Source organism: Streptomyces sp. NPDC049954 (assembly GCF_040656295.1).
Classification (GTDB): Bacteria; Actinomycetota; Actinomycetes; order Streptomycetales; family Streptomycetaceae; genus Streptomyces.
In genome coordinates this window covers 57,672-111,573 of sequence record NZ_JBFALS010000013.1, presented here as the reverse complement: position 1 = coordinate 111,573, position 53,902 = coordinate 57,672, and the positions used below count along the sequence as shown (strand labels likewise).

Genomic DNA, 53,902 nt, shown 5'->3' with positions numbered 1-53,902 from the left:
GCCGAAGGGCACGTACGTCGGGAAGGGCAGCCACTGGAGGGTCGAGCAGAACAGGATGATCAGGACCAGGCCGATCACGAACACGGGGGTCGCGACGCCGGCCAGGGTCAGCCCGGTCAGGAGTCGTTCGGTGGGCCGGCCGCGCCGCCAGGCGGACAGGATGCCGGTGCCGACGCCGATGAGCAGCCACAGGACGAAGGCGCCGGCCAGGAGCGAGGCGGAGACCGGGAGCTTCCCGGTGATCAGCGTGGTGACCTGCTGGCCGCTCTGGTAGGAGACGCCGAGGCAGGGCGCCGCGCAGTGTTCGCTCCCGGTGCCGGTCGAGAAGTCCCGGCCGGCCACGAGGCCCTGGAGGAAGTGCCCGTACTGGACGTACACCGGGTCGTCGAGGCGCAGCTGGTCGCGGACCTGGGCGACCTGGGCGGGTGAGCAGCGCGGTCCGCACACGGTCTGGGCGACGTCGGCGGGGATGACGTAGAAGAGCCCGTAGACGAGGACGGTCAGCGCGAACAGCACGAGGAGGGCGCCGCCGAGGCGGCGCAGCAGGAAGGCGCTCATGCGGCGGCTCCCGGCCGGCGCAGCCGCTTGCGGGCGCTGCGGACTCCGGTGCTCAGGCGGGACTCGGCGCGCGGGTCGAGCGCGGTGCGCACGCCCTCGCCGAGGACGGTCAGGGACAGCACGGTGACGAACAGCAGCCCGGCGGGCAGCAGCAGGTACGTGGGCGCCGCCTGGTACCAGGTGTTGGCGTCGGTGATCATCTGTCCCCAGGACGGGGTGGGCGGTTTGATGCCGACGCCGAGGAAGGACAGGGCCGCCTCGGTGCCGATGTTCGAGGGGAAGAGCAGCGCCGCGTAGGTCAGGACGGGCGCGGCGAGCGAGGGCAGCAGTTCGCGGCGGGCGATGTTCCAGGTGCTCCAGCCGCTGAGCCGGGCGGCGGCGACGTGGTCGAGGGCCTTGAGGCTCAGCGCCTGGGCCCGGACGAGCTTGGAGGTGCCGGCCCAGCCGATGACGCCCATGATGACGGCGAGCAGCACGGGGCGCGGGACCGAGTCGGGCGCGACCGCGAGCAGCGCGAGGGCGAGGATGTTGACGGGCAGCGCCACGCTGATGTCGGTGATCCGTCCGACGACCTGGTCGAGCAGGCGGCGGCCGAGGGCGGCGGCGAGGCCGATGACGATGCCGAGGGCGACCTGGACGAGCGTCGCGCACAGGGCGATGCCGAGGGAGACGCGGGCGCCGTAGACGAGCCGGGCGAACAGGTCGCGGCCGGTCTGGGGTTCGACGCCGAGCCAGTGGCTGCCGCTGATCCCGCCGAAGGAGCCGAGCGGGACACCGCCGGAGGCGGAGTCGACGAGGTGCGGGTGGTAGGTGGTGGGGTCCTGGCCTTCGAGGGCGGCGAGCAGCGGCGCGGTGAGCGCGACGAGCACGAGCAGCGCGACCACGCCGGCCGCGACGAGCGCGGCCCGGCGGGCGCGCAGCCGCCGCCAGAAGGTCCGGGCCCCCGGGGCCGGGGCGGGCGCGAGCGCGTCCGCCCCGGTCTCGGTGGCGAGCAGTGCTTCGGACATGGTTACTTGACCGCGGTCTGGGAGATGTCGAGAACGCCGGTCCAGTCACTGATGACGACGTTCTTGACGGCGGTGCCGGCCAGCCGCTTGTAGACGGGGTGGAACAGCGGGACGACCAGGGCCTTCTCGCCGATCTTCGCGTCGAGCGCGCCCCAGCGCCTGGCGGCCTCGCCGAGATCGGTGACCTTGTTGATCGCGTCGATCTCCTTGTTGACGGCCGGGTCGTTCAGCCGCCCGCTGTTGAAGTTGTAGCCGTCCTCGACGATCTGGCGCCCGTCGAAGACGGGGCCGATGAAGGGCCCGCCCGAGGGCCAGTCGGCGCCCCAGCCGGCCAGGAAGGCGCCCGGCTGCGTCTTGACGCTGTACACGGTGTCGCTGTAGCTGCTCTGGTCGACGCCCTTGAGCTTGACCGTGATCCCGGCCTTCTTCAGGGCGTCCTGGAGCGCGGTGGCGATCTCCGGGCTGGTCGCGAAGTTCTTCGCGTTGTTGTGCGTCAGGGTGATGGTGAGGCCGTTCTTGTACCCGGCCTCGGCGAGCAGCTTCTTCGCCTTGGCGGGGTCGCCGCTCTCCCCGGCCGGGAACGGGTCGGCGCCGGTGGAGCCGAAGGACTTCTGGTCCGGCAGGAAGGTGGTCGCGGGCTCGGCGAGCGAGGAGCCGCCGGCCGCGTTGATCACCGAGGAGCGGTCCACGGCGTAGGCGATGGCCTCGCGCACCTTCGGGTTGTCGAAGGGCTTCACCTTCGGGTTGAACGCGAGGTAGTTGGTGTAGCCGAAGTGCCCGGTGCCGACGCGTGCGGCGAGCTTCTTGTCGCCGGTGACCTTGGCGAGTTCGGAGGGGCCGAGGTTGGTGTCGGTGGTGACGGCGGCGGCGTCGGCGCCCGCGCTCGCGGACAGCCGCTGGTTGATGACCGCCGAGTCGAGACCCGAGCGCACGTCGATGCGGTCCGGGTACGCCTTGCGCTGGTCGTCGGTCTTCGCGGACCAGTGCGGGTTGCGCTCCAGGAGGAGCCGCTCGCCGTCGTTCTCGTTCTTGACGACCTTGTACGGGCCGGAGGAGACCGGGTGGTTCTCGTACTTGGTGCCGGTGTCCTTGGCCTTGGGCACGGGCGCGAACTGGGTCTGGGTGGCGAGGAAGGGGAACTCGCCCTCGGGCTTGTTGAGATGGAAGACGATGGTGGACTCGTCGGGGGTCTCGATGGAGTCGAGCCCGCCCTTGCCCTTGTCCTTGTACGGCCCCTGGTAGTCGGCGCCGCCGATCAGCCAGTCCCGCAGGTAGGGCGCGCCGCCCGAGAGTTCACCGGCGAAGGAGCGCTCGACGCCGTACTTGATGTCGGCGCTGGTGATCGGGGTGCCGTCCTCGTAGGTGAGGCCCTTCTTGAGGTGGTACGTCCACACCGTGGCGTTCTTGCTGGGCGTCCCGGTGTCGGTCGCGAGGTCGGGGACGACCTTCGAGCCGGCCGCGCCGCTCTTACGGGCCCGGGTGGTGAGCGTGCGGAAGACGAGCGAGGGAACGTTGCCGCCGCCGGAGGTGTAGAGCCGCGCGGGGTCGAAGTCCTCCTGGGCCTCGGCGTTGAGCACGCTGAGGGTGCCGCCCTTGTGCGGGGCGCCGGAGGCGGCGGCCTTGCCCTGGTCGCCGGAGGAGGCCGTCGCACCGGAGTCCTCGGGGCCGCAGGCGGCGAGCCCACCGGCCAGGACGAGGCTCACGGTGAGCGCGGCGAGACCGCGCGTGGGGAAGGACGATGGACGGCGCATGTGCGGTGTTCCCTTGGACGTGCCGCCGGGAGGGGCGGCGGAGAGCTGCGTGGGGAGGCCGGACCGGGGCGGCGCACGGGTGCGCGGGCCGGGGCGGCGGGGTGCGTCCGGAGCCGGGCGTACGTGCCGGGGCGGCGGACGGGAAGGGGCCACGCGGGGCCTGGAGCGGCCGGGCGGGCGAGGTGGTTCAGCTACAGATGATGTCTGCGACGCACAGCGCGGTCACGCCGATGAGCGCGAGCTCAATGGCGTGCGGCGGTACGCGGCGGGTCGACATGCGGAAAATATGATCGATATCCGGAACGTTGTCAACGCGTCCGGAGTCAATTACCGGCCAAGAACGGTCACAAGGGGCTGAGCGGTCGCGAGGTGCCGTACGGGTGCAAAGTGCCGGGCGATCACCCCACGCCGAGCTGCCGCGCCGAGCCGCGCGGGCCCCGTGCGAGCGCCGGGCCCGAGGTGACCGGTGCGACGGTCCGGCCCCGCGCGAGGTTCACTCCTTCGGGAAGGGCCAGGCGTTCGGCAGGCAGTGGATGCCGTCGTGGTCGAGGAACTTGGTCTGCTGCTGCATGACGGGGGCCAGCGAGCCGTCCACCGTGCAGCTCACGTGGTTGTGGCCGAGCCGGTGCCCCACCTCGTGGTTGATCAGCATCTGCCGGTACGGGTGGATCGCGTCCCCGTAGGTCACCGAACCCTGCGCCCAGCGGTAGGCGTTGATCATGACGCGCTCGGTGGCGGCGGAGTCGCAGGACACGTTGTCCACGGTCGTGTCGAGGCCCGATTTGGCGCACCAGTCGGCCGTGGTCCCCGGGCTCGCGAGCGTGACCACGAAGTCCGCCCGGTCGGTCGAGACGCGCTCGAAGGCACGCTGCTGTCCGTGTGCCCAACTGCGGTCGTCGTTCAGGGTTTTCTGCACCGCGTCGGCGAACAGGGCGCCGTCCAGGCCGAGTCCGCGCTCGATGTCGACGCGGTAGCGCAGCAACTGCTTGCCACGGCGCGGCGCGGCGGCGGAGCCGGGCACCGTGGTGAACGTGCCCGAGGCGTGCAGATCGGCGGCGAGCGGATAGGTACGCCCCATCAACTCGTCGTAGGTGGCCCGCCTGGGCTTCTCGCTCGGGGTGGGTCGCTTCGCGTCGAGTTTCGCCCTCGGGGAGGCGTCCTGCCCGGCCAGCACCTTGGCCCCGGTGGCTCCCGGGCCGTGCCCGGAGACCACGACGGCCAGGCCCAGGGTGACGGCGGCGGCACAGGCCCCCGTGACGAGTCCCGCGCGGCTGACACGACCGCGCCGGGGGCCACCGGAGACACCCGCGCCGTACGGTTCGCCGGGGCCTTCGGGCGCGCCCGGACCGGCCGGTGCGGTGCCGCCGGCCCCGGTTGCGGCCCCGGCCTCGCCGGAGGCGGGCCGCTGCTCCGGTTCACGCGTGAGGGGGACCCGGGGGCGGAACAGATCCTCCCCGTCCTTCTCCTCGTCCTCCCGCTCGCCGCCGTGCACGGCGGGGGACGACGGCCGCGCACCCCGCGTACCCGCCGGCTCCCCGTCGAAGGCCGCCAGGTACTCGCGCCGGGGCCCCGGCATCCCGGCCTCGGCGTCCCGCGCGGGCGGCTGTGCGGGCGGCTGTGCGGTGGCCTGTGCGGTCGCGGCGGAAGGTACGGCGGGTACGGCCTCGGCGGCGTGCGGCGCGGCGGGGATCGTCGCGTCCCGCACGAAACGCCCCGGCTCCCGGTTCTTCTGCCCGGGCGCCTGCTCCCGCTGTCCGGTCCGTTCCCGCCGTTCCGGCTGCTCCGCCGCGTGCGGTACGCGCAGTCCGCGGGCCTCGGGTGAGGCGGCGCGGGAGTCGCGCGCGTCGAGCGGGCCGAAGGGCAGGAAGGCGTCCTCCTGGCCGGGCCCCTCGCTCGACACGGCCGCGGGTTCCGGGTGTTCGGGATGGCCGCCGCGGACATCCGGCCGGCCGGCGGCGTTACCGGCGGCCCCGGTCACCCGGGCCGTTCCGTGGCCGTGCGCGGTGGCTCCGGCGGGGGCGCGGCGCCGGCCCGTGCCCGGTGGAGGCGTCGGCTGCGCGCCGCCCCGGGCGGGGTCCGCGCCGGGCGCGGGTCGCCCCGCCGCCTCCGGTGCGGCGGCGCGCCGCGCCTGCTCCTGTCCCCCCGGACTCGACGGACGGCTGTGACGTCCCACGCGCCCCCTCAGCTTCCTGTGTGCGTCTCCCGGGCGGGCGGCCCGGTCACGGTCCTGCCCTCCCCTTCGGGGAGTTCTGCGGTCTCCGCGAGCAGTTCCCTGACAGCGTCGGCGACGATGTGCGGATATTCCATCATCGCGACGTGTCCGGCGTCCGGGAGGGTCAGCAACCGGGACTCCCGGAAAGCGGTGGCCGCCTTGCGCGCCATGCGAAAGGAGACAAGCCGGTCCCGGCCGCCGTACACCAACAGGGTAGGGGCCAGAACGCGTTCCGCCTGCCGCCACAGCCCCTGCTGGCCGCCGAGTGTGTAGGCGTTGACGATCCCCCGGGCCGAACGGGTCATCGCGTCCCAGAAGTAGGGGAGGGCGAGCCGGCGTTCCATTTCGTGCACGGCGTGGCGGTAACCCTCCTCGTCGACCCGGGCCGCGTCGCCGTAGGTGAGGGAGAGGACACCCCGGGTGCGGTCCTCGGGCGTCCACCCCTTCGTCATGCGGAAGAACAGCGAGGCCACTCCGGGCACCGCGAGCAGCCCGGTGGGCACGGCGGTGCGCTGGACGCGTATCTCGGGCAGCGCGGGCGAGACCAGGGTCAGGGTGCGTACCAGGTCGGGGCGGGCCGCCGCGACCCGCGTGGCGACCGCGCCGCCCATCGAGTTGCCCGCGAGGTGCACCGGGCCCCGGCCGCGGGCCTCGATGAGCCGTACGACGGTGCGGGCCTGACCGGTGATCGAGTAGTCCCCGTCGTCGGGCGGCGGGGACTCGCCGAAGCCGGGCAGGTCGAGGGCCTCCGCGTCGAGATCGCCCGCGAGGGACTGCATGAGCGCCGACCAGTTCTGCGAGGAGCCGCCGAGGCCGTGCACGAACAGCGCGGGCGGCAGCCCCGCGCGGGCGGGTGGCCGGGAGCGCACGACGAGGGTGCGGCCGGGCAGTTCGACCGTGGTCAGCTCCTCGCCCGGGGCGACCCGGACGGCGCTCACCTTGGGTTCGGCGGCAGCGGGCACGGGAGGCAGTTCGCAGGACACGTCGCAATGTTACGAGACGATCACACCCCTGACCGGTGTTACGGCCGTCACAGCGCCGCGCGGCGGCCCCCGCTGGTCCGGCCACCGCGTAGCGGTCCGGCCCGCTTGCTCCTACGCTCGGGAGCACAGGGAGCACGCGGACGGAGAGTGTCGGCGCGCTGACGCCCGCCGCGCGCCCGCGCGCCGCCCACCGCTCCCGCACCACCCGTCCGCGCCCTTGTGCTCGACCACCACACACCCACCCGTGTCGGACGCGGCAGCCGGGGAAAGGCGAGTTCCATGACGAACGACCCCCGTGACATCCAGCCCCGTACCACCACCGAGCCCGCAGAGAGCGGCATCGGGACCGGCGTCGACCCGGAGGAGCCCGAGACCTTCGAGGACCCGGGCGCTCCCTACGATCCGGAGGCGCCGGAGGCCGACGACCTTCGGGACATCGACGAGGAGGCCGCCGAGAGCGCCGATCCGCTGGCCCGCAAGGAGGGCGAGCCGGCGAACGAGGCGGACCGGGCCGAGCAGTCCCGCGTCGTGGAGGAAGCGGAAGACGAATACCGCTGAACTCCCGCGGCCCTCGTCGCACCTCTCACCTGCGGTTCTCCCGTGTCCGACCAGTGAAATCCCCGCGCACGCCGCGCACGGGACGGTTACCGAAAAGTACGATGGCGGGCGCGGGCACCGTCCCGCGTTCGCAACGATCCTGGGAGGCGGCGTGAGCGCCATCGAGCAGACAGAGGCAGCACGCCCGCGGGGCACCAGACTGCCGCGCCGCGCACGACGTAACCAACTGCTGGGCGCGGCGCAGGAGGTCTTCGTCGCGCAGGGGTACCACGCGGCCGCGATGGACGACATCGCGGAGCGGGCCGGTGTCAGCAAGCCGGTGCTCTACCAGCACTTCCCGGGCAAGCTCGACCTGTACCTGGCCCTGCTCGACCAGCACTGCGAGGCGCTGCTCCAGGCCGTGCGCGCGGCGCTCGCCTCGACCACGGACAACAAGCTGCGTGTCGAGGCGACGATGGACGCGTACTTCCGGTACGTCGAGGACGACGGCGGCGCGTTCCGGCTGGTCTTCGAGTCGGACCTGACCAACGAGCCGGCCGTGCGCGAGCGCGTGGACAAGGTCACCTTCCAGTGCGCGGAGGCCATCTGCGAGGTGATCGCGGAGGACACCGGCCTCTCGCGCGACGAGTCGATGCTGCTCGCCTCGGGTCTGGGCGGTCTCGCGCAGGTCGTGGCCCGCTCCTGGCTGCACAGCGACCGCAGCGTGCCCAGGGACACCGCGGTGCAGTTGCTGACCTCGCTGGCCTGGCGCGGCATCGCCGGTTTCCCGCTGCACGGCGCCGAGAGCGGCTGAGGCCCGGGGGCCTCGCGGGCCGGTGTTCGCTGACGGCGTGCGGAGGGCACGGCCGGGGCGCCCTCCCTCCGGGCTAATGTGTGGCGTGTACGGCGCGCACAGCCGCGCACATCGGTGACCGTCGGAGGGACAAAAGCCGTGGAGGTCAAGATCGGCGTGCAGCACGCGCCTCGCGAGATCGTTCTGGAGAGCGGGCAGTCCGCCGCGGAGGTCGAGCAGGCCGTGTCGGAGGCCCTTGCGGGCAAGGCCCCGCTGCTCAGCCTTGAGGACGACCATGGCCGCAAGGTCCTGGTCCCCTCCGACCGGCTGGCCTACGTGGAGATCGGCGAGCCGACCGTCCGCAAGGTCGGTTTCGGCGTCCTCTGAGAGGACGGGCGGCCGGGTGAGCCCGGCAGCGGAACAACACGGCAGAAGGGGTGGTCCCGTCCGGGACCACCCCTTCTGCCGTGTGCGCGTGCGGGGCCCGTCGGCCCGGCTTACGGTCGGTCTGCGACCCCTTCCGATCATGAATCGGCCTCGAAGGGGCAGCCGGTAGTCAGCGGTCCGTATCCACCACCCGGGGAGGGTTGTTCCCCGTTGGCCTCGGGTAGGACGGCTACGACCGAATTGCCCCTCTACAGGCGTCCGGGAGGAAACCGCATGATCGTGGAAACGCTGGGCTCCGTCGCAGTCGGTCTCGCACTGGCCTGGCTCGCCCTGCACCGGCTCGCACACCGGCTGCCGTACCGCTCGCTCGTGCTGTCCACCGGCGGGATCGGCGGCGCGCTCGGCGCCTTCGTGACCCACACCTCGCTGGGCCCAGGCCACGCGGCGCTCACACTGCTGGGCGCGGTCGCCTTCACGGCGGCGCTGCTGTCCCTGCTGCTGCGTCCGGCCGGGCGGCGCCGCCCGCACTCGCGCTCGGCCTCGGCGGCCTGAGCCCGGGCGGCGCGCGCCCGCGGCCTCAGTGCCCCGTCAGGAGGCCAGGCCGAGCGCCGCCATCCGCTTGGTGTGGGCCTCGGTGATGCGGGAGAACATGCGCCCCACCTCGGCGAGGTCGAATCCGTCGGCCACCCCGCCCACCAGCATCGTCGAGAGCGCGTCGCGCTCGGCGACCACGCGCTGGGCCTGGGACAGCGCCTCGCCCATGAGCCGGCGGGCCCACAGCGCGAGCCGGCCGCCCACCCGGGGGTCGGCCTCGATCGCCGCCCGCACGTTCTCCACCGCGAAGTGGGCGTGCCCGGTGTCGGCGAGGACGGTCAGCACCAGATCGCGGGTGTCGCTGTCGAGCCGGACGGCGACCTCGCGGTAGAAGTCGCTCGCGATGGAGTCCCCGACGTACGCCTTGACCAGGCCCTCCAGCCAGTCCGAGGGCGCGGTCTGCTGGTGGAAGGCGTCGAGCGCGGTCGCGAAGGGCTGCATGGCGTCCTCGGGGACCGCGTCGATCGCGAAGAGCCGGTCGCGCAACTGCTCGAAGTGGTGGAACTCGGCGGCGGCCATGTTCGCCAGCTCCGCCTTGCCCTTGAGGGTGGGGGCGAGCTTGGCGTCCTCCGCGAGCCGCTCGAAGGCGACCAGTTCCCCGTACGCGAGAGCGCCCAGGAGGTCCACGACGGCGTCCCGGTAGCGCGGGTCGGCCGAGCTGTCCGCCCAGTTCCGGGCGGCGATCGTGGTGGGTGCGGCGGCGGTGTCAGGCGTCTCCATGAAGCGCACAATAGCCCGCCCCGGACCGGCCCGGTCGGGCGCGCCGGAGAGTGTGACGACCACTACGTACGGCGTTCACCCGGCACAGCTGGGTGTTTTGGGGGTACAGTGGTAAAGCGCCCGCCGAATATTCGGCGAGCCTGTACTGATGAGTACGCTTGTGAGTACGCATGAGGATGCCCGGTCGGTGGCCCGATCGGCTCCGACCCCGACAGCCCTCCCGGCGGTGCGCTCAGCGCGTGCGGCGGCGGAGGGGCCCTCAGCGGTAACGAGCGCTCTGAGCGTCGGCAGTGGTCCCGCGCGACCCGGCCCGTCCCCGTAAAACGGCCGGCGGTTCGTGGCACGGTACAAGACCCCCGCGTTCGCCTCGTTCCGCCTCACAGAAGAGGCAACACCCTGACTACGCAGACTTTCCGGGATCTGGGGATTCTCCCCGAGACGGCCGAGGCTCTCGAAGCCGTCGGTATCGTCCACCCCTTTCCCATCCAGGAACTGACCCTCCCCGTCGCCCTGGCCGGCTCCGACGTCATCGGCCAGGCCAAGACCGGCACCGGCAAGACCCTCGGTTTCGGTCTTCCGCTGCTGGAACGCGTCATCACCGCCGCCGACGTCGAGGCGGGGCGCGCCCGGCCCGAGCAGCTGACCGAGGCCCCGCAGGCCCTGATCGTCGTCCCGACCCGCGAGCTGTGCACGCAGGTCACCAACGATCTCCAGACCGCCGGGAAGGCCCGCGACGTGCGGGTCCTCGCCATATACGGCGGCCGCGCCTACGAGCCGCAGGTCGAGGCCCTCAAGAAGGGCGTCGACGTCGTCGTCGGCACCCCGGGCCGCCTGCTCGACCTCGCCGGCCAGAAGAAACTGAACCTCTCGCACGTACGGGCCCTCGTGCTCGACGAGGCGGACGAGATGCTCGACCTCGGCTTCCTGCCGGACGTCGAGAAGATCATCGGGATGCTCCCGGTCAAGCGGCAGACGATGCTGTTCTCGGCGACCATGCCGGGCGCGGTCGTGGGCCTGGCCCGCCGCTACATGTCGCAGCCCACGCACATCAACGCGACCTCCCCCGACGACGCCGGGCAGACCGTCGCCAACACCAAGCAGCACGTGTACCGCGCGCACTCGATGGACAAGCCCGAGATGGTCTCGCGCATCCTCCAGGCGGAGGGCCGCGGCCTCGCGATGATCTTCTGCCGGACCAAGCGGACCGCCGCGGACATCGCGGAGCAGCTGGAGCGGCGCGGTTTCGCCTCCGGCGCGGTCCACGGCGACCTCGGCCAGGGCGCCCGCGAGCAGGCGCTGCGCGCCTTCCGCAACGGCAAGGTCGACGTCCTGGTGTGCACGGACGTCGCGGCGCGCGGCATCGACGTCGACGGCGTCACGCACGTCATCAACTACCAGACGCCCGAGGACGAGAAGACCTACCTGCACCGCATCGGGCGCACCGGGCGGGCCGGGAAGTCGGGTACGGCGATCACGCTGGTGGACTGGGACGACATCCCGCGCTGGCAGCTCATCAACAAGGCGCTCGAACTGGGTCACCCGGCCCCGCCCGAGACCTACTCGACCTCCCCGCACCTGTACGAGGAGCTGAGCATCCCGGCGGGCACCAAGGGTGTGCTGCCGCGTGGCGAGCGCACCCGTGCGGGCCTGGGCGCGGAGACGGTCGAGGACCTCGGCGAGACCGGCGGCAAGCGCAAGCGCGGCGGTTCCGCCTCCGCTCCCGCGCACTCGGGTCCCGCTCCCGCCGAGGAGCGGCCCGCGAGCACGCGGCCCCCGCGCCGGCGTCGTCGTACGCGTTCCGGTGAGCCGCTCGCGGAGGGCGAGGGCCAGGCGGTCGCCGAGTCGGCCACCAGCGCCCCGGCGGCCGAGGAGGCGCCGCGTGCGCCCCGTCGGCGCCGTACCCGCGCCGCCGCCCCCTCGGCGCAGCCCGCCGAGGTGCCCGAGCAGAAGACGGCTCCCGAGGCCGAGACCGCCGGCGCCCCGGCGGCCGAGGCCCCGCGCAAGCCGCGTCGCAGGACGCGCGCGCGGCGCCCCGCTGCCGACGGCTCCGAGAGCTGACGGACCGGGACAGGCGAAGCGGACGAAGCCGGGCCGGCTCCCCCACGGGGAGCCGGCCCGGCTTCTTCGTGTTCCGGGCACCCTTGGCGCGGCGATCTCGGGGCCGCCGACGGCAGCAGGACCTCGGGGCTGGACCAGCGCATCGATCCACACCCGCACGAGTTACAGATTTTGAAAGGTGTAACCCGTGCGAGTACGGTCGATGATATGGACATACGACAGTTGGGTACGGCCGGCCCCCGCGTCCCCTCGATCGGACTCGGCGGCAGCGCGATGTCGGGCACCTTCGGCCCGGCGGACGACGCCGAGGGCATCGCGACGATCCGAGCGGCGATCGACGCGGGCATCACGTTGCTCGACACGGCGGACTTCTACGGGACCGGGCACAACGAGTGGCTGTTCCGGCAGGCGCTGCGCCCCGGGGACCGGGAGAGGACCGTGCTGAGCGTGAAGTTCGGCGGGCTGCGCGATCCGGGCGGCAACTGGGTCGGGGTCGACGGCCGGCCCGCGTACGTCAAGAGCGCCCTCGCCTACTCGCTGCAACGCCTGGGCACCGACCACGTCGACGTCTACCGTCCGGCCCGCCTCGACCCGCAGGTCCCGGTCGAGGACACGATCGGGGCGATCGCCGAGATGGTCGAGGCCGGGTACGTGCGCGCGATCGGCCTGTCCGAGGTCGGCTCGGAGACCATCCGCCGGGCCCACGCCGTGCACCCGATCTGCGATCTCCAGATCGAGTACTCCCTGTTCAGCCGGGGCATCGAGGACGGCATCCTCGACACCTGCCGGGAGCTGGGCATCGGCGTCACCGCGTACGGCGTGCTCTCGCACGGTCTGCTGACCGGCTCCTACCGCCCCGACCCCGGCGGCGCGGACCCGCGCGCGCACCTGCCGCGCTTCCACGGCGCGAACGTCGGGACCAACCTCGCCCTGGTCGAGAAGCTGCGCGGGCTCGCCGAGGCCCGCGGGGTGACCGTCGCCCAGCTCGCCATCGCCTGGGTCCTGGCCCAGGGCCGTCAGCGCGGGGACGTGGTGGCGCTGATCGGCGCACGCAAGCCGCACCGGGTCACCGACGCGGTGGTCGCGGCCGGGCTGAAGCTGAGCGAGGAGGACCTGGCCGCCGTCGAGCGCGCGGTGCCCGCCGCCGCGGTGGCCGGGGAGCGGTACGCCGCCCCGCAGCTCGCCCAGCTCGACAGCGAGCGCTGAGCGGTGGCCCCGGGCACGGCGCTGGACGCCGCGACGATACTCACGGCGACCGAGGAGGTGCTGCGCCGCTACGGCGCGCGGCGCGCGACCGTGGTGGACGTGGCCCGCGCGCTGGGCGTCAGCCACGCCGCGGTCTACCGTCACTTCCCCTCCAAAGCGGCGCTGCGCGAGGCGGTGACGCGCCGCTGGCTGGCCCGCTCGCACGAGGACCTGGCGCGGCTCGCGGCCGATGCGGCCCTCGCCCCGCCGGAGCGGCTGCGGGCCTGGCTGCTCGCCCTGTTCGCGGTCAAACGGGCCCGGTCCGCGGACGATCCGGAGCTGTTCGCGACGTACCGCGTCCTGGTCACCGAGCAGGGCGCGGCCGCCGCCGAACACCTCGCGCTCCTGCGGGAGCAACTCGCGGGCATCGTCGCCGAGGGGATCGCGCGGGGGGACTTCGCGCCCGGGGACCCGGCCGGGACGGCGCGAGCCGTGTTCGACGCGACGGCCGCCTTCCACCACCCGGCGCACTGTGGCGAATGGGAGGCGGACGGCACCGAGGCCGCCCTGGACGGCGTGTGCACGCTGCTCCTGGACGGCCTGCGCCCCCGCTGATCCCGCTCTCCCCCACATCCATCCCCATCCCCCACCACAGGAGGACGCCATGTCGCTGAACGACGAGGAACGCGCGCGCACCAGTGCCGAGTTGTGGGCCAACGCCCGGCTCGCCGGGGTCACCGCCGAGGAACTGGCCGCCGACCTCGGCCTCGACACCGGGCAGGTCAGGGCCGCGCTCGACGTGCGCGAGGGCTCCCGGCCGCAGGACGTGTGGCTGGTGCGCGACCACCTGGAGACCTTGGTGCGGGAGGCCGGCGAGTCCCCCGTGCCGTACACGGTGCTGACCAGACGGGCCCGGCTGGCCGCCGCCATGTGGTTCCCGCTGCGCCGCCCTCCGCGCCGGGGGTCTCGGCACTGAGCGGGCCAGTGGATAGCCTCGGGGCATGAGCAGGCCGCCGACCTTCGCCCCGCCGCCCGGTACCGTCCCCCTCCGGCTCGCCACCCGGCGGGGGGAGTTCGCCGCCCTGGAGACCCGCCCGGCCGGCCCGCCCCGTGCGACGGCGCTGCTGCTGCCCGGGTTCACCGGCAGCAAGGAGGACTTCCTCCCGCTGCTGCCTCCGCTCGCGGACGGCGGTTACCGCGTTCTCGCGGTGGACGGCCGCGGGCAGTACGAGACGCCGGGACCCGAGGACCCGGCGGCGTACGCGCAGCCGGCCCTCGCCGAGGACGTGCTCGCGCAGGTCGCGGCGCTCGGCGCGGGGCCGGTGCATCTGCTCGGCCACTCGCTGGGCGGGCACATCGCGCGCGCCGCCGTCCTGCGCGAGGTCTCCGCCTTCCGTTCGCTCACCGTGCTGTCCTCGGGTCCGGCGGCGGTCTCGGACGGGCAGAAGGACCGGCTGGCCCTCCTGTCGCAGGCGCTGCGCACCATGGAGAAGGGGGCGGTGTGGGAGGCGATGCAGGCGCTGGAGTCCCCTGAGCAGATGGCCGGCGAGCACGCGCCCCCGGTCCCGCTCGACGACTACCTGCGGGAGCGGTGGATGCGCACGAACACCCAGCAACTCCTGGCCACCGGGCACGAGTTGACGGTGGAGCCGGACCGGGTGGCACAGCTCGCCGCGACCGGGCTGCCGCTGCACGTGGTGTCCGGGCAGACCGACGACACCTGGCCGGTGGAGTGGCTGGACGAGATGGCGCGGCGGCTGGGCGCGCGGCGCACGGTGGTGGAGGGCGCGGGCCACTCCCCCAACACGGACCGGCCTGAGCCGACCGCGCGGGCGCTGCTCAGCTTCTGGGATCACTGTCCGGCATAGGGAACAGCGTGCGCAGGTGCTCCCAGAAACCGTCCCGCAGCGCCCGGCGCAGATCGGACTGGCCGCGCAGGGAGTACTGGAGCAGGCTCTCGGCCTCCACGAGCAGGTCCTGGTCGACGGCGCCCGGCAGGTAGGGGCCCGGCAGCACTTCGGCGAGCGCCTCGCGGCCCCGGGTGCCGAGCCAGGTCGCGGCGATCCGCTTGCCGACGAAGTGGACGTCCTCGCGGGTGGGCCGGGGCACGACGTTGGAGTCGAAGGTGACGACGGTGCGCCGGGTGACGTAGGGCTTGAAGAAGTCCAGGTAGAGGGTGCGCTGCGTGTCCGCCTCCCACAGCAGGGGGTCGGCCTGGTTGCGCACGCCCTCGGGCGCCTCGATGCCCCACAGGTGCACGCGGGTCCCGTAGCCCTGGGCTGCCTCGACGGCGGGGACGAGGTCCTCGTCGCCGCCGAGCAGGACGGCGTCGCTCAGGGCCCGGTGGCGGGCCAGGGACTCCAGGTCGCTGCGGATGAGGGAGTCGACACCCTTCTGCTGGTTGTTGGCGTTGAGGTTGCCCAGGCGCACCTTGACGTCGGGCAGTTCGGCGATGGACTGCTGCTCGGCGGTGTGGATGCGGCGCCGGGCCCCGTCGTACCAGTAGACGCGCAGCAGCCGGCTGTGCGGGAAGACGCGGCTGGCGCGTTCGATGAGCGCGTCGACCACGCCCTGGGCGTCGAGTTCGAAGGCGCGCCGGTCCTCGGTGCCCGTGGCGAGCCGCCCGGCCGCGGCGTACAGGTATCCCGCGTCGACGAAGACCGCGTGGTGGGAGGAGGCGGCCAGCTCACCGGCCACACGCTCCAGCAGTTCGTTGGTCCGGTCGATGCGGGCGCCGAGGGCCGCGAGTTCTTCGTTCATAGACTGTTCATTGTCCGGGTCGTCACGGAGCGAGCACAACCGGTCTCGCTACCCGTGAGTAATTAGCTCGGCGAAAGTTTTCCTTAGCCAAGGGAATGTTTGCTCAGGGCAACCCGTTGTCCCCTAAGGAACGCGAGACACCCGTGTCTCGCAATCCACTCTTAACGGGCGGGCAACGTGTTTGGCCGCCCCAGGGGGTCAGACTCTTGTCAGGGCCCCCGCACTCACAGTTCTCCTCCAGGAGGATCACCCGGACGAAGGGAGAAGCCCATGCGCTTCGAGATCATGCGCCTTGATGACGTGGATGGTTCCGCAGTGGACAGCACGGTCGTCGATGCCGCCTCCGTCAACCGGATCGTGCAGCAGGCGGCCGAACTCGGCCAGCGGCTCTACATCCGGCCGGCCCAGGCCCCGGCCTCGTAATTTCCTGATCGCACCGATTGTCGCCTTGGCGAAAACGCCCCCCGTACGGATTGTGTACGGGGGGCGTCGCCGTGTGCGCGGCCCGCTCGGGCCGGATCGCGTCAGGAGTTCTGGATGACCTGGGTGACGCCGTTGATGATCTGCTGCACGGCGATGGCGGAGAGCATCATCCCGGCGAGCCGGGTCACCAGGACCACCCCGCCGTCCTTGATGACGCGGATGATCAGCAGCGAGTAGCGCATCGTCAGCCACAGCACCACGTGCATCGCGAGGATCGCGGCCCAGACGGAGACCTGCGAGCTGACGTCGTCGGCGTGCTGCACGGCGAGGATCACCGAGACGATGGCCCCGGGCCCGGCGAGCAGGGGCATGCCGAGCGGGACGAGGGCGACGTTGACGTCCTTGGTCTGCTTGGGTTCGTCGGTCTTGCCGGTGAGCAGGTCCAGCGCGATGAGCAGCAGCAGGAGACCGCCCGCGATCATCAGCGCGGGCACGGAGACGTGCAGGTAGTCGAGGATCTGCTGACCGAGCAGCCCGAAGACGACGATCACGCCGAAGGCCACGCACACGGCCTGGAAGGCCATCCGGCGCTGGAGCCGGGCGGGCCGGCCCGCGGTGAGGGCCAGGAAGATCGGGGTGATCCCGGGCGGGTCCATGATCACGAAGAGCGTGAGGAAGAGGGAGCCGAAGACGGCGAAGTCGAACACGGTGGGCCTTGCGGTGAGAAGAGACGTGCGGGGAGGTGGGGGCCCTCGTCCGGGCCGCCGCGCGTGACGGGACGTCATGCGGGACGCGGCCGGACGGCGGTCGGTGACGGAGCCGGGCAGGACCGCGCGGACGGGAAGCGGTGCGTGAGCGGCTGCCCGGCGCCCCGTGGACGGGGAGACGGGAGGACGTACGGGGCTCAGGTCCTGAGGCCGGGCCGGGGCCGACGCGGTCCGCCGGGTGGCGTACGGCGCTCAGGCGGCTCCGCCGGCGCCGGGGACCGGGAAGGCCCCCGTGGCACGGCGGGTGATCTCGCCGTAGATCTCGGGGTCGGTTGTGAAGGCGCCGAGCCCCACGGTCTTGCGGCTGCCGTGGTAGTCGCTGGAGCCGGTGGCGAGCAGGCCGAGTTCCCCGGCCATGGCGTGCAGCCGCCGCCGGGTCTCGGGGGTGTGGTCCATGTGGTCGGCCTCGACGCCGCCGAGTCCGGCGGCGGCGAGTTCGGCGATCGTGCTCTCGGGGACGACGTTGCCGCGCGAGGAGGCCAGCGGATGCGCGAGGACGCTGACCCCGCCGGCCGCCTTGACCAGGCGGACAGCCTCGAAGGGGTCGAGTTCGGCCTTGGGCGCGTAGGCCCGGCCGCCGTCGCCGAGCCACTGCGGCACGAAGGCCTCGGACACGGAGGCGACGACGCCGAGTTCGACGAGGGCGCTGGCCACGTGCGGGCGGCCCACCGAACCACCGGCGGCGATCCGCTCGACCTGCTCCCAGGTGACCGGTACGCCCAGTTCGCGGAGTTTGGTGACCATGGCCTTGGCCCGGGGCACCCGGTCGTCGCGCACGAGTTCGCGGGCGGCGAGCAGCGCGGGTTCCCCGGGGTCGAAGAGGTAGGCGAGCAGGTGCAGCCCGGTCCCGTCGAGCCGGCAGGAGAGTTCGGCGCCGGGCACGAGGGTCAGCGGGCGGTCGAGCCCGTCGAGGGCGGCGATCGCCTCCGCGTGCCCGCGCGTGGTGTCGTGGTCGGTGAGCGCGAGGACGTCGAGTCCGGCCTCGGCGGCGGCCCGCACCAGACCGGCCGGGGTGTCCGTACCGTCGGAGGCCGTGGAGTGGGTGTGCAGATCGATGCGCACGACACGGTCTCCAGGGCGTTCGATGGACGGGACGCCCTCAAGGATAAGGCCCACGTGAAGGTGCCCGGACGAGTGGACCGGCCGCCGCGAGGGGCGGTCGCCCACCGCCCGTACGGCCGGACCGTCCACCACGACGGGACGACCGGCTGGCGCCCGGACGGCGCCCGGACGGCGCGACCGGCCACCGCGTCGGGAGGACTCCCGGACGCCCCTCGGCCGGAAGGACCCACCTCGCTGACGGCCCCGGGACGACCGCACGCGCGTCACAGCAGGGTCGGCGAGAGCGCCCCGCACGGCAGGAGTTCCACTTCGGCGCCCGCCTCCCGCAGGTCCGTCAGGACGAGGTCCTCGTGGAGCAGGACGCCGGAGGACTCGGGGCGTACGACGATCCACAGCCGGACCCCGAGCGCCTCGCCGACGAAGACGGCGCGGTCGGCGGGCGCGTGGTCCAGGCGCCACAGGGAGACCGGCAGCCCGGCGGCGAGGACCTGGGCCTGCGCGGGTTTGTCCGGGTTGAGTTCGGCGCCGGGGCCGGGTCCCTCGATCCCCGCGTAGTAGGCGCCGAGGCCCACCCCGGGCTCCTCGGCGATCAGCAGGATCTCCTCCGTACCGCCGCCCTGCGCCACGGGTCCCGAACAGGCGAGGGCGACCGCGCGGGTGCCGCCGAGGTCGTCCCCGGCGGCGGCGACCCCGGTGTAGAGCCGCCCCACCGGAAGCGGCCACAGCATCCACACCGGGACGACCGCCTGCCGGACCACGACCGAGAGCACCTCGACATCGGGCGGGAGCACGGGCTGGAGCGGGGGCACGGCCCCGTGCCGGGGGCAGGACCAGCGGTCGGCGAACAGGCCGGGCGCACGCACCCGGCCACCGCACCTCGGGCAACTGGGTTCGCCCCTCATGCGGCTTACGGTCCTCCCCGCACGTGCCTCCGTCAAGGACGATCAGCACATTGCCGCCGGGGCCCCGCCCGCCCCCTCCGCTCCACCCCCCGCCCCGCACTCCGCCCGACTTAGGTGCATGTTGCATTATTTAGCTCCGCTAACTTATTATGTGTATACGCCAACCATCTAGGTGCGGGCCGGGACCGCGGTCCGTCGAGGGAGCAGGGAATGCAGAGCAGTACCGGGACCACGCGGCACACGGAGGCCGATCCGCTGGACGCGGGTGCGGGCAGCCTGTTGCGTCAGCCGAAGGCGGTCTGGGCCACGGCCGGCGCCTCCGTCGTCGCCTTCATGGGGATCGGCCTGGTGGACCCGATCCTCCCCTCCATCGCGAAGGGACTGGACGCGAGCGCGAGCCAGGTCTCCCTTCTGTTCACCTCGTACTTCCTGATCACGGCCGTCGCGATGCTGCTGACCGGCTTCGTCTCCAGCCGGCTCGGCGGCAAGAAGACGCTGCTGCTCGGCCTCGCACTGGTCGTCGTCTTCGCCGCACTGTCCGGGACCTCGGGCTCGGTCGGGGAGCTGGTCGGCTTCCGGGCGGGCTGGGGCCTGGGCAACGCCCTGTTCGTGTCCACGGCGCTCGCCGTGATCGTCGGCGCGGCCGCGGGCGGCAGCGCGGCGGCGATCCTGCTGTACGAGTCGGCGCTCGGCCTCGGCATGGCCTGCGGTCCGCTGCTCGGCGCCCTGCTCGGGAACGCCAGCTGGCGCTACCCCTTCTTCGGCACGGCCGCGCTCATGGCGATCGGCTTCCTGTGCATCGCGCTGTTCCTGAAGCCGCAGCCGAAGCCGGCCCGCAAGACCTCGATCACGGACCCGCTGAAGGCGCTGGGCCACGGCGGACTGGCCTCGGCCGCGATCTCGGCGTTCTTCTACAACTACACGTTCTTCACGGTGCTGGCCTTCACCCCGTTCGTGCTGGACATGACGCCGTACAAGTCGGGCGCGGTGTTCTTCGCCTGGGGCCTGCTGCTCGCGGTCTTCTCGGTCCTGGTCGCGCCCCGGCTGCAGAGGCGGCTCGGCTCACTGAAGGTCCTGGGCGGCTCGCTCGTGCTGCTCGCCGCGGACGTCGTGGTGCTCGGCTACGGCGACCACACGACGGCCGTCGTGTGCACGATCCTGTCGGGCGCGTTCATCGGCGTGAACAACACGGTCTACACCGAACTCGCCCTCGGCGTCTCGGACGCCCCGCGCCCGGTGGCCAGCGCGGGCTACAACTTCGTGCGCTGGTTCGCGGCGGCGGCCGCCCCCTTCTTCGCCCCGAAGATCGAGGGCTGGACCAACGTCCACATCCCGTTCGTCATCGCGGGCGTCACCGCCGTGATCGGCGCACTCGTCGTACTCGTACGGCGCCGGGCGCTCACCCACGAGGCCGAGACGGAGGCACCGAAGCACGCCGCCCAGGACAGCGTGTCCGTCTTCGCCGACGCCGGCTGAGCCGGCGGGGGCCTCGGTTCAGTCGAGGTGCGAGGCGATCGACGGGTCCCGTGGCGGGCTGACCACGCGGTTCACCTGACCGTTGGCAGGCACAGCAGTTGGAGCTATCAGTAGGGCCGTTGGGACACGCGAGAGTGCCCAGTCGGGCTCTCGGCTGGGGCGAGAGCCGGTCAGTTCCGTACGGCCGAGACGGAACAAGCCGCCCGGATCTTGCTTCGCCAGCAGGAGCGGGCCTCTTCGGACACCCAGAGCCGAACCGGCTTCGTCCGGCTTCTCCCCGCGCGAGGACCGCCACGTACATGCGCCCACCACCGTAGAACCCCCGGAGCGCCACGCGTGCACCGCTTGCACATCTTGCAAACGGTCGCTCCGACCCGACCCTCCTGTTCCACGGAGCGAAGCGATCTACCGGGTACGCCGCCCTGGCCCATGGGCACAGAAGTACGACGAGGCCCGGCTCCCCCCAGATATGGGATGGGGGAACCGGGCCTCGACGGACGACCATGCCTGTCAGATGTCGAGCTCGCTCGCCTTCACGGCCGTCACGAAGTGCGCGAACGCGTCCCCGGGAATGAGCAGCGCGGGGCCCTCCGGGCTTTTCGAGTCCCTGATGCCCCGCCGGCCGGCGAACGGCGCGGCAGTGAGGTCTGCGACCTCGACGCACTGGCCCTCGCTGCCCCCGCTGTAGGAAGACTTCCGCCAGACGGCGCCCCTGAGCTGCGGAGCCGTCAGGTTGTTGGTGGTCACTGGTGCAGTCCTTCCAGGTACTCATTGAGAACATCCCGCGACTTGTCGACGGGAAGCGCAATGTCGGCGATAGCGGCGAACTCCTTCTCCAGAAAGCGCACCTGCTCCGCGTCTTCGGTGTGGTTCCCACCCATGGGGCTGTCGACGCTCGCTACCTTCGCCCACGGGTGCTTGTAGGACATGATGGTGATTGCGCCGTTCGATCCGTACGTGGGGTGCAGGGGTGCAGGGGTGGAGGTCGCCCCCGGGCGGCTGTGGTCCGTGCTGAAGGCCGCGGAGGACCGAGGCGTGTTCTTCTATCCGTTCACCGGCGCCGGAGAGCCCAAGAGCGAAGGGTTCGTCGTTGCGCCCCCGCTGACGTCGACGCACGACGACATCGAGTTCCTGGCCACCGCCCTGTCCGAAGCGCTGGCCGCCGCAAGCTGAACCGGTCGGGCCCGGGTCCACTGCCCGGGCCGGCTCTCCTTCACCCGATCGAACACTTCAACGGGCCAGCACACGACACGACTTGGGCCTTGCTTGCCGACCGATAGCGTCGGGGGCGCACCGAAGTCGGTGTGCCCCCGACGAGACAAGGACGACCTGCAATGCGCGTTTCCGTGATCGGCTGCGGTCACCTCGGCATCCCGCACGCTGCGGCGATGGCCGAACTCGGCCATGAGGTCATCGGTGTGGACGTCGACCAGGCCAAGGTCGATCGGCTCAACGCCGGTGAATGCCCCATCTACGAAACCGGCCTGCCGGAACTGCTCGCCCGCCACACCTCCAGTGGCCGTCTGCGCTTCACCACCGACATCCGTGACGCCGCCGACTTCGCCGAGCTGCACTTCATCGGTGTCGGCACCCCCATCGACGCCGACGGCCGCTCCTACGACACCGCTCAGGTCTTCGGCGCGATCCGCAAGCTCGCCCCCCACCTCACCCAGGCATGCACCATCGTCGGGAAATCCACCGTCACCGTCGGGACGACCACCCAGGTCACCGCCCTCGCCCAGCGCCTCGCCCCGGCCGGGGCGAGCGTGGAAGTCGTGTGGAACCCGGAGTTCCTGCGCGAGGGCCACGCCGTCGAGGACACCCTGCGCCCGGACCGTCTCATCGCCGGAGTCACCACCGCAGAGGGCGAGAAGGCCATCCGCGCCGTCTACGCCGGGATCATCGACGCCGGTGTCCCGGTCTTCGTCACCGACCCGCCGACCGCCGAGCTGGCCAAGGGCGCCGCGAACACCTTCCTCGGCCTGAAGATCAGCTACATCAATGCGGTCGCCGACATGTGCGAGGCCGCGGGCGGCGACATCTCGAAGATCGTGGACATCCTCGGCATCGACCCCCGCATCGGTGCCGGCGGCATGCGGCCCGGCATCGGCTACGGCGGCGGCTGCCTTCCCAAGGACGTGCGCGCCTTCACCGCGAGCGCCCAGCAGCTCGGTGCCGACGACGCCGCGGCACTCCTGCGCGCCGCCGAGAAGATCAACGAGGACCGGACGAACGTCGCCATGGCCCTCATCACCCGCGCCCTGGGCGAGCACCCCCTCAACGGCGCCCGCGTCACCGTGTGGGGCGCGGCGTTCAAGCCGGGCACCAACGATGTCCGCGAGTCCCCGGCACTCGCTCTGTCCCAGGCCCTCCAGCAGGCCGGCGGTGTTGTCACCGTGCACGATCCGCAGGCCGTGCCCACGGCGACGGACCGCAACCCGGAGCTGGACTACACCGACGACCTGGCGGCCTCCCTCGACGGCGCCGAGCTCGTCGTCCTGGCCACGGAATGGCCCGAGTACCAGCAGGCCGACCCCCACACACTGGTAGGCCGCCCGGCCAGCCCCCTTCTCGTTGACTGCCGCACCACCCTCACCCCGGAGCCCTGGCGAGCGGCGGGCTGGACCATTCACCAGCTCGGTCGCCCCGGAAAGTAGCGCACCCCCGTGGGTGGGACGCCCGGAGTGCGCCGCCTCCGGGGAGGGCGTAGGCATGTTCCGGACCGGTGCGATCGTCCTCAGTCCAGCGGAACGGACGTGCGTGCCGGGTCGCGCAGGTCGGTTCCGTTCGTGAGCCAGCGTTCCTGGAGGGCCGCCGCGCCGTGGACCCGTTTCCACGCCGCCTCGTTCGGGGTCATCGGCAGCAGCGGCAGGAAGGACACCGGGTCGAGCGGGGCGTCCAGTACGAGGTCCTCGACGAGTCCGCCGGGTTCGGCGACCAGGACGGAGGTGAACGGGGCCCCCGGCCACAGCGGTTCCCCGAGGTCCAGGGAGGCTCCCGGCGCCACGACCAGCCCCTCCACCTGCGGGGAGGCGGCGAGCACCGCGAGGGGGCGCAGCACCTTGTCGGTGTCGGCGCCGCGCGGCCGCACGGACAGGACCAGTTCCGCGCGCGGCCCCTTGACGGGATCGGCGAGCGCCGCGGTGGGGTCGGTCATCGGGGCGGCGGACATCCCGAGCGTCGCGTAGCGCACGACCCCCTCCCCCGGCCGCCCGGGGAAGCGCAGCACCTCGATGCGGTCGGTGCCGAGGAAGGTGACGGCCGCGCGGGCGTCGCTCTCGCCGAGCGCGCCGCGCAGCCGCGCCTCTACCAGGGGAAGTACGTCTGCCATGACGGCGACTATAGGACGGGGCCGCACCCCGGCGGCGGGCGGTGCGTGGGCAGGCCGAAGCGGCCCGGCACCTAAAACACGCGTAGGCAACGCGTATGGCACGGGCAAAGTGGGGATTGACAGAGCGACCGACTGCTAGGCTTGGCCGCTGGTCAGGGCAGCGCGCTGAAGCACGCTCTCAGCCCGACCGATGAACGCCTCGCGATACGGGGCGAACGTCCCTCACGGGGGACCGGCCGGAGGAGGTGGGGCTGCAAATGGATCGAAGTCGACCGTGCAGTACCACCCGCTCTTCCGCCCCATAGGTCCACCGGCCGGCCGCCTTGTCGTCCCGGCCGGGATCTGAGGCCGTACATACCCGGCCGTCCACCGGGTAAACGCGTCCCGCCCCCTCGTGCTCGCAGCGCGGGAAGCGGCACGTACGACGGCCCCGCGAAAGAGCCTTTCGTCACCGCCTGATCCGCTCTCCGTCCTGCCGCGGAGAGCACCCGTCAGCAGCGAAGGCCGAGACCGCAGGTGCGGTGCTCCCCGATTTGCGGACGTGCCAGGACGCCAGCCGCACGTCCCCATTCCGGGAGGTTCCACCCCGGCGCGCCCGGCCCCGCGCGAAGGAGCAGCCATGTCGATGATCCGTGACCTGCGCGCCGCGGTCCGCCCCTCCCTCCGCAGGGGCACCCCCGCCTATGAGACGACCCGTGACCCCGGCGTGCCCTCGGCGGTCGTGGACTGCGCCGTGTACCGCGACGGGCGGCGGGTGCCGACCTCGGGCGCGCTCTCCCCGCACGAGGCGGTCCGGCTGGTACGGCTGGGCGGCGGCTTCGCGTGGATCGGCCTGCACGAGCCGACCGAGAAGGAGTTCTCCGGCATCGCCACCGAGTTCGGCCTGCACCCGCTCGCCGTCGAGGACGCCGTCCACGCCCACCAGCGGCCCAAGCTGGAGCGCTACGACGACACCCTGTTCACCGTCTTCAAGACGATCCACTACGTCGAGCACGACGAACTCACCGCGAACAGCGAGATCGTGGAGACCGGTGAGGTCATGTGCTTCACCGGCCGGGACTTCTTCATCACCGTCCGGCACGGCGGCCAGGGCTCGCTGCGCGGGCTGCGCCACCGCCTCCAGGACGACCCGGAACTGCTGTCGCGCGGGCCCTCCGCCGTCCTGCACTCGATCGCCGACCACGTCGTGGACGGCTACATCGCGGTCGCGGACGCGGTGCAGGACGACATCGACGAGGTGGAGACCGAGGTGTTCACGGCGCCCGGCAGGAAGGGCACTTCGCGCGGCGTCGACGCCGGGCGCATCTACCAGCTCAAGCGCGAGGTCCTGGAGTTCAAGCGCGCCGTCTCCCCGCTGCTGCGGCCCATGCAGTTGCTGAGCGAGCGTCCGATGCGGCTGATCGACCCGGACATCCAGAAGTACTTCCGCGACGTCCACGACCACCTGGCCCGGGTCCACGAACAGGTCGTGGGCTTCGACGAACTGCTCAACTCGATCCTCCAGGCCAATCTGGCGCAGGCGACCGTCGCGCAGAACGAGGACATGCGCAAGATCACCTCGTGGGCGGCGATCATCGCGGTCCCGACGATGATCTGCGGGGTGTACGGCATGAACTTCAAGCACATGCCCGAACTGCGCTGGCACTACGGCTATCCGGCGGTGCTGTGCTCGATCCTCGTGATCTGCTTCGCGATCCACCGTTCCCTCAAGCGCAACGGCTGGCTGTGAGCACGCTCGACGCGGTCAATAGGCTGCCCTCATGACTGCAACGACTGCTACGCCGCTGGAGCGGGCCCTCGTCGAGGAGGCCACCAGGAAGTCGGGCCTCGTGTGGGTGCGGGGGGCCGGTCCGGCGCGCGCCCTGTGGCACGTGTGGCACGAGGGCGCCGCGCTGCTGGTCGGGGACGGCCCCGGCGAGCAGCCGCTGCCCGGGCTGGTCGCCGGGGAGCGGGCCGAGGTCACCGTGCGCGGCAAGGACAAGGGCGCGCGGGTCGTCGGCTGGGTGGCCGACATCGAGGAACTCGCCCCGGACAGCGCGGAGTGGGAGGCGGCCGTCGCGGAGCTGAAGGGCAAGCGGCTCAACGCCCCGGACGCCGAGACGATGCCGCGGCGCTGGGCCCGCGAGTGCCGGGTGCTGCGGCTGGTGCCGGCCGGGTCCGTGCTGCCCGCGTCCGGCACCTCGCTCGCGGCCCGGCCGCTGCCCACCGCGGCGACCACCAGGGAGGCGGCGCCGGAGGGACTGCCGAAACTGCTGCTCAAGCGCAAGGGGCGCACCCCGCGCGGCCGAGGCTGAACGCGCGCGCCGGATCAGGCGGTCCCGGAGCCACCCAGACATCCGGGGCGGCCGGTTCCGTCGTCACTCAGGTACCCGGGGCGGCCGGTCCCGTCGTCACCCAGACATCCGGGGCGGCCGGTCCCGTCGTCACTCAGGCACCCGGGGCGACCGGTCCCGTCGTCACCCAGACATCCGGGCGGCCGGTTCCGTCGTCACTCAGGCGGTCGGCAGCCGGTCCCCGTAGTCCACGGTCTCGTCGAGGCCGGGTTCCTTGAGGGTGAAGTCCTTGTTCCACTCGCTGAGCCGGATGGTGCCCGCGTCGCCCGCGCGGCGCAGCAGCAGCGGGTAGGGCTGTCCCTCCAGCGAGACGTCGAGGCTACCGCCGCCGCCCTTGTCGCCGCTGACCTCGACGGTCCTGATCCCGGCGCTCTTGCCCCGGTCGCCCGCCACGAGCCGGCCGTGCAGCGTGAGGAGCCCGTCGAGCAGGTCCTTCTTGTCGGTGAAGAGGCTCAGCATCGCGTACGAGGGGTCCTTCTTCGGGACCTTGACGTACTTGCCGTCGAGTTTGCCCGCGGCGGAGGCGGCGCTCTCCTCGTCGCCGCCCGAGGCGCCCTTGGCCTCGCCGCCTTCCCCGCCGCTCTTCTTGCCGTCCTGCGCCGTCCCGCCCTGCGACTGGTGCTGCCAGAAGGAGGACCCGGCCCGCAGGTAGAGGTGGTCCTCGACCCGCAGCAGTTCGAAGGTGCTGCCCTTGGAGGCGACCTTGCCCAGTCCGCCGTTGGCGGCCAGCCGCATGTCAAGGGTGTAGGTGTGCCCGCCGCTGATCACGGAGCCCTTGAGCCGGACGGTGTGCGCCGTGTCCGCCGCCGACCGCGCCTTCGTGTGGATCTGTCCGGCCGGGAGCTTGCCGACGCCGTTGGTCCCGGCGTCCGGGTCCTCGCCGCATCCGGCCGCCCCGGCGAACAGACCCAGGCACAGGGCACTGACACAAGCGATCTTGGGCATACGGGCCAGAGGGAAGCGGGTCACCAGGGATGCGCCTCTCGGTGCGGGGACGGGGACGGGGCGGGTGGTGCGGGGTGCTCCGGCGGTGCGGCGGCAGTCGGCAGCGTACCGGTGCGCGCGGCGGCCGGCGGGCCCCCGTCCGTCCGGCTCTCCCGCCCCGGCGGGAGAGACCGGCACGGGCTAGCCTGAAAGCCGGGCAACCGGCATACGGGACTTTTCGTGAGGAAGCGTTACCGCACAGGGCGATCCCAGACGGAACATGACAGGCCACCGGAGGACTCCGGTGGCGTGGCGGTGGAACAGGAGGTGCGAACGTGGCGGGTGCCGCTCCACGGATCTTCGTCTCGCATCTGGCCGGGATGGCCGTGTTCGACCCGAACGGCGATCTCGTGGGCCGGGTGCGCGACCTCGTGGCGATGCTGCGGATGGGCCGCCGGCCGCCGCGCGTGCTGGGCCTGGTCGTGGAGCTGCCGAACCGCCGCCGGATCTTCCTGCCGATGACCCGGGTCACCGGGATCGAGTCGGGCCAGGTCATCTCGACGGGCGTGCTCAACGTGCGCCGTTTCGAGCAGCGCCCGACGGAGCGGCTGGTCCTCGGCGAGCTGCTGGACCGCAGGCTGCGGCTCCTGGACACGGACGAGGAGGTCACCGTCCTCGACGTGTCGGTGACCCAGCTGCCGGCCCGCCGCGAGTGGGAGATCGACCGGGTCTTCGTCCGTAAGGGAGCGGTCGGCCCGCGCGGCCGGGTCTCGCTGCCGTGGAAGGGCGGCGGCGGGCGCCGCTCCGGGGAGACGCTGACCGTCGAGTGGTCGGCGCTGACCGGCTTCTCGCTGGAGGAGGTCGGCCAGGGCGCGGAGAACCTGCTCGCGACCTTCGAGCAGCTGCGCCCCGCCGATCTCGCGAACGTCCTGCACCACCTGTCCGCCAAGAGGCGCGCCGAGGTGGCGACGGCGCTGGACGACGACCGGCTCGCGGACGTCCTGGAGGAGCTGCCGGAGGACGACCAGGTGGAGATCATCGGCGAGCTGAAGGACGAGCGGGCCGCCGACGTCCTGGAGGCCATGGACCCGGACGACGCGGCCGACCTGCTGGGCGAGCTGCCCGAGAGCGACAAGGAGCGGCTGCTGACCCTGATGCAGCCCTCCGACGCGGCCGACGTGCGGCGGCTGATGGCGTACGAGGACCGCACGGCGGGGGGTCTGATGACGACCGAGCCGATCGTGCTGCGGCCCGACGCGACGGTCGCCGACGCGCTGGCCCGGGTCCGTAACGCGGACCTGTCCCCGGCGCTGGCGGCGCAGGTCTACGTGTGCCGTCCGCCCGACGAGACGCCCACGGGCAAGTACCTGGGCACGGTGCACTTCCAGCGGCTGCTGCGGGACCCGCCGTACACGCTGGTCGGCTCGATGCTGGACGACGACCTGCTGCCGCTGTCCCCGGACGCGCGGCTGCCCGAGGTCGCGGGGTTCTTCGCGGCGTACGACATGGTGGCGGCGCCCGTCGTGGACGACGGGGGTTCGCTGCTGGGGGCGGTCACGGTGGACGACGTGCTCGACCACCTGCTGCCCGACGACTGGCGCGAGACCGAGTACCAGCTGTCGGACGAGGTCAACGTCGAGCCGCGCACCGGGGCGGCGGACTCCGGTCAGGGGGTGGTCCGCGGTGGCTGACCGGGAACGGGAGCGCGGGGAGATCCGCGACCGGCTCGCGGAGCTGCGCGAGCGGCGCGGGCAGTCCCGGCGCCGGCACACGGAGGCGGCGAACGCGCGTACGGCGGTGGCCGCGCGCGGTGCCACGGGGGCGGCCAAGGAGGGGCGGCGGGACGCGCGGCCCTCGCGCATCCGGCTGGACCAGCCGCGGGTGCGGCGCCGGCGGCTGCTGCCGGACTACGACCCGGAGTCCTTCGGGCGGGCCTCGGAGCGCATCGCGCGTTTCCTGGGCACCGGCCGGTTCATCGTGTGGATGACGGTCATCATCATCCTGTGGGTGGTGTGGAACATCGCGGCCCCCAGCGGCCTGCGCTTCGACAACTACCCCTTCATCTTCCTGACCCTGATGCTCTCCCTCCAGGCCTCCTACGCGGCTCCGCTGATCCTGCTCGCGCAGAACAGGCAGGACGACCGGGACCGGGTGAACCTGGAGCAGGACCGGGCGCAGAACGAGCGGTCGATCGCGGACACCGAGTACCTGAGCCGGGAGATGGCGAGCCTGCGGATGGGGCTGGGCGAGGTCGCCACGCGCGACTGGCTGCGTTCCGAACTCCAGGACCTGGTGCGGGAGCTGAAGGAGCAGGAGGACCGGCCGCGCGAGTTGGGCCAGGCGGATCAGGCGCGGGACGACACCCCGTAGACGGGTGCGGCGCCGGGGCGGGGTGACGAAGGCTACGCCGGGGCCTGTCCGGGCGCTGTGCGGGGCGCCGTACCATCGACGGTATGGCTACCGACACGCCCACACGGCCGAGCGAGGACGCGATCCAGGCGGCTCTCGCGACGGTGAACGACCCCGAGATCCACCGTCCCATCACCGAACTGGGCATGGTCAAATCGGTCGAAATCTCGGACAGCGGCACGGTCGCGGTCACGGTGTACCTCACGGTCTCCGGCTGCCCGATGCGGGACACCATCACCAGCAACGTCACGGAGGCGGTCGGCGCGGTCGCCGGGGTCACCGGGGTGGAGGTCTCCCTCGACGTCATGAGTGACGAGCAGCGCCGGGAGCTGGCGGCCTCGCTGCGCGGCGGGCAGGCCGAGCGGGAGGTGCCCTTCGCCCAGCCCGGTTCGCTGACCCGGGTCTACGCGGTCGCCTCCGGCAAGGGCGGCGTCGGCAAGTCCTCGGTGACGGTGAACCTCGCGGCGGCGATGGCGGCCGACGGGCTCAAGGTCGGCGTCGTGGACGCGGACATCTACGGCCACAGCGTGCCCCGCATGCTGGGCGCCGAGGGCCGTCCCACCCAGGTCGAGAACATGATCATGCCGCCGTCCGCGCACGGGGTGAAGGTCATCTCGATCGGGATGTTCACGCCGGGCAACGCGCCGGTCGTGTGGCGCGGCCCGATGCTGCACCGCGCGCTTCAGCAGTTCCTCGCGGACGTGTACTGGGGCGACCTGGACGTCCTGCTCCTCGACCTGCCGCCGGGCACCGGGGACATCGCGATCTCCGTGGCGCAGCTCGTGCCGAACGCCGAGATCCTCGTCGTGACGACCCCGCAGCAGGCGGCGGCCGAGGTCGCCGAGCGGGCCGGTTCGATCGCGGTGCAGACCCACCAGAAGATCGTCGGCGTCGTCGAGAACATGTCGGGCATGCCGTGCCCGCACTGCGACGAGATGGTCGACATCTTCGGCACCGGCGGCGGCCAGCTCGTCGCGGACGGCCTGACGAAGACCACGGGGGCCCAGGTGCCGGTGCTCGGCTCCATCCCCATCGACGTGCGGCTGCGGGAGGGCGGCGACTCGGGCGAGCCGGTCGTGCTCTCCGACCCCGAGTCGGCGGCCGGCAGCGCGCTGCGCACCATCGCGGGCAAGCTCGGCGGCCGGGCGCGCGGCCTGTCCGGGATGTCGCTGGGGATCACCCCGCGCAACAAGTTCTGACCGGTGACCGTGCGGAAGGGGCGGGCCCGCCGGGCCCGCCCCTTCCGCACGGTCCGGGTGTTCAGCAGTAGTCGTCGAGGTTCTCGACCTGGCTGAAGGCGAGCCCGTAGGCGCTCATCCCGCGTCCGTAGGCCCCCAGGTGCACTCCGTGCTCCTCGGCGGTCCCGGCGAGGACCCAGCCGTACTCCGACTCGCGGTAGTGGAAGGGCGTGGGGGTGCCGTCCACCGGCAGGGTCAGCGTGGACCAGTGCTCGCCCTCCAGGTCGTCGGCGAGTTCCCAGGCGGCCTCGGTCTGCTGGTCGAGCCAGTCGTCGCGCAGGGTGTGGTCGATCTGGCCGGGCCAGGTCACGGTGAGCAGTCCGGCGCCCGCGAGCCAGGCGACGGAGGAGACCGTCGTGGCCTCCAGGACCCCGGTGCCGTCGGCGGTGCGCCGGCCGGGGTGCGCGGCGACGGTGACCACCGCGACGAACCGTTCCTTGTCCGCGCCCGCCTCGGTGCGTACCGAGGGCTCCTCGCCGTGGCCGAGTGCTCCGTGCTCGACGGCCCCGTCGGCGGCGACCGCCGCCTGCATCAGCCAGCGGGGCCCGGTGTACGCCGCGTCCAGCCCGTACCAGGGGAAATCGGCGCGGCGGTAGAACTCCTCGGTACGTCGGCCCGCGGGCTGGCGCGCTTTTCCGTCGTTCGCGGCGGGTGGCTGTTCGTCCACCCGACTCGTCGTCTCCATTGCGCCGCCGCCTCCTTGCTGTTCCCGGGACGAGAGCCCCGGCAAGGCAGGATAGCCACCCGCCCGGGCGGGCACGGCACGTGGCGGCGCGCAGGGCACGGGCGGAACACGAATGGGGACGGCGGTTCGGGTGAAAAACGCGGGCCGCTCAGGCAGGTACGAGGCGGGGGGCGTTACCGCTCAGGTCGCGTCGACGTCGTACGGGGGGCGGACCGGCGCGGCGGGCTTGGTCAGGTCGGCCTTGGCGGGGGCCTTGTCCAGGTCGGCCTTGCTCAGGTCGGCGCGGCCGGCGGGCACGGACTTCTTGCCGAGGTCGATCGCGGGCGGGGCGGCGGGGGCGGTGCTCTCCGGTTCGTCCTCGGACTCGGTCTCCCGGCCGGTCATCGCGTCGGTCAGCTCGGTCATCTCCTTGCGGAGGTCGAAGCTGCTGCGGATCTCGGCGAGACCGAGATCGTCGCTGCCGTTCGCGAGCCGTTTGCGGACGAACGTCTTCGGATTCAGGTCCTCGAACTCGAAGTCCTTGAACTCGGGTCCGAGCTCGTCCCTGATGTCCTGCTTGGCGCTGTCGGAGAATTCGCGGATCTTCCGGATGATCCGGGCGCCGTCCTGAATCACCTTGGGCAGTTTGTCCGGACCGAAGATGAGGACGCCGAGGATGACGAGGGTCAGTACCTCGAACACACCAATGTCATTGAACACCTGATAGCTCCTCGCGATGTCCTCGTACCACAGAGGCCATCCGTGGTCCGGGCCTGCTACACGGTACCCGGCCACCCCGACATACCGGTACCGCCCAGCCCCTGCCAACTTGTGTCACACATCGCATCATCCAGCGTCGAACCCGACCGTTTCCCGTCTCTTTGCCCCGTCTTGACCTCGGCTTTCCCGGGGTCCTAGGAATCCCGCGACGAGCCGAGTGTGAGGCGCGTGACGTGCTCGTGGCCGTCCCTGCGGTAGGTGAGGCGCAGTTCGTCACCGGGGCGGTGGGCGCGGACGCGCACGATGAGGTCGTCGCCCGAGGTGACGGGGCGGCCGTCGGCCCGGGTGACGAGGTCGCCGGGGCGCAGCCCGGCCCGGCCGGCGGGGCCGTCCTCGGTGACGGCGTCCTTCCCGGCGGCGATCCTGGCGCCCTCGCCGTCGGTCCGGGGGTCGAGGCGCACGCCGATCACGGGGTGGCTGGCGTGGCCGTGCTCGATGAGTTCCCGGGCGACGCGGCGGGCCTGGTTCACGGGGATCGCGAAGCCCAGGCCGACGCTGCCCGCCTGGCTTCCCTCGTCCGTCCCGGCGCCGTCGGCGGAGCGGATGGCGCTGTTGACCCCGATGACCCGGCCCCGCTCGTCGACGAGGGGCCCGCCGGAGTTGCCGGGGTTGATGGGCGCGTCGGTCTGGAGGGCGTCCACGTAGGCGACCCCGCTTCCGGTGCCCTCGCCGCCCGCGGTGACGGGGCGTTCCTTGGCGCTGATGATGCCGGAGGTCACGGTGTTGGCCAGGTCGAACGGGGAGCCGACCGCGACGACCGGGTCGCCGACCCGGACCTGGTCGGAGTCGCCGAGCGGGAGCGCGGTGAGGCCCCGCACCCCGCGCACCCGGACCACCGCGAGGTCGTACCCGGCGTCCCGGCCGACCACCTCGGCGCGCACGGCCTGCCCGCCGCCGAACACGACGGCGAGGTCCCCGCCGTTCAGCGCGGGGGCCACGACATGGTTGTTGGTGAGGATGTGGCCCTGCCGGTCGAGGACGAACCCGGTGCCGGTGCCGGACTCGCGGTCCCCGGCGGCGTGCAGGGTCACGACGCCCGGCAGGGTGCGGGCGGCGAGGCCGGCGAGACTGCCCGGCGGGCGGTCGCCGGGGGCGGGCGCGGCGTCGGGCAGGACGAGGACGCCGGGTCCGCCCTCGCGTTCGTAGCGGGCGCCCGCCGCTCCTCCGGCCGTGCCCGCCAGGAGCGAGACGAGGGCGACGGCGAGGACGAGGCGGCGGCGCGCGCGGCGCTGCCGGGGATCGGCCGGGGGCGGCGGGGGTGTGTCCTGCGGGGCGGGCGCGGCCCAGGGGGCGTAACGCGCCCACAGATCCGGCTGTGCCGGACTCTCGCCCTTGTCCATGGTGTTCCCGGTGCTCCCGCCGCTGGCCTCACCCCGTCCCCGGCGTGTCGGGGACGCGTCACAGGAGATTGAACCAGGTGCGCGGGGCGGCCCGTTCCGGGCCCGGCCCGCCGGCTTCGGGACGGGTGCGGGGGCGGCGCCCCGGCCCGGAGCGCCGCGGTGTCAGCGGCCCGGGGGCAGCGCGGGCGGGGTCGGCAGGGCCGCCTCGGCGGTGACCGGCCGCGCCTGTTCCGCGGGCGGGCGCAGGAAGGTGTCGGGGACGGAGTGCGGCGGGGTGCGCAGGGCGGCGGCGCTGTAGACGGGCGCGGGGCCGGGCAGCAGCGGTGGCCGGACCACGGCGGGCACGACCCCGGTGGTGGTCCCGCCGGGGTTCAGCGGCGCCGAGAGCAGCGTGGGCCGTACGGGGGCGCCGCGGGTGCCGCCCTGCGCGGACAGCGGCGCGGGGCCGCCCGTGGTCCGGCGCCGCGTGCTCTCAGCGGGCACGCCGAGGACGCTCTGCGCCCGCTGCGGGGTCGCGCTGCTGCCCCGGGCCTCGGCGGGCCCGTCGGTGGGGGCGCCGGAGGAGACCCCACCGAGGGCGAGGGCGGCCAGGGACACGGCTCCGGCGGCGGCGAAGGCGAAACGGCGCCCGCGCGAGGCGGTGCGGCCCGGCTCGGCCGGCTCGGGGCGGCCGAGGTCGTGGATGCGGAAACCCCGTCCCTCACCGGCCAGTGCGAGGGCGGGGGCCAGCGGCGAGCGGCCGGGCGCGAAGGACGGGCGGGCCGGGGCGTACGGGAAGCCGCCGGGCCCGGCGGGGGGCCTGGCGCCGGTCTGGGGACGGCCGGGGCGGGGTGGGTGCGCGGGTCCGCTCAGTCCGCCGAAGGGCGCGGCGGGTGCGAGGGCCCCGGAGGGCGCGGGGGCGTGGCCCGCCCCGGCTGCGGCCCGGCCGGCGGACCTGCCCGGTCCGCCGCCGAGGGGCCCGCCGCCGAAGGGTCCGGCGGTGCCTGCCCCAGGACCTCCGGGAAGGCCTTGAAGGCGCTCCAGGAAGCTCTGGGAGGGCGGGGGCGGCGCGGTCTGCGCGAACACGCTCTTGAGGCGGCGCTGGGCGTCCGCGTCGGCCTTGCAGCGCGGGCAGGTCGCGAGGTGCGCGAGGACCCGCTCGCGGGCGTCATGGCCCAGCTCGCCGTCGACGAAGGCGGCGAGCCGGTCCCCGAGGTGCTGCTCGGACAGGCCGCCCCGGGCGGCGTGGGGACGTGATCCACTCACGCGCTCGCGCCTCCCCCTCCCAGCGCGGGCACCGGGCTCACCAGGAGTCCGCGCCGCTCGGCGCGGGCCTCGGGAGAACGGTGCTTGAGGGCCTTGCGCAGCTGCGAACGACCCCGGTGGATTCGGCTGCGGACGGTGCCGAGCTTGACGTCGAGGGTCGCCGCGATCTCCTCGTAGGACAGGCCCTCGATGTCGCACAGCACGACGGCGGCGCGGAACTCCGGGGCGAGGGTGTCCAGCGCCTGCTGGACGTCCGCGTCGAAGTGGGTGTCGTGGAAGACCTGTTGCGGGGAGGGCTCGCGGCTGGGCAGCCGCTCGGCCGCGTCGTCACCGAGCGCGTCGAAACGGATGCGCTGCTTGCGGCGGACCATGTCGAGGAACAGGTTGGTCGTGATGCGGTGCAGCCAGCCCTCGAAGGTGCCCGGCGTGTAGGTGGACAGGGAGCGGAAGACGCGGACGAAGACCTCCTGGGTGAGGTCCTCCGCGTCGTGCTGATTTCCCGTCAGCCGGTAGGCGAGCCGGTAGACCCGGGCACTGTGCGTGCTGACGATCTCCTCCCAGGTGGGCGGGGTCCACGCCTGCGCATCCGCATCAGCGGCGAAGGTCGCGGTCCGTGCGGAGTCAGCGGCGGGGGCGCCCTCGCGGGCCGCGGCGGCCTGCGGAAGGGATCGGTCAGCGGTGTCGGTCACAGATTTCGGCCCGGCCGACGACCCGGCAGAGCGCCTGGGCGCTCCTCCGCGGTCACCAGTCGTGGCCGCACCTCCCCTGTCGGCTCTGGTGGTGGTGTCCAGTGGAGCACCCACCATAGCCATACGGACCGTTAGCTCCGGATAAGAGAGTTTGCCGGGATTCACCGGGCCCGCGCACCGGGTCCGCGCACGGGTGAGCACCGGTGGCCGCACCCCGCACGACCGGTGCGGACGCGGGGCCGCGGCCAGTGCCGTACCGCCTTGTTCCCGCATGCTCAGCCTCCTTCGGCCGGGTCCTGACCTCGCCGCTTTCCCGCACCCCTGCCCGGGGGCGGGCTTCACGCTCTCTTAACGTCCGGTCCCATCTGCGGGTTCCCTTGGCCAACGGATACAGTCACGGCCAGGCAACTACGGGGCAAGGAGAGGCTCATTACCGGCAACCGGCAGACGGGCTGGGCGTTGGCCGACGCCTTTGTCGCCGAGGACGAAGCGTTGCTGTGGGCCAGGGACCGGGCCGACGAGGCAGGGCTGCGCCCGGTGTCCCCCGGGACCGGCGCCGCGCTGTGCCTGCTCGCCGCCTCGGTGGACGCGAAGGCCGTCGCGGAGATCGGCACCGGCACCGGGGTCTCCGGCATCCACCTTCTGCGCGGGATGCGGCCGGACGGTGTGCTGACCACGGTGGACCCGGAGCCCGAGCGGCAGCAGTTCGCCAAGCAGGCCCTCCGCGCGGCCGGGTTCGCCGGCAACCGGGCCCGCTTCATCCCCGGCCGGGCGCTCGACGTCCTGCCGCGCCTCGCGGACGGCGGCTACGACCTGGTGTTCTGCGACGGGGACCGGCTGGAGTGCCTGGAGTACCTCGGCGAGGCGCTGCGGCTGCTGCGCCCGGGCGGCCTGGTCTGCTTCGAGGGGCTGTTCGCGGACGGCAGGACCTTCGGCCCCGGCCCGCAGCCCGTGGAGGTGTCCCGGCTGCGCGACCTGTCCCGGGTCGTACGCGAGCACCCGGACCTGATCCCCTCTCTGCTCCCGGTCGGCGACGGCCTGCTGTGCGCGGTGGTGCGCTGAGGGGGTGCGGGCGCGCGAAGGCCCCGGCCGCCCGAGGGCGGCCGGGGCCCTGTGCCGTCCCGGACGTGCCGCTGCCCCGGTTCGCTGGGCGAACCGGGGCAGCGGGCAAGGTGGTGGCGTGCTCGGCGGTCACGGTGTCGTGGCCGGGCCCTGCCGGAGTGTCAGCCGACGACCTTCTTCAGCGCGTCGCCCAGGGCGTCCGCCTCGTCCGGGGTCAGCTCGACGACGAGTCGACCGCCGCCTTCGAGCGGAACGCGCATGACGATGCCCCGCCCCTCCTTGGTCACCTCGAGCGGGCCGTCGCCCGTTCGCGGCTTCATGGCCGCCATGCTCGTTCCCCTTCCTGAAACCAGCTCATCGCAGCCGGCGGCCCCATGACAGGCGCTGCCTCACCGGCATCGAACACATTGCTTCTAGGCCATTATCCCGCATGGTTGACCCCGATGACCAACATCGGTCGGCCTCGCTTGCGCAACGCGCTTGATCAAAACCACTCAATTCGGCGATGTGGCTGCGATACTGCCCCGCTTCCCATGGCCCCGGAGCCCGGATTTATTAGACGCAGGTCACATTCGCCCTGCGACGCGGGTCACACCGGGCGGGCTCGTACGGTGCCGGGTGATCTCCGTCATGCCGTATCGGCGCGGCGCGGACGATGATGGGGCGCAACAGCCCGGCCGACGCAGAGGTCGGCGGGACGCCGACCCCGAGGGGACCCCTTTCATGGCCGACACCGTGCTCTACGACGTGACCGACGGCCTCGCGACGATCACGCTCAACCGTCCCGAGGCCATGAACGCGCTGAACACCGAGGCGAAGGTCGCCCTGCGGGACGCGCTCCAGTCGGCGGCCGTGGACGGGGACGTACGGGCGGTGCTGCTGACCGCGACCGGCCGCGCCTTCTGCGTGGGCCAGGACCTCAAGGAGCACGTCCAGAACCTCATGACGGACCGCGAGGGCGGTGACGGCGGCACGATGAGCACGGTGCGCGAGCACTACAACCCGATCGTCAAGGCGATCACCGGGATGCCCAAGCCGGTCGTGGCGGGCGTGAACGGGGTCGCCGCCGGGGCCGGTTTCGGTTTCGCGCTGGCCGCCGACTACCGCGTGGTCGCCGAGACCGCCGCGTTCAACACCTCGTTCGCGGGCGTCGCGCTGACCGCCGACTCGGGGCTCTCCTGGACCCTGCCGCGGGCGATCGGGCACAGCCGCGCCTCGGACCTCATGCTGTTCCCGAGGAACGTGAGCGCGCGGGAGGCGTACGAACTGGGGATCGTGAACCGCCTCGTGCCGGCCGAGGAGCTGGCCGCGACGGCGCTGGAGGTGGCCCGCACCCTCGCCTCGGGACCGACCGTCTCCTACGCCTCGCTCAAGGGCTCGCTGCACTTCGCCGCCTCCAGCGACCTCGACGCGGCGCTGGAGAAGGAGGACGAACTCCAGACGCACGCGGGCTCCTCCGAGGACCACGCGATCGCCGTACGCGCCTTCCTGTCCAAGGAGAAGCCCGTCTACCTGGGCCGTTGAGCCGCCGGCGCGCGGGCGGGGGTCAGCGTCCCCGGCCGCGCGCCACGCAGGCCACCAGGTGGTCGTCCACGAGTCCGCAGGACTGCATGAGCGCGTAGGCCGTGGTCGGCCCGACGAAGCGCAGTCCGCGCTTCTTGAGGCTCTTGGCGAGCGCGGTGGACTCGTCGGTGACGGCGGGCACGTCGGCGGTCGTCCGGGGCGCCGGCCGGCTCTCCCCGGCGGGGGCGAAGGACCACACGAGGGACGTGAGTTCACCGGCCGGCCAGTCGGCGAGCAGCCGGGCGTTGGCGAGGACGGCGTCGATCTTGCGGCCGTTGCGGATGATGCCGGGGTCGGCGAGCAGCCGGTCCCGGTCCTGCGCGGTGAACTCGGCGACGGCGGCGGTCCTGAAGTCGGCGAAGGCCGCGCGGAAGGCGGGCCGGCGGCGCAGGATCGTGATCCACGACAGCCCGGACTGGAACGCCTCCAGCGCGAGGCGTTCGAACAGGGCGTCGTCCCCGCGCACCGGCCGTCCCCACTCCTCGTCGTGGTAGGCGAGGTAGTCGGGCGTGGACAGCCCCCACGGGCAGCGCAGCCGGCCGTCGGGCCCCTGGAGCGCTCCGGAGTTCACCGCGCGCCGCCCTCCTCGTCGCCGCGCGGGTCGCGGTGCGCGCCGCCCCGCGCGGTGGGGCGGGGGGCGGCGAGGGCGTCCTCCAGTGCGGCGATCCGGGCCTCGCGGTCGGCGAGTTCGGCGCCGAGCCGGGCGAGCGCGTCGTCCACGTCGCTCATCCGGTAGCCGCGCAGGGTCAGCGGGAAACGCAGGGTGTCGACGTCCGGGCGGTGCACGGGCCGGTCGGCGGGGAGCGGGTCGTGGAGCCGTTCCGGGGGCGCCTCGGGCAGGACCGCGCCCTCGCCGTGGCCGAGTACCGCGAGCGTCACGGCGGCCACCACCACGACGAGCGCGATGACCAAGAACCAAAACATGACCATTTTCCCGGGTCCCCACGGTCGGTTGTCGCTGCGGTCTTCTCCGGGGTACGGCGGTGCCGAAACCCCCGGGGGACGATCGTGCCATGAGCGGGCGCCGGTTAAGGTCGCAGGCGGTCACCCCGGACAGCGCGGGGGCGGCGGCAGGGGCCTCGGGGCCGTGGGCAGGGGCCGGAAGGCCGGAAGTGGAGTGCGCCGAATGTTGCGTCTGGGCCGCCGGGAGTTCGCCGCGCACGAGCCGGTGATCATGGCCATCGTGAACCGGACCCCGGACTCCTTCTACGACCGGGGGGCGACGTTCGGCGACGAACCGGCGCTGGCCCGGGTCGAACAAGCCGTCGCGGAGGGCGCGGCGATCATCGACGTCGGCGGGGTCAAGGCCGGTCCCGGCGAGGAGGTCTCGGCGCAGGAGGAGACGCGGCGCACCGTCGGCTTCGTCGCCGAGGTCAGGCGCCGCTTCCCCGACGTGGTGATCAGCGTGGACACCTGGCGCCACGAGGTCGGCGAGGCGGTGTGCGAGGTGGGCGCGGACCTGCTGAACGACGCGTGGGGCGGGGTCGACCCGAAGCTCGCCGAGGTCGCGGCGCGGTACGGGGCGGGTCTGGTGTGCACGCACGCGGGCGGGGCCGAGCCGCGGACGCGTCCGCACCGGGTGGCGTACGAGGACGTGATGGCGGACATCCTGCGGGTGACCGTGGGCCTGGCCGAGCGGGCGGTCGCGCTGGGCGTGCCGAGGGAGTCGGTCCTGATCGACCCGGGGCACGACTTCGGGAAGAACACGCGGCACTCGCTGGAGGCGACGCGGCGGCTGCCGGAGATGACGGCGACCGGCTGGCCGGTGCTGGTGTCGCTGTCCAACAAGGACTTCGTCGGGGAGACCCTGGACCAGCCGGTCAAGGAGCGGCTGCTGGGGACCCTCGCGACGACGGCGGTGTCGGCGTGGCTGGGCGCCCAGGTCTACCGGGTGCACGAGGTGGCCGAGACCCGGCAGGTGCTCGACATGGTCGCCTCGATCGCGGGGCACCGGGAGCCGGCCGTCGCACGGCGGGGGCTGGCCTGAGCCGCGCCCCCGCCGCGCGCCGTGGGAGGGACGGGCGCCTCAGCGGCCGGCCTCCTTGGTGACGAGCTTCACCGCCTCGTCCACGTCGTCGGTGAGGTGGAAGAGGTCGAGGTCCTTCTCGGACGCCTTGCCCTGCGCGATGACCGTCTGCCGCAGCCAGTTCACCAGACCGCCCCAGTACTCGGTGCCGAACAGCACGATGGGGAAGCGGGTGACCTTGTGCGTCTGGACCAGGGTCAGCGCCTCGAACAGCTCGTCGAGGGTGCCGAGGCCGCCGGGCAGCACCACGAAGCCGCGGGCGTACTTGACGAACATGATCTTCCGTACGAAGAAGTAGCGGAAGTTCACCGCGATGTCGACGTACGGGTTGAGGCCCTGTTCGAAGGGCAGCTCGATGCCGAGCCCGACCGAGACGCCCTGCGCCTCCCAGGCCCCCTTGTTGGCGGCTTCCATGGCGCCGGGGCCGCCCCCGGTGATGACCGCGTAACCGGCCTCGCTGAGCGCCTTGCCGATGCGCACGCCCAGCGCGTACTCGGGCGCCTCCGGCTTGGTCCGCGCGGAGCCGAACACGCTGATCGCGGGCGGGAGTTCGGCGAGCGCGCCGAATCCGTCCACGAGTTCGGACTGCATCCGCATGACCCGCCAGGGGTCGGTGTGCACCCAGTCGGTGCCACCGCGCGAGTCCAGCAGTCGCTGGTCGGTCGTTCCCGGCTGGACCTGGTCGCGCCTGCGCACCACGGGTCCGAGCCGCTGTTCCTCCACCGGCCCGCTCGATTCGAGACTGCCCATAGCGCTCCCCTCTCTGCTTCGGTCCGCCCAGGGTAGGTCTTCGCACGTGACGCTCGGTGCACGCGCGGATGACGGTCAGGCGGTCAGCCAGTTCCGCAGGCGCTCCTCGACGGCGAGGATCGTGGCGGTGTCGACGCGTTCGTCCCGCTTGTGGGCGAGCAGGGGGTTGCCGGGGCCGTAGTTGACGGCCGGTACGCCCAGGGCGCTGAAGCGGGCCACGTCGGTCCAGCCGAACTTGGGGCGCGGCGTGCCGCCGACGGCCTTCATGAACGCGGCGGCGGCCGGGTGGGAGAGGCCGGGCAGCGCGGCCCCGCTGTGGTCGTCGATCTCGAACTCGGCGACCCCGCAGTCGGCGAAGACCTCGCGCACGTGGTCGAGGGCCTCGGCGTCGGTGCGGTCGGGCGCGTAGCGGAAGTTCACCGTGACGGTGCAGGCGTCGGGGATGACGTTGCCCGCGACCCCGCCCTCGATCGCGACGGCGTTGAGCCCTTCGCGGTACTCCAGTCCGTCGATGACCGGCCGGCGCGGCTGGTACTCGGCGAGCCGTTGCAGGATCGGCGCGGCGGCGTGGATCGCGTTGGCGCCCATCCAGGAGCGCGCGGAGTGCGAGCGTTCCCCGGCGGTGCGCAGATGGACCCGCAGCGTGCCCTGGCAGCCGCCCTCGATCTCCCCGTCGGAGGACTCCAGCAGGATCGCGAAGTCCCCGGCCAGCCAGTCCGGGTGGGCCTCGGCGACGTGGCCGAGGCCGTTGAGGTGCGCGGCGACCTCCTCGTTGTCGTAGAACACGAAGGTCAGGTCGCGGTTGGGCGCGGGGACGGTCGCGGCGATGCGCAGCTGCACGGCGACGCCGGACTTCATGTCACTGGTGCCGCAGCCCCACAGCACGCCGTCCTCGTCGAGCCGGGAGGGCACGTTGTCCGCGATCGGCACGGTGTCGAGATGCCCGGCGAGCACGACGCGTTCGGGGCGGCCGAGGTGGGTGCGGGCCACGACGTTGTTGCCGTACCGGTCGACCGTCAGATGCGGAAGGGCGCGCAGCGCGGCCTCGACGGCGTCGGCGAGCGGGCCCTCCTGTCCGCTCTGTGAGCGGAAGTCGACGAGGGCCGCGGTCAGCACGGCGGCGTCCGTGCCCAGGTCGAGACGGGGTTCCTGGCCGGCCGGGGCGATCCCGGTGCCGGGGTTCTTGACCGGCGTGTCACCGGTGGGGTTGTCGGACATGGAGCGAGCGTAACGCCTGGGCAGGGCCCCTTCCGGGGACCCCGCGCGGGGGTGCGGCGACCCGGCGCGGGGTGCTGGGGCGGCCCGGCGACGCGGGCGGCACGGCGCCCGGAACCCGCCCGGAACTCGCGTACCTTATGGGCGTGGCTGAGGCATCTCCTTCCCTTCCCCCGTCCCGCGCCCCGCGCTCCGGACGCAGTCGGCTGCTGCGCGCCGGGAGCGGTCTGGCGGTGCTGTGCGCGCTCGGCGGGTACGCCGTGGTGCAGTACACGACCGGCGACCACTCCGCGCACGGCTGCCGGGTGGTGTCCGCGAACGGCGACGGCGAGACCTACGAGTTCGACGCGGGCCAGGCGGTGAACGCGGCGACCATCTCGGCGGTGGGCACCTCGCGGGGGCTGCCCGAGCGGGCCGTGACGATCGCGCTGGCCACGGCTCTGCAGGAGTCGGGGCTGCGCAACATCGGTTACGGGGACCGGGATTCGCTGGGCCTGTTCCAGCAGCGGCCCTCGCAGGGCTGGGGCACGCGGACGCAGGTCATGGACCCGGTGTACGCCGCGAACCGGTTCTACGAGCGGCTCGTGAAGGTGCCGCACTACACGAGCCTGCCGCTGACCGAGGCGGCGCAGCGGGTGCAGCGTTCGGCGTTCCCGGAGGCGTACGCGAAGCACGAGCCGGACGCCTCGCTGCTGTCGGCCGCGCTCACCGGCCGGGCCGCCGCCGCGCTGACCTGCGCGGGCACGGTGCCGCCCGGCCCGGGCGATCCGGCCCGGGTGCGCGCGGCGCTGGTACGGGACTTCGGCCGGGCCGTGCTGCCCGGCGGCTCGGGGAAGGACGCGAAGAAGTCCCCCGCGCCCACCCCTTCGGGCTCGTCCGCCGGCGCGGAGGTGGACGTACCGGCACGGGCCGCGGCGAGCGCGGTGGCGGCGCCCCTCGCGCCCCTCGCCGCGGAACGGGTCGTACGGGCCGGGCGCGCGGCGGTGCGCGGGTCCGGCGCCCCCGCCCCGGCCGGTACCCCGGCGGCTTCGGACTCGGGGGCGGGCGGGGCGGTTTCGGCGTCCGCCCCGGGGAGCGGGGGCAGGACTGTGCACGTGCCGGTCGCCGAGCCCCGCACGGCACGGGCCGCGAGCGAGGAGCGGCACGGCTGGGAGCTGGCCCAGTGGGCGGTGGCGCACGCCTCGGTGCTGCGGATCTCGGAGGTGTCCTACGCGGGCCGCTCCTGGACCTCCCGCGACGCGGGCCACAACTGGCACCGGACGGCGCGGGAGACGCGGGGCGCGAGCGCCGGGCGGGACGCGGACGGGGACGCGAAGAACGCGGACGGGGCGCCGGGCGAGGCCGCGCGGGAGACGGCGGACGTCCGGATCGTCACCTCGCCGTAGCCGCGCGGGAGTGGGCGCCTCCCCGGTGGGCGCCTCCCCGGCCCCGGCCGCCCCTTGCGACGCACGCTGCTCAGGAGTGCGGCACCTCACTCGTACGAAGGACGTGCGGGGCGGCGTGACGGCGCGGTTCGGGGGCGCACCGGGCGGCGCGCGCCGGGGGGTGCCGGATGCGGGCGGCGGGCGGGAAAGCCCTGGCGGCGCGGGGTTCGAGGCCGGTGGGCGGGACGGCGCACGCCCCCGCCTCTCGTACTCTTTCGACCGTTTTCACCCGAGACCGATCATGCGACGCGTTACCCATTCTTTACTTTGCGTCACCGCAACCTTCGGGTGCTTCGAGCGGTAGTCAGGGCGTCCGAGGGCCGCCGCGGCCCCGACGCCCCACCGTTCTTCCGCCGAAGGAGCATCATGTCCCTCCCCCTGACCCGCCGGATCGCCAGTGCCGCCCTGCTGATCGCCGCCGGTGCCGCACCCGTGATCGGCGCGGCCGGCACCGCGAGCGCCGCCGATCTGCCGCTGGGCGGTCTCGGTCTGGACGGCAAGGCGGTCGCCAAGACGCTGGACGGCGCCACGAAGAGCGTCGCCAAGACCGGCAACAAGACCGTCAAGGAGGCCGCGCCCGAGGTCAAGAAGCTGGTCGGGCACGCCGGCAAGTCGGCCACCCCGGCCACCGGCCACACCACCGGCGACCTGGCGAGCTCCGCGGGTTCCGCGGTGAGTGGCGTGACCGGCGGCAAGGGCGGGCTGACCCACGGCCTCTCCAACAACCTCTCCACCAACGACCTGCCGCTGGGCCGCTGACCTTCCGCACCGATACGGCGACCGGCCGGCGCCGGTGGCCGGGGCAGCGGGTCGTCCAAGCACCGAGGGGCCCGGGGAGCACGAACTCCCCGGGCCCCCCGGCCTGTGCGGGCGCGGCCGGCCCCTCGGGCCGTGCGGCGGGTCAGGCGTTCAGGCGTCGTACCGCCGCCTCGACGCGCTCGTCCGTCGCGGTCAGGCCGACGCGTACGTGGCGCTCGCCGGCGACCCCGTAGAAGTCGCCGGGGGCCACGAGGATGCCGAGGGCGGCGAGGTGGGCGACGGTGTCCCAGCAGGACTCGTCGCGGCTCGCCCACAGGTAGAGGCTGGCCTCGCTGTGCTCGATGCGGAAGCCGTGGCCGAGCAGGGCCGCGCGCAGGGCGGTGCGGCGGGCCGCGTAGCGCTCGCGCTGCACGTCGACGTGGGCCTCGTCGCCCAGGGCGGCGACGGTGGCCGCCTGCACGGGCGTCGGGATCATCATGCCGCCGTGCTTGCGGATCTGCAGGAGTTCGCCGAGCACCTCGGCGTCGCCCGCGACGAAGGCGGAGCGGTAGCCGGCCAGGTTGGAGCGCTTGGACAGCGAGTGGACGGCGACCAGGCCCTCGTGGGAGCCGCCGCACACGTCGGGGTGCAGGACCGAGACCGGGTCGGCCTCCCAGCCCAGTTCGAGGTAGCACTCGTCGCTCAGGACCAGGACGCCGTGCTCGCGGGCCCAGGCCACGACGCGGGTCAGCTCCTCCTTGGAGAGGACCTGTCCGGTCGGGTTGGACGGCGAGTTGAGCCACAGGACCTTGAGCCCGGCCGGGTCGAGCCGCGTCGGGTCGTCGTAGACCTCGTACGCGGCGCGCGCGAGGCGGGCACCGACCTCGTACGTCGGGTAGGCCAGGCGCGGGTAGGCGACCCGGTCGCCGGGGCCGAGCCCGAGCTGGGTGGGCGCCCAGGCGACGAACTCCTTGGAGCCGACCACGGGCAGCACGTTGCGGTGGGTCAGCCCGCGGGCCCCCAGGCGCCTCTCGCACCAGTCCACGAGGGCGTCCCGCAGGTCGGGGGTGCCCCACACGGTCGGGTAGCCCGGGGAGTCGGAGGCGGCCACCAGGGCCTTCTGGACCAGCTCGGGCACCGGGTCGACGGGGGTGCCCACGGAGAGGTCGACGATGCCCTCGGGGTGGGCGGCGGCCGTCTTCTTGTAGGGCTCCAGCTTGTCCCAGGGGAAGACCGGCAGGAGGTCGGAGACAGACACGGTTGCTCTTTTCACGCGCTGCGGACGGGGTTCGGGGGCCGGGGGCGGGGGCGCTGCGGCCGGGGCGGGCCCCAACGCACAGGTCCCGCCGGTGCGTGGGCACGGGCGGGACCGGATGCGCGGCGACGGGCGGCCGGGGGCCTGACCGGGAGGGCTTCGCGGGTCAGGTCCTGCCGCCGTCGGTCACTGGTTCTGCGGCGGCAGTTCGGCGACGAACGGGTGGTCGCGCTCGATCAGGCCCAGTTTGCTGGCACCGCCGGGCGAGCCCAGCTCGTCGAAGAACTCGACGTTCGCCTTGTAGTAGTCCTTCCACTCCTCGGGAGTGTCGTCCTCGTAGAAGATCGCCTCGACCGGGCACACCGGCTCGCAGGCACCGCAGTCGACGCACTCATCCGGGTGGATGTAGAGGGAACGCTTTCCCTCGTAGATGCAGTCGACCGGACACTCCTCGATGCACGCCTTGTCCTTGACGTCGACACAAGGCTGCGCGATGACGTAGGTCACGCTGTCGTTCCTCCTCGATAGGGCGCTGGCGGGCCGTCTACAGGCTCCCGCCGCCTGGCGCGCGGGAGCGCGGCGTCGTCGATGCCCGCCCCTAGTATCTCCGGTCGGGGTCAGGATCCGAACAGGAGGGGTTGAAGAAGCAGTGGAATTCGCCGCAGGCGGACGACTCGAAGTCCGCATCGACGCCTCTGACGTGGGCAAACGCGTGTCGGTACGCAGCTTTGCGGAGCCCGCGTACGCGGGTGCGAAGTTCACCGACACGGTGGGCATTCTCACATCATGGGACGAGGACGGTCTGCTGATCACCCGCAGGTCCGGGGAGCGGGTCCGGATCGCGGCCGAGGCGCTGGTCGCGGGGAAGACGGTTCCGGCGGCGCCCGCCCGGCGCCGGGGTCCGGCCGCGAGCTTCGAGGAGCTGGCCCGGGCCGGGGCGCGGTCCTGGCAGCCGGTGGAGAGCGAGACGCTCGGCGGGTGGACGCTGCGCGCGGCGGCCGGGGAGGCGGACGCCGAGGGGCGCCGCACGGGCTTCACGCGGCGCGCCAACTCGGTGCTGCCGCTGGGCGAGCCGGGACTGCCGCTCGACACGGCGCTGGAGCACGTCGTGCGCTGGTACGGGGAGCGGGGGCTGCCCGCGTACGCGCAGATCGCGACGGGCGCGGAGGGCACGCAGGAGGTGCTGGGCGCCGCGCTCGCCGACCGGGGCTGGGTCCCCGAGGTGTCGGCGCGGGTGCTGACGGGGGCGCTCGCCCCGCTCGCCGACCGGGAGGCGGGGGGCGTCCGGCTCGCCCGGACGACGGGCCCGCTGTGGCTGGGTCTGTACAACCGCTCGGGCGCGCGGCCGGCTCCGGAGGCGGTCGCGGTCCTGGAGAGCGGACCCTCGACGTGGTTCGCGACCGTGCACGGGACGTCTGACGAGGCGACGGCCGAGGAGGGCGGCGGGGCGCCGCTCGCGATCGGGCGGTGTGTCGTGGACGGCCGCTGGGCCGGGTTCTCGGCGGTCGAGGTCTCCCCCGGGCACCGGCGCCGGGGCCTGGCGACCCGGGTCATGGCGGCGCTCGCGGAACGCGCCCTGACGGAGGGGGCCTCGGCGGCCTGGCTCCAGGTGGAGAGCGACAACGCGGGGGCGCTCGCGCTGTACGAGCGGCTGGGCTTCTCGACGCACCACCACTACCAGCACTACCGGTTCGGGGCCGCGGGATGAGGCGGGACGAGCGGCGGGAGCGGTTCGCAGCCCAGGCCCGCGCCGGGCGGCCGGATCTGGCGCGGCTGTGCCTGCTGATCGGCGCGGAGGCCGACGAGGAGCTGGACGAGGCCGCGCTGGACGCCGCCGAGGTGGAACTCGACCGGCTCGCCGGGCAGGTGCCGTACCGTCCGGGCGGCCCTGCCGAATGGGCGCGGGCGCTGCGCGAACTCCTGGGTGTCCGGGAGGGGTTCCACGGGCTGCCGAAGGACTACGAGCGGCTGGGCTCCTCGCTGCTGCCGGTCGTGCTGCGCAGACGGCGGGGGCTGCCGATCCTGCTGTCGGTGGTGTGGATCGAGGTCGCGCGGCGGGCCGGGGCCCCGGTGTACGGGCTGGCGCTGCCCGGGCACTTCGTGGTGGGGTTCGGCGCTCCGGGTGCGGAGCAGGTCCTGGTGGACCCCTTCGACGGCGGGCGCCCGCTGTCCGGGCAGGAGGCCGGGGACCTCGTGGAGCGGACGACGGGCGGGCCCCTGGAGCCCGAGCGGCTGCGGCCCGCCGAGCCGCTGGAGATCGTCCGGCGGGTGCTGAACAACATCTCGGCGTGGGCGGCGGCCCGCCCGGAGCGCGGCGAGGTGGCGCTGTGGGCGGTGGAACTGTCGCTGCTGCTGCCCTCGCACCCGGCCGAACTGCGCTACGAACGGGCCCGGCTCCTCGTCCGGCTGGGCGACTTCCTTACCGGGGCGGCCGAACTGGAGGCGTACGCCGAGATCGTGGAGCCGGTGTCCCCGGACACCGCCGCGCGGCTGAGGGAACAGGCACGCGGCGCCCGGGCACGGCTGAACTGACGAGCCGGGTGCGGCTGAACCGATGAGCCGGGCGCGTGGGCACGTAGGAGACGCGAGGCCCTGACGCGGTGGTTTCTTCGGGCGACGGTGGCCGGCGGATCCCGGTCGTTTCCCTGTGCACGGCCGGCGCGCGCGAACTCGACCGTGACGCGCCCCGATCCGGGGTCGTGCCAGGCTTCTTCGGCGGCGCGCACGTGCGAGGCGACGATCCCGCCCGGCTGTCCTGCCAGCGGGCCCGCTCGGCCGGGGTGCCCGCCGTTGGCGTCGGGAACCTGCCGGATTCCGGCCGCCGTTCTTGCTGGACTGGCCGTCACATCCCCTGTGACGGCCACGAAGGACGGCACGCATGCCCACCGCGCCCATCACCTCCGCCGAGACCTCGGCGGCGCCCCGTTCCCGTTCGCCCCTGGTCTCCTGGCTGGCCGTGCTCTCGGTGACGGCGGGGATCTTCGCGATCGTCACCACCGAGATCCTGCCCGTCGGTCTGCTGACGTCGATCGGGGCCGACTTCACCGTCTCGGACGGCCGGGCCGGGCTGATGATGACTCTGCCCGGCTTCCTGGCCGCGGTCTGCGCGCCGGTGGTGACCGTGGCCACCGCGCGCGTCGACCGGCGGGTGATGCTCGGCGCGTTCGTCCTGCTCCTCGCGACGGCCGACTTCCTGGCGGCGACGGCCTCGGGCTACTGGATGATGCTCGTCTCGCGGGTGCTGGTCGGCGTCACCATCGGAGGCTTCTGGTCCCTCGCGGCGGGGCTCGCCGGTCGGCTCGTACCGGCGCAGAAGGTGGGCCGGGCCAACGCGGTGATCTTCTCGGCGGTGCCCCTCGGCTCGGTGCTCGGCGTCCCGCTCGGCACGTTCGTCGGGGACCTCGCGGGCTGGCGGACGGCGTTCCTCGTTCTGGGCGCCTTCAGCCTCGCGGTGTTCGTGGCGCTGCTCGCGGTGGTGCCCGCGCTCCCGGCCACCCGGGCGACCCGCCCGGACGTGCTCGGCGCCGTGTTGCGCGGCACCGGCACCCGGTTCGCCCTGGTGCTGACGTTCCTCGTGGTCCTGGCCCACTTCGGCACCTACACCTACGTCACTCCCTTCCTGGAGCGGGTGACCCAGGCGCGCTCCGGACTCGTCACGGCCTGTCTGCTCATCTACGGAGTCGCGGGCGTCGTCGGCAACTTCCTCGGCGGGGCCACCGTGCACCGGTATCCCCGGGCCACCTTCGCGACGGCCGCGGCGATGATCGCCGCCGCGGTCCTGCTGCTGCCGGTGCTCGGCCGGGGGGACCTGGGCGCGGTGGCCCTGCTGGTCGTCTGGGGGATCGCCTACGGCGCCGTGCCGGTCTGCTCGCAGACCTGGTTCGCCAAGGCCGCCCCGGGCTTTCCCGAGGCGTCCTCCGTCGTGTTCACCGCGTCGTTCCAGGCCACGTTCTCCCTGGGAGCGCTGACGGGCGGCGTCGTCATCGACCACTCCTCCCCCGCGACCGTCATGACGCTCGGCGGCTGCGTCGCCGTCCTGGCGGTGTTCGTGGCCTGGTTCCACCGCGCCAGGAGGATCCCGTTCCCGGCCGCACCGGAGCAGGGCTGAACTGACGTACGCGGCGAGTTGGTTCAGGCGGCGGCCGGCTCCTCAGTGCGTTCGGCGTCGAGCGGGAAGTGGCAGGCGACCTGGTGGGCGGAGCCCCTGGGGGTGCTGACGGGTGGCTCGACGCGGGCGCAGATGTCCTGGGCGAGCGGGCAGCGGGTGCGGAAGCGGCAGCCGGAGGGCGGGTTGGCGGCCGAGGGGGTCTCGCCCTTGAGCGGGGTGCGGCCCGGGTGCGCGGCCTTCTCGGGGTCGGGTTCGTTGACGGTGTCGAGCAGCCCGCGCGTGTAGGGGTGCAGCGGGGCGGCGAAGACCTGTTCGGCGGGGCCGCTCTCGACGAGCTTGCCGAGGTACATGACGCCGACGGTGTCGGCGAGGTGGCGGACCACCGCGAGGTCGTGGGAGATGAACAGGTAGGCGAGGCCGCGTTCGCGCTGGAGTTCGCGCATGAGGTTGAGGATCTGCGCCTGCACGGACACGTCGAGCGCGGAGACGGGTTCGTCGGCGACGACGAGTTCGGGTGACAGGGTCAGCGCGCGGGCGAGGCCGAGGCGCTGGCGCTGTCCGCCGGAGAACTCGTGCGGGTAGCGGTGCACGGCGCCGCGCGGCAGCCCGACGGCGTCGAGGAGTCCGGCGACGGCCTCCTCCTGGGCGGCGCGGTCGCCGACGCGCTGGATGACGAGGGGTTCGCGCAGGATCTCGCCGACCCGCATCCGGGGGTCCATCGCGGCGGTGGAGTCCTGGAACATGAGCTGGACGCGGCGCCGGTGGGCGCGGCGTTCGGCGCGGTCGAGTCCGGCGAGGTCGCGGCCGTCGAAGCGGACGGTGCCCGAGGTGGCGTCCTCCAGCCCGGCGACGATGCGGCCCAGGGTGGTTTTTCCGCAGCCGGACTCGCCGACCATGCCGTAGGTCTCGCCCTTGCGCAGGCTGAGGGTGACGCCGCCGACGGCGCTCACGGTGCCCTTGCGACGGCTGAAGGGGCCGCCCGCGAGCGGGAAGTCCTTGCGCAGGTCGTCGAGTTCGAGGAGCGGTTCGGTGGAGCGGGCGGGGCGCGGCGGGGCCGGGGGCAGGACGACGACCTCGGCGGGGTCGGCGGCCTCGGGCGTGGCGGGTACGGGGTGGAAGCAGGCGAAGCGGTGGTCGGCGCCGAGCCGTTCGTCGTTCTCCAGCTCCGGTTCCGTCGTACGGCATTCCTCGGTCGCGAAGGCGCAGCGCGGGGCGAAGCGGCAGCCGGTGGGGCGCACGGTGAGGGCCGGGGGCAGTCCGGGGACGGTGTGCAGGGCGCTGTCGCGGTCGGTGGCGCGTTCGGGCAGCGCGGCGAACAGGGCCTCGGTGTAGCGGTGACGGGGGCGGGCGAACAGGTCGCGCACCCCGGACTGTTCGGCGACCTTCCCGGCGTACATGACGGCGACCCGGTCGACGCGGCCCGCGATGACGCCGAGGTCGTGGGTGACGAGGATCATCGCCATGCCGAGCCGGGAGCGCAGGTCGTCGACGAGTTCGAGGATCTGGTGCTGGGTGGTGACGTCGAGCGCGGTGGTGGGCTCGTCGGCGATCAGGAGCTTGGGCTCGCACACGAGGGCCATCGCGATGGCGACGCGCTGGCGCATGCCGCCGGACAGCTGGTGCGGGTAGTTCCGCATCCGCTCGGCGGGCTGCGGCATGCCGACCAGGCGCAGCATCTCCTCGGCCCGGGCGCGGGCCTCGGCGCGGCTCATGTCGCGGTGCAGCACGAGGGGTTCGGCGACCTGGGCGCCGATCGTCATGGTCGGGTTGAGGGAGGTCAGCGGGTCCTGGAAGACCATGCCGATGGTGTTGCCGCGCACGTCCTGCAGGACGGGGGCGGGGGCGGCGGCGAGGTCGGTGCCGTCGAAGCGGATGCGGCCGCCGGTGACGCTGCCGCCGGGCGGGAGCAGTCCGAGGACGCTCAGGGCGGTCATGGTCTTGCCGCAGCCGGACTCGCCGACGATGCCGAGGGCCTCCCCGGCGGCGAGGTCGAGGCTGACGCCGTCGAGGGCGTGGACGGTGCGCTCGCGCGAGGCGATGTCGACGTGCAGGTCCTCGATGCGGAGCAGGGGTTCGGTCATGTCGGGGTCTCTTCTCTCTTCCTCGCGCCCGTTGAGTGCCTACTGGGCGCCTGCGGACGCGGTCGCCTGGGCCTGCGCGGGGGTGCTCACTTGCGCAGCCGCACTTCGAAGGCGTCCCGCAGTCCGTCGCCGATGAAGTTGAAGGCGGCGACGACCAGGACGATGGCGATGCCCGGCGGGAAGATCAGCCACCAGTAACCGTTCTGGGTGTAGGTGAGCCCGGCGGACAGCATCGAGCCCCAGTCGGCGGCGGGCGGCGGGATGCTCAGGCCGAGGAAGGCGAGGTAGCTGACGTAGAGGATGGCGTCGGCGATCTGGAAGGTGCTGTTGACGATCACGGTGCCGATGGCGTTGGGCACGATGTGCTTGAACACGGCGCGCGCCCCGCCGCCGCCCATCATCCGCATGGCCTGGACGTACTCGCGGTTGCGCAGGCTCAGCGCCTCGCCGCGCACGAGGCGGGCCGGGGAGAGCCAGGCGACGGCGGCGATGATCAGGATCAGCACGCCCTTGGTGGGGGTGATGATCGCGGCGACGACGACGAGCAGGAACATCGCGGGGATCGCGAGGGCCGCGTCGGTGATCCGCATCATGACGGCGTCGACCCAGCCGCCGAAGTAACCGGCGACCGCCCCGTAGACCGTCCCGAAGACGGTGGCCAGGAGCCCGGCGGCGAGCCCCACTTCGAGGGAGGTGCGGCCGGCGACCATGAGGCGGCCGACCATGTCGTAGCCGAGGTCGGTGGTGCCCAGGAGGTGGTCGGCGCCCGGGCCCCGGTTGGCCTGGCCGAGGTCGGTGTGGATCTGCTCGGTGGGGTGGATGAGCGGGCCGAGGTAGCAGAAGGCCAGCAGCAGCACGAGGACGACGACGCCGGCGAGGGCCAGCTTGTTGTCGGTGAAGACGTTCAGGGTGCGGCGGGCCAGCGAGGGCGTGGCCTGTCCGGCCTCCTCGTGCCCGGGGGCGGGAGCGGGGACGGGGGCGGTCGCGGTGCTCATGCCACGCTCCGTATCCGGGGGTCGAGGAGGGCGTACAGGATGTCGGTGACGAGGGAGCCGATGACGGTGGCGACCCCGACGACGAGGGTCACGCCGAGCAGGACGGGGAAGTCGGAGCCCTGCGCCGCGTTCCAGAACAGCAGCCCCATACCGGGGTAGTTGAACATCGACTCGACGACGAGGGCGCCGCTGAACAGCGTCGGCAGGTACAGCCCGAGGAGGGTCGCGAGCGGGATCAGCGCGTTGCGCAGGACGTGCCGGGCCATGATGCGGCGGCCGGACTGGCCCTTGGCCATCGCGGTGCGGACGTAGTCCTCGGTGAGGTTGTCGAGGACGGCGGAGCGCATGTAGCGGCTGAACATCGCGATGACGCCGAAGGCCATCGTGACGACGGGCAGGACGAGGCCGCCCACGTCGCCGAGCAGGTCGGCGACGGAGTCGCCCTGCGGCGCTTCCGCCGGGAGGATCGGGAACACCTGCGCGAACAGGATGATCATGACGAGGCCGAGGAAGAACACCGGCGTGGCGTAGAGCAGGAAGGCGAGCCCGGTCAGGGCGTAGTCACTGGTCTTCCCGCGCCGCACGGCCTGCACGAGGCCCAGCGGGATCGCGATGACCACGGCGAGCGCGGTGGAGAGCACGGTGAGCAGCAGGGTCTTGGGCAGCCGCTGCCTGAGCAGGTCGAAGACGGGCGAGTTGAGCTTGTAGGACTCGCCGAGGTCACCGGTGACCAGCCGCTTGAGGTACATGCCGTACTGCTCGTAGAGCGGACGGTCGTAGCCCTGCTGGTGGTTGAAGTGCTGGATCTGCTCGGGGGTGCCCTTGGGGCCGAGGATCGCGCGGGCCGGTCCGCCGGGCAGCATGTGCAGCAGGACGAACACGATCACGGAGACGAGCAGCAGGACGACGAGCGCCTGGAGGAAGCGTTTGACCAGAAAGCCGGTCACTGCGCGGCTCCCTTCGGGGTGTGCGCGCCCGGGGTGCCCTTGGGGCCCTTGGCGTCCTTGACGTAGTACCAGTGCTGCGGGGCGAAGGTGACGGTCGGGTTCTGCTCGACGCCGCGCAGGTCGTTGCGGATGACCGACACCTGGTAGGCGGGGTTGGGCATCCACATGACGGGCAGCTGCTTCTGCAGGTACTCGCCGTAGGCGTGCACGGCGGCATCGTCGGGCGAGTACTGCACGGCGCGGATCAGCTGGTCGGCCTTCTTGTCGCTGTAGTTGCCGAAGTTGGCGGAGGCGCCGGTGGAGAACAGTTGCTCGCCACTGGGGTTGAGCGGGTAGTACCAGCTTCCGGCGGTGCCGAAGAAGGACATGTCCCAGTCGCAGCCGGGGTCCTTCTTCGTGCAGGGCACGGAGTTGCCGAGCACCGAGTTGAGGGGCTGCTGCCGGATGGTGAGGTCGATCCCGGCGAGGCTGAGCGAGGACTTGAGTTCCTGCATCATGTTCGTCGTCTCGGTGGACCCGGACTGCGAGAGCAGGGTGAGCTTGAGCGGGCTGTTGCGCTTCACGTCCTTGCCGCACTCGTCGGCGCCGGTGCCCGGCCGCACGCAGCGCG

56 protein-coding genes and 1 pseudogene (2 of these 57 only partly in view) are annotated in these 53,902 nt (G+C 73.1%); 26 read left to right on the top strand and 31 right to left on the bottom strand.

Annotated features, from left to right (window positions below; all coding sequences use genetic code 11):
* The 6 genes from AB0J21_RS26605 to AB0J21_RS26580 form a co-directional block, all read right to left on the bottom strand.
* Positions 1–558, bottom strand: partial view of an ABC transporter permease gene (locus tag AB0J21_RS26605; protein ID WP_363148639.1) — the 5' portion only. 432 nt of this gene lie to the left of the window's left edge; 558 of the gene's 990 nt are visible here — the first part of the coding sequence; its start codon is at positions 556–558; its stop codon lies beyond the left edge, outside the window.
* On the bottom strand, positions 555–1,565 hold the full coding sequence (locus AB0J21_RS26600; RefSeq protein ID WP_363148638.1) for an ABC transporter permease: 1,011 nt from the start codon (positions 1,563–1,565) through the stop codon (positions 555–557). The genes AB0J21_RS26605 and AB0J21_RS26600 overlap by 4 nt, the downstream gene beginning before the upstream one ends.
* Before the next feature lie 2 nt (positions 1,566–1,567).
* On the bottom strand, positions 1,568–3,316 hold the full coding sequence (locus tag AB0J21_RS26595; RefSeq protein WP_363148637.1) for an ABC transporter substrate-binding protein: 1,749 nt from the start codon (positions 3,314–3,316) through the stop codon (positions 1,568–1,570).
* A gap of 187 nt (positions 3,317–3,503) precedes the next feature.
* Positions 3,504–3,593, bottom strand: coding sequence for an Ms4533A family Cys-rich leader peptide (locus AB0J21_RS26590; protein WP_363148636.1), 90 nt, complete (start codon positions 3,591–3,593; stop codon positions 3,504–3,506).
* Between the two features lie 216 nt (positions 3,594–3,809).
* Positions 3,810–5,216 carry a DUF3152 domain-containing protein gene (locus AB0J21_RS26585; RefSeq protein ID WP_363148635.1) on the bottom strand — a complete coding sequence of 469 codons (1,407 nt, stop codon included), beginning with the start codon at positions 5,214–5,216 and terminating at the stop codon, positions 3,810–3,812.
* Positions 5,217–5,497: 281 nt separating this feature from the next.
* Positions 5,498–6,511 (bottom strand): alpha/beta hydrolase, encoded by a 1,014-nt coding sequence (locus tag AB0J21_RS26580; protein WP_363148634.1) that lies wholly within the window; start codon positions 6,509–6,511, stop codon positions 5,498–5,500.
* Positions 6,512–6,790: 279 nt separating this feature from the next.
* Between AB0J21_RS26580 and AB0J21_RS26575 the strand changes: the two genes are divergently transcribed.
* The 4 genes from AB0J21_RS26575 (at position 6,791) to AB0J21_RS26560 (ending at position 8,780) form a co-directional block, all read left to right on the top strand.
* Entirely contained in the window at positions 6,791–7,069 is a 279-nt protein-coding gene (locus AB0J21_RS26575; protein ID WP_363148633.1) for a hypothetical protein, read from the top strand.
* Positions 7,070–7,220: 151 nt separating this feature from the next.
* A complete protein-coding gene (locus AB0J21_RS26570; RefSeq protein ID WP_363148632.1) occupies positions 7,221–7,862 on the top strand; it encodes a TetR/AcrR family transcriptional regulator in 642 nt (213 codons plus the stop codon).
* A gap of 138 nt (positions 7,863–8,000) precedes the next feature.
* Positions 8,001–8,228 carry a DUF3107 domain-containing protein gene (locus AB0J21_RS26565; RefSeq protein WP_363148631.1) on the top strand — a complete coding sequence of 76 codons (228 nt, stop codon included), beginning with the start codon at positions 8,001–8,003 and terminating at the stop codon, positions 8,226–8,228.
* A 273-nt stretch (positions 8,229–8,501) separates the two neighbouring features.
* Positions 8,502–8,780 (top strand): hypothetical protein, encoded by a 279-nt coding sequence (locus tag AB0J21_RS26560; RefSeq protein ID WP_363148630.1) that lies wholly within the window; start codon positions 8,502–8,504, stop codon positions 8,778–8,780.
* A gap of 36 nt (positions 8,781–8,816) precedes the next feature.
* Here the strand turns inward: AB0J21_RS26560 and AB0J21_RS26555 are convergent, their stop codons facing one another.
* Positions 8,817–9,542 carry a ferritin-like fold-containing protein gene (locus AB0J21_RS26555; RefSeq protein WP_363148629.1) on the bottom strand — a complete coding sequence of 242 codons (726 nt, stop codon included), beginning with the start codon at positions 9,540–9,542 and terminating at the stop codon, positions 8,817–8,819.
* A 378-nt stretch (positions 9,543–9,920) separates the two neighbouring features.
* Between AB0J21_RS26555 and AB0J21_RS26550 the strand changes: the two are divergent.
* The 5 genes and pseudogenes from AB0J21_RS26550 to AB0J21_RS26530 all read left to right on the top strand — a co-directional run.
* Positions 9,921–11,600: pseudogene (locus tag AB0J21_RS26550) on the top strand (DEAD/DEAH box helicase); the annotation flags it as partial.
* A 207-nt stretch (positions 11,601–11,807) separates the two neighbouring features.
* Positions 11,808–12,806 (top strand): aldo/keto reductase, encoded by a 999-nt coding sequence (locus AB0J21_RS26545; RefSeq protein WP_363148628.1) that lies wholly within the window; start codon positions 11,808–11,810, stop codon positions 12,804–12,806.
* Positions 12,807–12,809: 3 nt separating this feature from the next.
* Positions 12,810–13,400, top strand: coding sequence for a TetR family transcriptional regulator (locus AB0J21_RS26540; protein ID WP_363148627.1), 591 nt, complete (start codon positions 12,810–12,812; stop codon positions 13,398–13,400).
* A gap of 49 nt (positions 13,401–13,449) precedes the next feature.
* A complete protein-coding gene (locus AB0J21_RS26535; protein ID WP_363148626.1) occupies positions 13,450–13,761 on the top strand; it encodes a DUF2316 family protein in 312 nt (103 codons plus the stop codon).
* 25 nt (positions 13,762–13,786) lie between these two features.
* Positions 13,787–14,653: an alpha/beta hydrolase gene (locus AB0J21_RS26530; RefSeq protein WP_363148625.1), complete on the top strand. Its 867-nt coding sequence runs from the start codon at positions 13,787–13,789 to the stop codon at positions 14,651–14,653.
* Here AB0J21_RS26530 and AB0J21_RS26525 read toward each other — a convergent pair.
* Complete coding sequence (locus AB0J21_RS26525; protein WP_363148624.1) at positions 14,625–15,545, bottom strand: NYN domain-containing protein; 921 nt, start codon at positions 15,543–15,545, stop codon at positions 14,625–14,627. The genes AB0J21_RS26530 and AB0J21_RS26525 overlap by 29 nt on opposite strands.
* Positions 15,546–15,815: 270 nt before the next feature.
* Between AB0J21_RS26525 and AB0J21_RS26520 the strand changes: the two genes are divergently transcribed.
* Positions 15,816–15,968: a hypothetical protein gene (locus AB0J21_RS26520; protein WP_363148623.1), complete on the top strand. Its 153-nt coding sequence runs from the start codon at positions 15,816–15,818 to the stop codon at positions 15,966–15,968.
* Positions 15,969–16,069: 101 nt separating this feature from the next.
* Here AB0J21_RS26520 and AB0J21_RS26515 read toward each other — a convergent pair whose 3' ends face one another.
* The 3 genes from AB0J21_RS26515 to AB0J21_RS26505 form a co-directional block, all read right to left on the bottom strand.
* Positions 16,070–16,675, bottom strand: coding sequence for a MarC family protein (locus AB0J21_RS26515; protein WP_363148622.1), 606 nt, complete (start codon positions 16,673–16,675; stop codon positions 16,070–16,072).
* 252 nt (positions 16,676–16,927) lie between these two features.
* Positions 16,928–17,797, bottom strand: a complete 870-nt coding sequence (locus AB0J21_RS26510; RefSeq protein ID WP_363148621.1) for a PHP domain-containing protein — start codon at positions 17,795–17,797, stop codon at positions 16,928–16,930.
* Positions 17,798–18,060: 263 nt separating this feature from the next.
* Positions 18,061–18,699 (bottom strand): DUF6758 family protein, encoded by a 639-nt coding sequence (locus AB0J21_RS26505; protein ID WP_363148620.1) that lies wholly within the window; start codon positions 18,697–18,699, stop codon positions 18,061–18,063.
* 210 nt (positions 18,700–18,909) lie between these two features.
* On the opposite strand from AB0J21_RS26505, the gene AB0J21_RS26500 reads away from it, so the two are divergent.
* Complete coding sequence (locus tag AB0J21_RS26500; RefSeq protein ID WP_363148619.1) at positions 18,910–20,175, top strand: MFS transporter; 1,266 nt, start codon at positions 18,910–18,912, stop codon at positions 20,173–20,175.
* Between the two features lie 510 nt (positions 20,176–20,685).
* On the opposite strand, the gene AB0J21_RS26495 is transcribed toward AB0J21_RS26500, so the two are convergent.
* Positions 20,686–20,922 (bottom strand): DUF397 domain-containing protein, encoded by a 237-nt coding sequence (locus AB0J21_RS26495; protein WP_363148618.1) that lies wholly within the window; start codon positions 20,920–20,922, stop codon positions 20,686–20,688.
* Positions 20,919–21,104, bottom strand: coding sequence for a Scr1 family TA system antitoxin-like transcriptional regulator (locus AB0J21_RS26490; RefSeq protein WP_363148617.1), 186 nt, complete (start codon positions 21,102–21,104; stop codon positions 20,919–20,921). Before AB0J21_RS26490 ends, AB0J21_RS26495 begins: the two co-directional genes overlap by 4 nt.
* Between AB0J21_RS26490 and AB0J21_RS26485 the strand changes: the two genes are divergently transcribed.
* A complete protein-coding gene (locus AB0J21_RS26485) occupies positions 21,103–21,348 on the top strand; it encodes a hypothetical protein (RefSeq protein WP_363148616.1) in 246 nt (81 codons plus the stop codon). The genes AB0J21_RS26490 and AB0J21_RS26485 overlap by 2 nt on opposite strands.
* A 161-nt stretch (positions 21,349–21,509) precedes the next feature.
* A complete protein-coding gene (locus tag AB0J21_RS26480; protein WP_363148615.1) occupies positions 21,510–22,832 on the top strand; it encodes a UDP-glucose/GDP-mannose dehydrogenase family protein in 1,323 nt (440 codons plus the stop codon).
* A gap of 80 nt (positions 22,833–22,912) precedes the next feature.
* Here AB0J21_RS26480 and AB0J21_RS26475 read toward each other — a convergent pair whose 3' ends face one another.
* Complete coding sequence (locus tag AB0J21_RS26475) at positions 22,913–23,506, bottom strand: suppressor of fused domain protein (protein WP_363148614.1); 594 nt, start codon at positions 23,504–23,506, stop codon at positions 22,913–22,915.
* 619 nt (positions 23,507–24,125) lie between these two features.
* On the opposite strand from AB0J21_RS26475, the gene AB0J21_RS26470 reads away from it, so the two are divergent.
* Both AB0J21_RS26470 and AB0J21_RS26465 read left to right on the top strand, forming a co-directional pair.
* Positions 24,126–25,235, top strand: a complete 1,110-nt coding sequence (locus AB0J21_RS26470) for a magnesium and cobalt transport protein CorA (RefSeq protein ID WP_363148613.1) — start codon at positions 24,126–24,128, stop codon at positions 25,233–25,235.
* Between the two features lie 31 nt (positions 25,236–25,266).
* Entirely contained in the window at positions 25,267–25,800 is a 534-nt protein-coding gene (locus AB0J21_RS26465) for a hypothetical protein (protein ID WP_363148612.1), read from the top strand.
* Between the two features lie 198 nt (positions 25,801–25,998).
* Here the strand turns inward: AB0J21_RS26465 and AB0J21_RS26460 are convergent, their stop codons facing one another.
* Entirely contained in the window at positions 25,999–26,784 is a 786-nt protein-coding gene (locus AB0J21_RS26460; RefSeq protein ID WP_363148706.1) for a hypothetical protein, read from the bottom strand.
* Positions 26,785–27,098: 314 nt separating this feature from the next.
* Between AB0J21_RS26460 and AB0J21_RS26455 the strand changes: the two genes are divergently transcribed.
* From AB0J21_RS26455 to AB0J21_RS26445, 3 genes are all read left to right on the top strand, one after another.
* Positions 27,099–28,454 (top strand): CBS domain-containing protein, encoded by a 1,356-nt coding sequence (locus AB0J21_RS26455; RefSeq protein ID WP_363148611.1) that lies wholly within the window; start codon positions 27,099–27,101, stop codon positions 28,452–28,454.
* 106 nt (positions 28,455–28,560) lie between these two features.
* On the top strand, positions 28,561–29,133 hold the full coding sequence (locus tag AB0J21_RS26450; RefSeq protein WP_363148705.1) for a DUF1003 domain-containing protein: 573 nt from the start codon (positions 28,561–28,563) through the stop codon (positions 29,131–29,133).
* An 83-nt stretch (positions 29,134–29,216) separates the two neighbouring features.
* Positions 29,217–30,371 (top strand): Mrp/NBP35 family ATP-binding protein, encoded by a 1,155-nt coding sequence (locus tag AB0J21_RS26445; protein ID WP_363148610.1) that lies wholly within the window; start codon positions 29,217–29,219, stop codon positions 30,369–30,371.
* A 61-nt stretch (positions 30,372–30,432) separates the two neighbouring features.
* Here the strand turns inward: AB0J21_RS26445 and AB0J21_RS26440 are convergent, their stop codons facing one another.
* From AB0J21_RS26440 to sigE, 5 genes are all read right to left on the bottom strand, one after another.
* Entirely contained in the window at positions 30,433–31,095 is a 663-nt protein-coding gene (locus AB0J21_RS26440; RefSeq protein WP_363148609.1) for a hypothetical protein, read from the bottom strand.
* Between the two features lie 180 nt (positions 31,096–31,275).
* On the bottom strand, positions 31,276–31,794 hold the full coding sequence (locus AB0J21_RS26435; protein ID WP_363148608.1) for a sec-independent translocase: 519 nt from the start codon (positions 31,792–31,794) through the stop codon (positions 31,276–31,278).
* A gap of 194 nt (positions 31,795–31,988) precedes the next feature.
* Positions 31,989–33,194: a trypsin-like peptidase domain-containing protein gene (locus AB0J21_RS26430; protein WP_363148607.1), complete on the bottom strand. Its 1,206-nt coding sequence runs from the start codon at positions 33,192–33,194 to the stop codon at positions 31,989–31,991.
* A gap of 162 nt (positions 33,195–33,356) precedes the next feature.
* Entirely contained in the window at positions 33,357–34,439 is a 1,083-nt protein-coding gene (locus AB0J21_RS26425) for a zf-HC2 domain-containing protein (protein ID WP_363148606.1), read from the bottom strand.
* The gene (gene sigE, locus AB0J21_RS26420) at positions 34,436–35,245 is read right to left on the bottom strand and encodes an RNA polymerase sigma factor SigE (RefSeq protein ID WP_363148704.1); all 810 of its coding nucleotides are present in this window, start codon (positions 35,243–35,245) and stop codon (positions 34,436–34,438) included. Before sigE ends, AB0J21_RS26425 begins: the two co-directional genes overlap by 4 nt.
* Before the next feature lie 342 nt (positions 35,246–35,587).
* On the opposite strand from sigE, the gene AB0J21_RS26415 reads away from it, so the two are divergent.
* On the top strand, positions 35,588–36,190 hold the full coding sequence (locus tag AB0J21_RS26415; protein WP_363148605.1) for an O-methyltransferase: 603 nt from the start codon (positions 35,588–35,590) through the stop codon (positions 36,188–36,190).
* Between the two features lie 161 nt (positions 36,191–36,351).
* Here the strand turns inward: AB0J21_RS26415 and AB0J21_RS26410 are convergent, their stop codons facing one another.
* The gene (locus AB0J21_RS26410; protein ID WP_003966491.1) at positions 36,352–36,519 is read right to left on the bottom strand and encodes a DUF3117 domain-containing protein; all 168 of its coding nucleotides are present in this window, start codon (positions 36,517–36,519) and stop codon (positions 36,352–36,354) included.
* Between the two features lie 394 nt (positions 36,520–36,913).
* On the opposite strand from AB0J21_RS26410, the gene AB0J21_RS26405 reads away from it, so the two are divergent.
* A complete protein-coding gene (locus AB0J21_RS26405; protein ID WP_363148604.1) occupies positions 36,914–37,714 on the top strand; it encodes an enoyl-CoA hydratase-related protein in 801 nt (266 codons plus the stop codon).
* A gap of 22 nt (positions 37,715–37,736) precedes the next feature.
* On the opposite strand, the gene AB0J21_RS26400 is transcribed toward AB0J21_RS26405, so the two are convergent.
* Both AB0J21_RS26400 and AB0J21_RS26395 read right to left on the bottom strand, forming a co-directional pair.
* On the bottom strand, positions 37,737–38,324 hold the full coding sequence (locus AB0J21_RS26400) for a DNA-3-methyladenine glycosylase I (protein ID WP_363148603.1): 588 nt from the start codon (positions 38,322–38,324) through the stop codon (positions 37,737–37,739).
* Positions 38,321–38,683, bottom strand: coding sequence for a DivIVA domain-containing protein (locus tag AB0J21_RS26395; RefSeq protein ID WP_363148602.1), 363 nt, complete (start codon positions 38,681–38,683; stop codon positions 38,321–38,323). Before AB0J21_RS26395 ends, AB0J21_RS26400 begins: the two co-directional genes overlap by 4 nt.
* A gap of 196 nt (positions 38,684–38,879) precedes the next feature.
* Here AB0J21_RS26395 and folP point away from each other — a divergent pair, with 196 nt between their 5' ends.
* A complete protein-coding gene (folP, locus tag AB0J21_RS26390) occupies positions 38,880–39,740 on the top strand; it encodes a dihydropteroate synthase (RefSeq protein WP_363148601.1) in 861 nt (286 codons plus the stop codon).
* A gap of 39 nt (positions 39,741–39,779) precedes the next feature.
* Here folP and AB0J21_RS26385 read toward each other — a convergent pair whose 3' ends face one another.
* Positions 39,780–40,529 (bottom strand): TIGR00730 family Rossman fold protein, encoded by a 750-nt coding sequence (locus tag AB0J21_RS26385; protein ID WP_363148600.1) that lies wholly within the window; start codon positions 40,527–40,529, stop codon positions 39,780–39,782.
* A gap of 75 nt (positions 40,530–40,604) precedes the next feature.
* Entirely contained in the window at positions 40,605–41,747 is a 1,143-nt protein-coding gene (gene dapE, locus AB0J21_RS26380; protein ID WP_363148599.1) for a succinyl-diaminopimelate desuccinylase, read from the bottom strand.
* Positions 41,748–41,884: 137 nt separating this feature from the next.
* Here dapE and AB0J21_RS26375 point away from each other — a divergent pair, with 137 nt between their 5' ends.
* Together AB0J21_RS26375 and AB0J21_RS26370 are read left to right on the top strand one after the other, a co-directional pair.
* Complete coding sequence (locus AB0J21_RS26375; protein ID WP_363148598.1) at positions 41,885–43,129, top strand: hypothetical protein; 1,245 nt, start codon at positions 41,885–41,887, stop codon at positions 43,127–43,129.
* A 405-nt stretch (positions 43,130–43,534) separates the two neighbouring features.
* Positions 43,535–43,927, top strand: coding sequence for a hypothetical protein (locus AB0J21_RS26370; protein ID WP_363148597.1), 393 nt, complete (start codon positions 43,535–43,537; stop codon positions 43,925–43,927).
* 142 nt (positions 43,928–44,069) lie between these two features.
* On the opposite strand, the gene dapC is transcribed toward AB0J21_RS26370, so the two are convergent.
* Positions 44,070–45,164: a succinyldiaminopimelate transaminase gene (dapC, locus tag AB0J21_RS26365; protein ID WP_363148596.1), complete on the bottom strand. Its 1,095-nt coding sequence runs from the start codon at positions 45,162–45,164 to the stop codon at positions 44,070–44,072.
* 183 nt (positions 45,165–45,347) lie between these two features.
* The gene (gene fdxA, locus AB0J21_RS26360; RefSeq protein ID WP_363148595.1) at positions 45,348–45,668 is read right to left on the bottom strand and encodes a ferredoxin; all 321 of its coding nucleotides are present in this window, start codon (positions 45,666–45,668) and stop codon (positions 45,348–45,350) included.
* Between the two features lie 142 nt (positions 45,669–45,810).
* Here fdxA and AB0J21_RS26355 point away from each other — a divergent pair, with 142 nt between their 5' ends.
* The 3 genes from AB0J21_RS26355 to AB0J21_RS26345 all read left to right on the top strand — a co-directional run bounded on the left by AB0J21_RS26355 (position 45,811) and on the right by AB0J21_RS26345 (position 49,269).
* Positions 45,811–46,869, top strand: a complete 1,059-nt coding sequence (locus AB0J21_RS26355; RefSeq protein ID WP_363148594.1) for a GNAT family N-acetyltransferase — start codon at positions 45,811–45,813, stop codon at positions 46,867–46,869.
* Complete coding sequence (locus tag AB0J21_RS26350) at positions 46,866–47,693, top strand: transglutaminase-like domain-containing protein (RefSeq protein WP_363148593.1); 828 nt, start codon at positions 46,866–46,868, stop codon at positions 47,691–47,693. The genes AB0J21_RS26355 and AB0J21_RS26350 overlap by 4 nt, the downstream gene beginning before the upstream one ends.
* Before the next feature lie 346 nt (positions 47,694–48,039).
* Entirely contained in the window at positions 48,040–49,269 is a 1,230-nt protein-coding gene (locus AB0J21_RS26345; RefSeq protein WP_363148592.1) for an MFS transporter, read from the top strand.
* A gap of 23 nt (positions 49,270–49,292) precedes the next feature.
* On the opposite strand, the gene AB0J21_RS26340 is transcribed toward AB0J21_RS26345, so the two are convergent.
* From AB0J21_RS26340 to AB0J21_RS26325, 4 genes are all read right to left on the bottom strand, one after another.
* Complete coding sequence (locus tag AB0J21_RS26340; protein ID WP_363148591.1) at positions 49,293–51,350, bottom strand: ABC transporter ATP-binding protein; 2,058 nt, start codon at positions 51,348–51,350, stop codon at positions 49,293–49,295.
* Between the two features lie 86 nt (positions 51,351–51,436).
* Positions 51,437–52,345, bottom strand: coding sequence for an ABC transporter permease (locus AB0J21_RS26335; RefSeq protein ID WP_363148590.1), 909 nt, complete (start codon positions 52,343–52,345; stop codon positions 51,437–51,439).
* The gene (locus tag AB0J21_RS26330) at positions 52,342–53,292 is read right to left on the bottom strand and encodes an ABC transporter permease (RefSeq protein WP_363148589.1); all 951 of its coding nucleotides are present in this window, start codon (positions 53,290–53,292) and stop codon (positions 52,342–52,344) included. Before AB0J21_RS26330 ends, AB0J21_RS26335 begins: the two co-directional genes overlap by 4 nt.
* Positions 53,289–53,902, bottom strand: the 3' end of a protein-coding gene (locus AB0J21_RS26325; protein ID WP_363148588.1) for a peptide ABC transporter substrate-binding protein. It continues 1,291 nt past the right edge of the window; 614 of the gene's 1,905 nt are visible here — the last part of the coding sequence; the start codon falls outside the window, past its right edge; the stop codon is at positions 53,289–53,291. The genes AB0J21_RS26330 and AB0J21_RS26325 overlap by 4 nt, the downstream gene beginning before the upstream one ends.

Excerpts from the sequence above, each read along its gene's own strand:
- AB0J21_RS26405 (WP_363148604.1), top strand. The coding sequence starts at position 36,914 with ATGGCCGACACCGTGCTCTACGACGTGACCGACGGCCTCGCGACGATC.
- AB0J21_RS26460 (WP_363148706.1), bottom strand. The coding sequence starts at position 26,784 with ATGCCCAAGATCGCTTGTGTCAGTGCCCTGTGCCTGGGTCTGTTCGCC.
- AB0J21_RS26385 (WP_363148600.1), bottom strand. The coding sequence starts at position 40,529 with ATGGGCAGTCTCGAATCGAGCGGGCCGGTGGAGGAACAGCGGCTCGGA.
- AB0J21_RS26375 (WP_363148598.1), top strand. The coding sequence starts at position 41,885 with ATGGGCGTGGCTGAGGCATCTCCTTCCCTTCCCCCGTCCCGCGCCCCG.
- folP (WP_363148601.1), top strand. The coding sequence starts at position 38,880 with ATGTTGCGTCTGGGCCGCCGGGAGTTCGCCGCGCACGAGCCGGTGATC.
- AB0J21_RS26395 (WP_363148602.1), bottom strand. The coding sequence starts at position 38,683 with ATGGTCATGTTTTGGTTCTTGGTCATCGCGCTCGTCGTGGTGGTGGCC.
- AB0J21_RS26335 (WP_363148590.1), bottom strand. The coding sequence starts at position 52,345 with ATGAGCACCGCGACCGCCCCCGTCCCCGCTCCCGCCCCCGGGCACGAG.
- AB0J21_RS26410 (WP_003966491.1), bottom strand. The coding sequence starts at position 36,519 with ATGGCGGCCATGAAGCCGCGAACGGGCGACGGCCCGCTCGAGGTGACC.
- AB0J21_RS26590 (WP_363148636.1), bottom strand. The coding sequence starts at position 3,593 with ATGTCGACCCGCCGCGTACCGCCGCACGCCATTGAGCTCGCGCTCATC.
- AB0J21_RS26345 (WP_363148592.1), top strand. The coding sequence starts at position 48,040 with ATGCCCACCGCGCCCATCACCTCCGCCGAGACCTCGGCGGCGCCCCGT.
- AB0J21_RS26525 (WP_363148624.1), bottom strand. The coding sequence starts at position 15,545 with ATGAACGAAGAACTCGCGGCCCTCGGCGCCCGCATCGACCGGACCAAC.
- AB0J21_RS26600 (WP_363148638.1), bottom strand. The coding sequence starts at position 1,565 with ATGTCCGAAGCACTGCTCGCCACCGAGACCGGGGCGGACGCGCTCGCG.
- AB0J21_RS26470 (WP_363148613.1), top strand. The coding sequence starts at position 24,126 with ATGTCGATGATCCGTGACCTGCGCGCCGCGGTCCGCCCCTCCCTCCGC.
- AB0J21_RS26370 (WP_363148597.1), top strand. The coding sequence starts at position 43,535 with ATGTCCCTCCCCCTGACCCGCCGGATCGCCAGTGCCGCCCTGCTGATC.
- AB0J21_RS26445 (WP_363148610.1), top strand. The coding sequence starts at position 29,217 with ATGGCTACCGACACGCCCACACGGCCGAGCGAGGACGCGATCCAGGCG.
- AB0J21_RS26430 (WP_363148607.1), bottom strand. The coding sequence starts at position 33,194 with ATGGACAAGGGCGAGAGTCCGGCACAGCCGGATCTGTGGGCGCGTTAC.
- AB0J21_RS26500 (WP_363148619.1), top strand. The coding sequence starts at position 18,910 with ATGCAGAGCAGTACCGGGACCACGCGGCACACGGAGGCCGATCCGCTG.
- AB0J21_RS26575 (WP_363148633.1), top strand. The coding sequence starts at position 6,791 with ATGACGAACGACCCCCGTGACATCCAGCCCCGTACCACCACCGAGCCC.
- AB0J21_RS26350 (WP_363148593.1), top strand. The coding sequence starts at position 46,866 with ATGAGGCGGGACGAGCGGCGGGAGCGGTTCGCAGCCCAGGCCCGCGCC.
- AB0J21_RS26480 (WP_363148615.1), top strand. The coding sequence starts at position 21,510 with ATGCGCGTTTCCGTGATCGGCTGCGGTCACCTCGGCATCCCGCACGCT.
- AB0J21_RS26475 (WP_363148614.1), bottom strand. The coding sequence starts at position 23,506 with ATGGCAGACGTACTTCCCCTGGTAGAGGCGCGGCTGCGCGGCGCGCTC.
- AB0J21_RS26555 (WP_363148629.1), bottom strand. The coding sequence starts at position 9,542 with ATGGAGACGCCTGACACCGCCGCCGCACCCACCACGATCGCCGCCCGG.
- AB0J21_RS26530 (WP_363148625.1), top strand. The coding sequence starts at position 13,787 with ATGAGCAGGCCGCCGACCTTCGCCCCGCCGCCCGGTACCGTCCCCCTC.
- AB0J21_RS26485 (WP_363148616.1), top strand. The coding sequence starts at position 21,103 with ATGATGGTGATTGCGCCGTTCGATCCGTACGTGGGGTGCAGGGGTGCA.
- sigE (WP_363148704.1), bottom strand. The coding sequence starts at position 35,245 with ATGGTGGGTGCTCCACTGGACACCACCACCAGAGCCGACAGGGGAGGT.
- AB0J21_RS26490 (WP_363148617.1), bottom strand. The coding sequence starts at position 21,104 with ATGTCCTACAAGCACCCGTGGGCGAAGGTAGCGAGCGTCGACAGCCCC.
- AB0J21_RS26595 (WP_363148637.1), bottom strand. The coding sequence starts at position 3,316 with ATGCGCCGTCCATCGTCCTTCCCCACGCGCGGTCTCGCCGCGCTCACC.
- AB0J21_RS26520 (WP_363148623.1), top strand. The coding sequence starts at position 15,816 with ATGCGCTTCGAGATCATGCGCCTTGATGACGTGGATGGTTCCGCAGTG.
- AB0J21_RS26340 (WP_363148591.1), bottom strand. The coding sequence starts at position 51,350 with ATGACCGAACCCCTGCTCCGCATCGAGGACCTGCACGTCGACATCGCC.
- AB0J21_RS26560 (WP_363148630.1), top strand. The coding sequence starts at position 8,502 with ATGATCGTGGAAACGCTGGGCTCCGTCGCAGTCGGTCTCGCACTGGCC.
- AB0J21_RS26545 (WP_363148628.1), top strand. The coding sequence starts at position 11,808 with ATGGACATACGACAGTTGGGTACGGCCGGCCCCCGCGTCCCCTCGATC.
- AB0J21_RS26505 (WP_363148620.1), bottom strand. The coding sequence starts at position 18,699 with ATGAGGGGCGAACCCAGTTGCCCGAGGTGCGGTGGCCGGGTGCGTGCG.
- AB0J21_RS26465 (WP_363148612.1), top strand. The coding sequence starts at position 25,267 with ATGACTGCAACGACTGCTACGCCGCTGGAGCGGGCCCTCGTCGAGGAG.
- dapE (WP_363148599.1), bottom strand. The coding sequence starts at position 41,747 with ATGTCCGACAACCCCACCGGTGACACGCCGGTCAAGAACCCCGGCACC.
- AB0J21_RS26440 (WP_363148609.1), bottom strand. The coding sequence starts at position 31,095 with ATGGAGACGACGAGTCGGGTGGACGAACAGCCACCCGCCGCGAACGAC.
- AB0J21_RS26535 (WP_363148626.1), top strand. The coding sequence starts at position 13,450 with ATGTCGCTGAACGACGAGGAACGCGCGCGCACCAGTGCCGAGTTGTGG.